This window comes from Empedobacter sp. GD03865, from assembly GCF_029840775.1.
In the GTDB taxonomy this organism is placed as follows: Bacteria; Bacteroidota; Bacteroidia; order Flavobacteriales; family Weeksellaceae; genus Empedobacter; species Empedobacter falsenii_B.
Window position 1 is genome coordinate 1 of the sequence record NZ_JAOCDF010000021.1, and the last position, 56,822, is coordinate 56,822.

The 56,822-nt window shown below is 31.7% G+C and carries 53 protein-coding genes; 12 read left to right on the plus strand and 41 right to left on the minus strand.

Translation table 11 applies throughout. The features are described 5' to 3' along the window. Positions 1–247: 247 nt before the first annotated feature. From metX to atpD, 4 genes are all read right to left on the minus strand, one after another. Positions 248–1,255 (minus strand): homoserine O-acetyltransferase, encoded by a 1,008-nt coding sequence (metX, locus tag N5D46_RS08980; protein ID WP_280049778.1) that lies wholly within the window; start codon positions 1,253–1,255, stop codon positions 248–250. A 30-nt stretch (positions 1,256–1,285) separates the two neighbouring features. Continuing rightward, positions 1,286–2,593: an O-acetylhomoserine aminocarboxypropyltransferase/cysteine synthase gene (locus tag N5D46_RS08985; RefSeq protein WP_280049779.1), complete on the minus strand. Its 1,308-nt coding sequence runs from the start codon at positions 2,591–2,593 to the stop codon at positions 1,286–1,288. Between the two features lie 450 nt (positions 2,594–3,043). After that, a complete protein-coding gene (locus N5D46_RS08990; RefSeq protein ID WP_038336143.1) occupies positions 3,044–3,337 on the minus strand; it encodes a F0F1 ATP synthase subunit epsilon in 294 nt (97 codons plus the stop codon). An 85-nt stretch (positions 3,338–3,422) separates the two neighbouring features. Further along, a complete protein-coding gene (gene atpD, locus N5D46_RS08995; RefSeq protein ID WP_280049780.1) occupies positions 3,423–4,931 on the minus strand; it encodes a F0F1 ATP synthase subunit beta in 1,509 nt (502 codons plus the stop codon). A gap of 188 nt (positions 4,932–5,119) precedes the next feature. Here atpD and N5D46_RS09000 point away from each other — a divergent pair, with 188 nt between their 5' ends. Further along, entirely contained in the window at positions 5,120–6,046 is a 927-nt protein-coding gene (locus N5D46_RS09000) for a bifunctional riboflavin kinase/FAD synthetase (RefSeq protein WP_280049781.1), read from the plus strand. 43 nt (positions 6,047–6,089) lie between these two features. On the opposite strand, the gene N5D46_RS09005 is transcribed toward N5D46_RS09000, so the two are convergent. The 5 genes from N5D46_RS09005 to N5D46_RS09025 form a co-directional block, all read right to left on the minus strand. Further along, complete coding sequence (locus tag N5D46_RS09005) at positions 6,090–7,688, minus strand: S8 family serine peptidase (protein ID WP_114998644.1); 1,599 nt, start codon at positions 7,686–7,688, stop codon at positions 6,090–6,092. A 41-nt stretch (positions 7,689–7,729) separates the two neighbouring features. After that, entirely contained in the window at positions 7,730–8,755 is a 1,026-nt protein-coding gene (locus tag N5D46_RS09010) for a hypothetical protein (protein ID WP_280049782.1), read from the minus strand. Continuing rightward, positions 8,752–9,294 carry a sigma-70 family RNA polymerase sigma factor gene (locus N5D46_RS09015; protein ID WP_280049783.1) on the minus strand — a complete coding sequence of 181 codons (543 nt, stop codon included), beginning with the start codon at positions 9,292–9,294 and terminating at the stop codon, positions 8,752–8,754. Before N5D46_RS09015 ends, N5D46_RS09010 begins: the two co-directional genes overlap by 4 nt. 153 nt (positions 9,295–9,447) lie before the next feature. Then, positions 9,448–10,443 carry an aspartate-semialdehyde dehydrogenase gene (locus tag N5D46_RS09020; RefSeq protein WP_038336152.1) on the minus strand — a complete coding sequence of 332 codons (996 nt, stop codon included), beginning with the start codon at positions 10,441–10,443 and terminating at the stop codon, positions 9,448–9,450. A gap of 257 nt (positions 10,444–10,700) precedes the next feature. Then, positions 10,701–11,111: a BrxA/BrxB family bacilliredoxin gene (locus N5D46_RS09025; protein ID WP_038336154.1), complete on the minus strand. Its 411-nt coding sequence runs from the start codon at positions 11,109–11,111 to the stop codon at positions 10,701–10,703. A gap of 112 nt (positions 11,112–11,223) precedes the next feature. Between N5D46_RS09025 and rnpA the strand changes: the two genes are divergently transcribed. Then, positions 11,224–11,604 carry a ribonuclease P protein component gene (rnpA, locus tag N5D46_RS09030; protein ID WP_038336156.1) on the plus strand — a complete coding sequence of 127 codons (381 nt, stop codon included), beginning with the start codon at positions 11,224–11,226 and terminating at the stop codon, positions 11,602–11,604. A 44-nt stretch (positions 11,605–11,648) separates the two neighbouring features. Here rnpA and N5D46_RS09035 read toward each other — a convergent pair whose 3' ends face one another. From N5D46_RS09035 to N5D46_RS09095, 13 genes are all read right to left on the minus strand, one after another. Continuing rightward, positions 11,649–11,849, minus strand: a complete 201-nt coding sequence (locus N5D46_RS09035; protein WP_038336158.1) for a hypothetical protein — start codon at positions 11,847–11,849, stop codon at positions 11,649–11,651. 14 nt (positions 11,850–11,863) lie between these two features. Beyond that, entirely contained in the window at positions 11,864–12,478 is a 615-nt protein-coding gene (locus tag N5D46_RS09040; RefSeq protein ID WP_114998639.1) for a MarC family protein, read from the minus strand. 83 nt (positions 12,479–12,561) lie between these two features. Further along, on the minus strand, positions 12,562–13,314 hold the full coding sequence (locus N5D46_RS09045; protein ID WP_280049784.1) for a LytTR family DNA-binding domain-containing protein: 753 nt from the start codon (positions 13,312–13,314) through the stop codon (positions 12,562–12,564). A gap of 6 nt (positions 13,315–13,320) precedes the next feature. Further along, positions 13,321–14,043: a CPBP family intramembrane glutamic endopeptidase gene (locus N5D46_RS09050; RefSeq protein WP_280049785.1), complete on the minus strand. Its 723-nt coding sequence runs from the start codon at positions 14,041–14,043 to the stop codon at positions 13,321–13,323. Then, positions 14,044–15,576 carry a histidine kinase gene (locus N5D46_RS09055; RefSeq protein ID WP_280049786.1) on the minus strand — a complete coding sequence of 511 codons (1,533 nt, stop codon included), beginning with the start codon at positions 15,574–15,576 and terminating at the stop codon, positions 14,044–14,046. Positions 15,577–15,642: 66 nt separating this feature from the next. Then, positions 15,643–16,272: a hypothetical protein gene (locus N5D46_RS09060; RefSeq protein WP_052217862.1), complete on the minus strand. Its 630-nt coding sequence runs from the start codon at positions 16,270–16,272 to the stop codon at positions 15,643–15,645. Positions 16,273–16,434: 162 nt separating this feature from the next. Further along, positions 16,435–18,228, minus strand: a complete 1,794-nt coding sequence (locus N5D46_RS09065; RefSeq protein WP_125350571.1) for a BatD family protein — start codon at positions 18,226–18,228, stop codon at positions 16,435–16,437. Continuing rightward, complete coding sequence (locus N5D46_RS09070; RefSeq protein WP_280049787.1) at positions 18,228–19,082, minus strand: tetratricopeptide repeat protein; 855 nt, start codon at positions 19,080–19,082, stop codon at positions 18,228–18,230. The genes N5D46_RS09065 and N5D46_RS09070 overlap by 1 nt, the downstream gene beginning before the upstream one ends. 17 nt (positions 19,083–19,099) lie before the next feature. Then, positions 19,100–20,110 (minus strand): VWA domain-containing protein, encoded by a 1,011-nt coding sequence (locus N5D46_RS09075; protein WP_114998631.1) that lies wholly within the window; start codon positions 20,108–20,110, stop codon positions 19,100–19,102. After that, positions 20,110–21,126, minus strand: coding sequence for a VWA domain-containing protein (locus N5D46_RS09080; RefSeq protein WP_280049788.1), 1,017 nt, complete (start codon positions 21,124–21,126; stop codon positions 20,110–20,112). Before N5D46_RS09080 ends, N5D46_RS09075 begins: the two co-directional genes overlap by 1 nt. Before the next feature lie 2 nt (positions 21,127–21,128). Continuing rightward, positions 21,129–22,094, minus strand: a complete 966-nt coding sequence (locus tag N5D46_RS09085; RefSeq protein ID WP_280049789.1) for a BatD family protein — start codon at positions 22,092–22,094, stop codon at positions 21,129–21,131. Further along, a complete protein-coding gene (locus N5D46_RS09090; protein ID WP_125350567.1) occupies positions 22,094–22,966 on the minus strand; it encodes a DUF58 domain-containing protein in 873 nt (290 codons plus the stop codon). The genes N5D46_RS09085 and N5D46_RS09090 overlap by 1 nt, the downstream gene beginning before the upstream one ends. Before the next feature lie 25 nt (positions 22,967–22,991). Next, positions 22,992–23,975 carry a MoxR family ATPase gene (locus N5D46_RS09095; RefSeq protein WP_125350566.1) on the minus strand — a complete coding sequence of 328 codons (984 nt, stop codon included), beginning with the start codon at positions 23,973–23,975 and terminating at the stop codon, positions 22,992–22,994. Between the two features lie 276 nt (positions 23,976–24,251). Between N5D46_RS09095 and N5D46_RS09100 the strand changes: the two genes are divergently transcribed. Further along, on the plus strand, positions 24,252–24,842 hold the full coding sequence (locus N5D46_RS09100) for a hypothetical protein (RefSeq protein WP_280049790.1): 591 nt from the start codon (positions 24,252–24,254) through the stop codon (positions 24,840–24,842). Positions 24,843–25,066: 224 nt separating this feature from the next. Continuing rightward, the gene (locus tag N5D46_RS09105) at positions 25,067–25,510 is read left to right on the plus strand and encodes a hypothetical protein (protein ID WP_280049791.1); all 444 of its coding nucleotides are present in this window, start codon (positions 25,067–25,069) and stop codon (positions 25,508–25,510) included. 222 nt (positions 25,511–25,732) lie between these two features. Here the strand turns inward: N5D46_RS09105 and N5D46_RS09110 are convergent, their stop codons facing one another. The 3 genes from N5D46_RS09110 to N5D46_RS09120 all read right to left on the minus strand — a co-directional run bounded on the left by N5D46_RS09110 (position 25,733) and on the right by N5D46_RS09120 (position 30,395). Further along, entirely contained in the window at positions 25,733–27,478 is a 1,746-nt protein-coding gene (locus N5D46_RS09110) for a hypothetical protein (RefSeq protein ID WP_280049792.1), read from the minus strand. Between the two features lie 12 nt (positions 27,479–27,490). Beyond that, positions 27,491–28,642 carry an ABC transporter ATP-binding protein gene (locus N5D46_RS09115; protein WP_280049793.1) on the minus strand — a complete coding sequence of 384 codons (1,152 nt, stop codon included), beginning with the start codon at positions 28,640–28,642 and terminating at the stop codon, positions 27,491–27,493. A 562-nt stretch (positions 28,643–29,204) separates the two neighbouring features. Continuing rightward, on the minus strand, positions 29,205–30,395 hold the full coding sequence (locus N5D46_RS09120; protein ID WP_038336191.1) for a phosphoglycerate kinase: 1,191 nt from the start codon (positions 30,393–30,395) through the stop codon (positions 29,205–29,207). 542 nt (positions 30,396–30,937) lie between these two features. Between N5D46_RS09120 and rpiB the strand changes: the two genes are divergently transcribed. Both rpiB and asnA read left to right on the plus strand, forming a co-directional pair. Then, positions 30,938–31,378: a ribose 5-phosphate isomerase B gene (rpiB, locus tag N5D46_RS09125; RefSeq protein ID WP_114998613.1), complete on the plus strand. Its 441-nt coding sequence runs from the start codon at positions 30,938–30,940 to the stop codon at positions 31,376–31,378. A gap of 232 nt (positions 31,379–31,610) precedes the next feature. Further along, on the plus strand, positions 31,611–32,615 hold the full coding sequence (gene asnA / locus N5D46_RS09130; protein ID WP_280049794.1) for an aspartate--ammonia ligase: 1,005 nt from the start codon (positions 31,611–31,613) through the stop codon (positions 32,613–32,615). A gap of 133 nt (positions 32,616–32,748) precedes the next feature. On the opposite strand, the gene N5D46_RS09135 is transcribed toward asnA, so the two are convergent. After that, positions 32,749–33,546: a glycosyltransferase family 25 protein gene (locus tag N5D46_RS09135; protein ID WP_280049795.1), complete on the minus strand. Its 798-nt coding sequence runs from the start codon at positions 33,544–33,546 to the stop codon at positions 32,749–32,751. Positions 33,547–33,824: 278 nt separating this feature from the next. Between N5D46_RS09135 and rnr the strand changes: the two genes are divergently transcribed. Next, positions 33,825–35,984, plus strand: coding sequence for a ribonuclease R (rnr, locus tag N5D46_RS09140; RefSeq protein WP_280049796.1), 2,160 nt, complete (start codon positions 33,825–33,827; stop codon positions 35,982–35,984). Between the two features lie 41 nt (positions 35,985–36,025). Next, entirely contained in the window at positions 36,026–36,709 is a 684-nt protein-coding gene (locus N5D46_RS09145; RefSeq protein WP_180905536.1) for a LysE family transporter, read from the plus strand. A 39-nt stretch (positions 36,710–36,748) separates the two neighbouring features. Here N5D46_RS09145 and N5D46_RS09150 read toward each other — a convergent pair whose 3' ends face one another. The 6 genes from N5D46_RS09150 to N5D46_RS09175 all read right to left on the minus strand — a co-directional run bounded on the left by N5D46_RS09150 (position 36,749) and on the right by N5D46_RS09175 (position 41,886). Further along, entirely contained in the window at positions 36,749–37,108 is a 360-nt protein-coding gene (locus N5D46_RS09150; RefSeq protein ID WP_038336230.1) for a helix-turn-helix domain-containing protein, read from the minus strand. Positions 37,109–37,112: 4 nt separating this feature from the next. After that, complete coding sequence (locus N5D46_RS09155) at positions 37,113–37,406, minus strand: type II toxin-antitoxin system HigB family toxin (RefSeq protein ID WP_038336201.1); 294 nt, start codon at positions 37,404–37,406, stop codon at positions 37,113–37,115. 76 nt (positions 37,407–37,482) lie between these two features. Continuing rightward, positions 37,483–38,535, minus strand: coding sequence for an alkaline phosphatase family protein (locus N5D46_RS09160; protein ID WP_114998606.1), 1,053 nt, complete (start codon positions 38,533–38,535; stop codon positions 37,483–37,485). A 57-nt stretch (positions 38,536–38,592) separates the two neighbouring features. Then, positions 38,593–39,597, minus strand: coding sequence for a glycosyltransferase family 9 protein (locus N5D46_RS09165; RefSeq protein WP_280049797.1), 1,005 nt, complete (start codon positions 39,595–39,597; stop codon positions 38,593–38,595). After that, a complete protein-coding gene (locus N5D46_RS09170; RefSeq protein ID WP_280049798.1) occupies positions 39,578–41,428 on the minus strand; it encodes a monovalent cation:proton antiporter-2 (CPA2) family protein in 1,851 nt (616 codons plus the stop codon). Before N5D46_RS09170 ends, N5D46_RS09165 begins: the two co-directional genes overlap by 20 nt. 29 nt (positions 41,429–41,457) lie before the next feature. Further along, positions 41,458–41,886, minus strand: a complete 429-nt coding sequence (locus N5D46_RS09175; protein WP_038336207.1) for a SufE family protein — start codon at positions 41,884–41,886, stop codon at positions 41,458–41,460. 111 nt (positions 41,887–41,997) lie between these two features. Between N5D46_RS09175 and N5D46_RS09180 the strand changes: the two genes are divergently transcribed. From N5D46_RS09180 to N5D46_RS09195, 4 genes are all read left to right on the plus strand, one after another. Beyond that, positions 41,998–42,870: a diacylglycerol kinase family lipid kinase gene (locus N5D46_RS09180; protein ID WP_280049799.1), complete on the plus strand. Its 873-nt coding sequence runs from the start codon at positions 41,998–42,000 to the stop codon at positions 42,868–42,870. 157 nt (positions 42,871–43,027) lie between these two features. After that, positions 43,028–43,981: a 2-hydroxyacid dehydrogenase gene (locus tag N5D46_RS09185; RefSeq protein WP_280049800.1), complete on the plus strand. Its 954-nt coding sequence runs from the start codon at positions 43,028–43,030 to the stop codon at positions 43,979–43,981. Between the two features lie 339 nt (positions 43,982–44,320). Beyond that, positions 44,321–45,034: a pirin family protein gene (locus N5D46_RS09190; protein WP_038336213.1), complete on the plus strand. Its 714-nt coding sequence runs from the start codon at positions 44,321–44,323 to the stop codon at positions 45,032–45,034. A 154-nt stretch (positions 45,035–45,188) separates the two neighbouring features. After that, the gene (locus tag N5D46_RS09195) at positions 45,189–46,280 is read left to right on the plus strand and encodes a hypothetical protein (RefSeq protein ID WP_280049801.1); all 1,092 of its coding nucleotides are present in this window, start codon (positions 45,189–45,191) and stop codon (positions 46,278–46,280) included. Positions 46,281–46,351: 71 nt separating this feature from the next. Here N5D46_RS09195 and N5D46_RS09200 read toward each other — a convergent pair whose 3' ends face one another. The 9 genes from N5D46_RS09200 to N5D46_RS09240 all read right to left on the minus strand — a co-directional run bounded on the left by N5D46_RS09200 (position 46,352) and on the right by N5D46_RS09240 (position 56,603). Further along, entirely contained in the window at positions 46,352–47,032 is a 681-nt protein-coding gene (locus N5D46_RS09200) for an OmpA family protein (protein WP_280049802.1), read from the minus strand. Positions 47,033–47,058: 26 nt separating this feature from the next. Next, positions 47,059–47,574, minus strand: coding sequence for a lipocalin family protein (locus tag N5D46_RS09205; RefSeq protein ID WP_038336217.1), 516 nt, complete (start codon positions 47,572–47,574; stop codon positions 47,059–47,061). Positions 47,575–47,700: 126 nt separating this feature from the next. After that, positions 47,701–48,594, minus strand: a complete 894-nt coding sequence (locus tag N5D46_RS09210) for a class I SAM-dependent methyltransferase (RefSeq protein ID WP_280049803.1) — start codon at positions 48,592–48,594, stop codon at positions 47,701–47,703. 1 nt (position 48,595) lies between these two features. After that, on the minus strand, positions 48,596–50,467 hold the full coding sequence (mnmG, locus tag N5D46_RS09215) for a tRNA uridine-5-carboxymethylaminomethyl(34) synthesis enzyme MnmG (protein WP_280049804.1): 1,872 nt from the start codon (positions 50,465–50,467) through the stop codon (positions 48,596–48,598). 54 nt (positions 50,468–50,521) lie between these two features. Next, entirely contained in the window at positions 50,522–50,947 is a 426-nt protein-coding gene (ybeY, locus tag N5D46_RS09220) for an rRNA maturation RNase YbeY (protein WP_114998588.1), read from the minus strand. A 4-nt stretch (positions 50,948–50,951) separates the two neighbouring features. After that, entirely contained in the window at positions 50,952–53,156 is a 2,205-nt protein-coding gene (locus tag N5D46_RS09225; protein ID WP_280049805.1) for a patatin-like phospholipase family protein, read from the minus strand. 63 nt (positions 53,157–53,219) lie between these two features. Next, positions 53,220–53,498 (minus strand): hypothetical protein, encoded by a 279-nt coding sequence (locus N5D46_RS09230; RefSeq protein WP_280049806.1) that lies wholly within the window; start codon positions 53,496–53,498, stop codon positions 53,220–53,222. A gap of 56 nt (positions 53,499–53,554) precedes the next feature. Next, positions 53,555–56,020: a bifunctional UDP-N-acetylmuramoyl-tripeptide:D-alanyl-D-alanine ligase/alanine racemase gene (locus tag N5D46_RS09235; protein ID WP_280049807.1), complete on the minus strand. Its 2,466-nt coding sequence runs from the start codon at positions 56,018–56,020 to the stop codon at positions 53,555–53,557. Continuing rightward, the gene (locus N5D46_RS09240; protein ID WP_219034099.1) at positions 56,007–56,603 is read right to left on the minus strand and encodes a thymidine kinase; all 597 of its coding nucleotides are present in this window, start codon (positions 56,601–56,603) and stop codon (positions 56,007–56,009) included. Before N5D46_RS09240 ends, N5D46_RS09235 begins: the two co-directional genes overlap by 14 nt. Positions 56,604–56,822: the final 219 nt, after the last annotated feature.

Consider the following 56,822-nt stretch of genomic DNA (forward strand, 5'->3'; position numbering starts at 1 on the left):
TATTGGTACAATGGAAAATATTTTTTGAGAATTTTAGATTTGAGAAGTGAGATACGAGGTTTTAAAAGATAAAAGCCCGTTTTTACCGCAGAAAATGATTAGACGTTTTGCTTTTCTTGAACAAAAGAAAAGCAAAATGGATACTTTTGAAGGAACTACTCGGGAGAAATTCTACGAAGTAGAATCTATTTATAAATAAAAAAAGCTCGAATAAATCGAGCTTCATATTATTATTCATTTCATAATATTATACGAGATGTTCCAAAATTGTATTTAATTCTTGTAATTCGACCAAGAAACCATCGTGTCCAAAAATAGAATCTATTTCGATAAATTTTGCATTTGAGATATGATTCGCTATAAATTTTTGCTCACTTGGCGGAAATAAAATATCCGAAGAAATTCCAATCACTAAAGTATTCGAAGAAATCTGAGCCAAAGATTTCTCTAAAGATTCTCTATTTCGAGCCAAGTTTTGTGAATCCATCGCTTTCGAAAGTGTCCAATAAGAATGTGCATTGAATCGATTTGCTAATTTTTCACCTTGATATTTTTGATAAGAAGAAGCTTTGAAATCGTTGTAAACAGAATCCTCGTCTTTTTGCTTCTGTTCATATATAATATAGGTACGATAAGACAACATCGCAATTGTACGCGCCGCAATCAATCCATTTCTTCCTCCATCCTCAATTTTATCTTTAAAAGTTGAATCGGCTTCGATAGCCAAACGCTGCGATTCGTTGAACGCAATTCCCCATGGAGAATGTACCGCATTTGTCGCCAACAAAACCAAATTATCCACTTTAACTTGATCAAGTAACGTAAATTCTAACGCTTGTTGACCACCGAGTGAACCACCTATTAATAAATGAATAGTTGAAATTCCTAAATGATCTGCCAACAATTGGTGCGCATTTGCCATATCTTTTATCGTAATTGTAGGAAAATCTCGATAATAAGGCGAATTTGTTTCAGGATTTGTAGACAACGGATTTGTCGTTCCATAATTAGAACCAATCACATTGGCGCAAATAATAAAATGATCTTTTGGATTGAATAATTCATTTTCTCCAAAAAGACCAGCCCACCAATCAAAAACATCCGAGTTTGCCGTTAAAGCATGACAAACCCAGATGATATTATTTTTTTCGGGATTCAACGTTCCCGCTGTATGATAAGCAATGGTTAAATTTTCGAGAATTTGACCATTTTCTAATTGAAATGGCTTTGTATAATTATATTGATAAAAATTCACTGAATTAATTTATAGCTAATAATACTTTGTTTACTTAATTTTATCAAAAGCTCGCTGAAGATCATTTTTGATATCATCAATATATTCAATTCCGACAGAAAGACGCAATAAACCAGGAAAAACTCCAGCAGATTTTTGTTCATCATCACTCAATTGTTGATGAGTTGTTGCGGAAGGATGAATAATTAATGATTTTGCATCGCCAACATTTGCCAAATGACTTATCAATTCTAAACTATCAATAAATTGATTCGCTTTGTCTGCATCACCTTTAATTTGGAATGATAAAACAGCTCCGAAACCATTTTTCAAATATTTTTTTGCCAAATGATGACTTGGAGAAGTAATTAATCCAGGATAATTCACTTTTTCAACTTGCGGATGAAGTTCTAACCAACGCGCAATTTCTAACGTATTGTCCAAATGTTTCTGAACTCTTAACGACAACGTCTCTAAACCTTGTAACAATAAAAAAGAATTGAACGGTGAAATTGCTGGACCAAAATCGCGCAAACCTTCGACGCGGGCACGAATAATAAACTGAATATTACCAAAAGGACCATTCACTCCAAAAACATCGGAAAAAACTAAACCATGATAACCTTCTGATGGTTCAGAAAATTGTGGAAATCTACCATTACCCCAATTATAATTTCCACCATCCACGATAACTCCACCGATAGAAGTTCCGTGTCCACCGATCCATTTTGTTGCAGATTCTACGACAACGTTTGCTCCATGCTCTAAAGGTTTGAAAATATAACCGCCCACACCAAACGTATTATCCACAATAAATGGAATGTTATATTTTTGTGCAATTGCAGCGATTGCTTCAAAATCTGGAACATTAAAACTCGGATTTCCTATCGTTTCTGCATAAATCGCTTTTGTATTTTCATCAATTAATGATTCAATTTTTGCTGGATCTGCATCTTCAGCAAAGCGAACATCAACACCTAAACGCTTAAAACCAACTTTGAATTGATTATATGTTCCGCCATAAAGATTAGAAGCCGAAACAAAATTATCTCCTGATTCTAAAATATTATTTAAAGCAATAAATTGTGCCGCTTGTCCCGATGAAACAGCTAATGCCGCAACACCACCTTCCAGCGCAGCAATACGTTTTTCGAAAACGTCGGTTGTTGGATTTTGAATTCTTGTGTAAATATTACCAAATTCTTTCAAAGCAAATAAATTTGCTCCGTGTTCGGCATCATTAAATACATAAGAAGATGTTTGATAAATTGGAACAGCTCGAGAGCCTGTTGTTGGGTCTACTTCTTGACCTGCGTGTACTTGTAAAGTATCGAAATGTAATTGTTTTTCTGTTGACATAATAAAATTGTTTTGAATGTGACTACGATTAATAAATAGTAGGTAGGTTAGTTAGCTAAAATTAGCAGCTGCACATTCGAATTTTACTATTGATACAATTATAGATGCTGTGAAGCAGGACGCCGTGTCCAAAAGAATGTTTTTTAGAATTGTACTTCATCTGAAAAATTTTAGCTCATTTTGGGTTACCTTTCGTAACTCCTTTTTTGACGAAGTGAAATTAGAATAATTTTCTAAATAATAAAATTTAGATTTATTTTTTAGAAAATAAATCTATAAAATCAATTTATAAAGAATATTTATACCAAAAAGCTAAAAATATTTCTTTCGAAATCTATAAAAAGGATTTAAACAGAATAAAATTTGAAGTAAAATGGAGAATATTAGGTTAAAAACATAAAAAAGGAGATCAAAATTGATCTCCTTTTAAGTTTTATGATAAAAAAGTAATTAGTTTGCTAAAACGATTACTTTATTATTGTTCATTTCTATTGTTCCTCCTTTGATATCTAACAATAATGTAGATTCATTAGATGGAGAACTGTAAACTTTGCCAGATTGATTATCGAAATCTTCGAAAGTTTTTGTGTGAACTTTAATTTTGATTGTTCCTTCACCTAAAGTTGCAACGATAGGAGCGTGGTTATTTAATAACTGGAATTCACCATCTTTCCCTGGTAAAGTAACAGCATCTACTTCTGCATCGAAAACTACGAATTCTGGCGTAATAATTTGTAAGTGCATAATCCTATTGTTTTTAAAAAAAAGAGTACTTAGCAACTTTCAAAAAGAAAAGAAACGTAAGCACTCTTTGTATGGTTAAACTATATTATTTAGCTTCTGCTAACATTTTTTCTCCAGCTTCAATCGCTTCTTCGATTGTACCACGTAAGTTGAATGCAGCCTCAGGATATTGGTCAACTTCACCATCTAAGATCATGTTGAATCCTTTGATTGTATCTTTGATGTCTACTAAAACACCTGGGATACCTGTAAACTGTTCTGCAACGTGGAATGGTTGAGATAAGAAACGTTGGATACGACGTGCACGGTGTACAACTAATTTATCCTCTTCTGATAACTCTTCCATACCTAAAATCGCGATGATATCTTGTAAAGCATTGTAACGTTGTAAGATTTCTTTTACACGTTGTGCTGTTTCGTAATGTTCTTTACCAATAATTGTTGGTGATAAGATACGAGATGTAGAGTTCAATGGATCTACCGCTGGGTAAATACCTAATGAAGCAATTTTACGATCTAATACCGTTGTAGCATCTAAGTGCGCGAAAGTCGTAGCTGGCGCAGGGTCAGTTAAATCATCGGCAGGTACATATACTGCTTGTACAGATGTAATAGATCCGTTTTTAGTAGATGTAATACGCTCTTGCATAGCACCCATTTCAGTTGCTAATGTTGGCTGATAACCTACGGCTGATGGCATACGTCCTAATAAGGCAGAAACCTCAGAACCTGCTTGTGTAAAACGGAAGATATTATCTACGAAGAATAATACGTCACGTCCTTGACCTTGTCCATCTCCGTCACGGAAATATTCAGCTAATGTTAAACCTGTTAAAGCAACACGAGCACGTGCACCTGGAGGTTCATTCATTTGTCCGAAAACGAAAGCAGCTTTAGACTCTTTCATGTTTTCGCTATTTACTTTAGATAAATCCCAAGATCCACCTTCCATAGAGTGCATGAAATCTTCACCGTAATTAATTAATCCAGCTTCAATCATCTCACGCATTAAGTCATTACCTTCACGAGTACGCTCACCAACACCAGCGAATACAGATAAACCTCCGTGTCCTTTAGCGATGTTGTTCATCAACTCCTGAATTAATACTGTTTTACCTACTCCGGCACCACCAAATAAACCAATTTTACCACCTTTTACGTATGGCTCTACTAAGTCAATTACTTTAATCCCTGTAAATAAAACTTCTGCAGATGTTGATAATTCTTCGAATTTTGGAGCTGGACGGTGAATAGGTAAACCGTTTTCTTTGTCTAAATTCCCTAAACCATCAATAGCATCTCCAACTACATTAAATACACGTCCTTTGATGTTTTCTCCGATAGGAACCATAATTGGTTTTCCTAAAGCGATAACTTCTTGACCTCTTTGTAAACCATCAGAACTATCCATTGCGATACAACGTACAGTATCTTCACCGATGTGTTGCTCGACTTCAAGAATTAATGTTTCTTTTCCTTGACGAGGAACCTCTAATGCATCATAAATATTTGGAAGGCCTTCTGCGTTATCAAAAATAACGTCAATTACAGGTCCAATAACCTGTGCAATCTTACCTTTCTTTTGATTTGCCATTATATGAAATGATTTAGTTTATTTTATTTGGGTGCAAAGGTAAGTTAAAAACATTGTATAATTTATATACTTTTTAAGATTTTTGTCATAATATTTTGATTAGTAATCAGAATATTACAATCAAAGGAAATTAAAAATAGATTTGAAGTTCGATTTGAAAGCCTTAATTTTGTGCAAAATCATTTTTAGTGAACGTTTATCAATCCTTAGAAGAAATCAAACCTATCAAACGTCCTGTCCTTACTTTGGGCATGTTTGATGGTGTGCACATTGGACATCAATCTATTCTGAAACAACTCAATACAATTGCAAAAGAAATTGATGGAGAAAGTGTTTTGATTACTTTTAATCCACATCCCAGAATGGTTTTACAGCCAAATTGTGATCTTAAATTTTTGAACACTTTAGAGGAAAAAGAAAATGTTTTACGTCAATTTGGGTTAGAACATTTGATTATTCAAGCGTTTACAAAAGATTTTTCACAAGTAACTTCTGTAGAATTTGTCAAAAATTTATTGGTTGATAAAATCAATATTGATACGTTAGTCATTGGTTACGATCATCATTTCGGGAAAAATAGAGAAGGAAATTTCGAGCAATTACAAGTTCTTTCGAAAGAATATGGTTTCAATTTGATTCAATTGCAAGCTGTCGAAGAAAATGATGTGGCGGTGAGTTCTACAAAAATTAGAAATGCACTTATCGAAGGAAATATCGCATATGCGAACAAAGCGTTAAACTATCATTATCCACTTTCTGGAGAAGTTGTTCATGGTGATAAAATTGGGCGTACACTTGGTTTTCCTACCGCTAATTTACAAGTTGATCCTAATAAATTGATTCCAAAAGATGGCGTTTATGCGGTTGATGTTTTTGTAGATAATCAAAAATATTTAGGTTTATTAAGTATCGGATTTCGAGAAACGGTTACCAATTCTCGCGAACATCGAGTAGAAGTGAATATATTGGATTTTGATCGAGAAATTTATGGAGAAACAATTTGCCTTGAATTTTTAGGACATTTGCGAGATGAAAAGAAATTTGACTCGTTAGATGATTTAATCATCGCGATGAATCAAGACAAAGAAAATGCAATAAAACATTATTCAAAATAAAATTTCCGAAGTCAAAAATTAATCATTTGACTTCGGAAATAATTTACTTCTTAACAACTTTCTCTACTAAAGCATTTCCTTTAGAATCTGTAATATGAATTAAATAAACTCCAGATTGTAATTGATTTGTTGAAATAGAATTTCGATTATTCATCGAAATGATCTTTTGTCCAATCAAATTATATAATTCTATTTTTGCGATTTCTTCTTTAGATTTTATATGAATAACATCTTGGAAAGGATTCGGATATATCTTTATTGATTTTAAGTTCTCTACTTCATTTGTTTTCAATAAATCTTGAGATGCCTTATAATAATTTGGTACGCCATAACCTAATTGATTTGAAGGAAAGGAAAAAAGATGAGCAGATTCTTGAATTTTATCTTTTAAAATATCATGTTTAATTTTAGGAAATTGTTGAATCATTAATGCTACAGCTCCTGCTGAAACTGGTGATGCAAATGAAGTTCCATTCGAATAAGTTAAACTTCCATCAGGCAAATAAACTACAATATTTTGTCCTAAAGCTGATACATTTGGTTTAATTTCCCCTAATGCGTTTGGTCCAAAAGACGAAAATGCTGCGGGATTTTTGTATATATCATTTGCTCCAATTGAAAACACATTTTTAACATCTGCAGGTGCTGAAATCATTTTCCAAGGATCATTTCCTTCATTACCAGCTGCTACCACAACAAAAATTCCTTTATTAGCAGCTATTTCAGCTCCTTTAGAAATTAATGTCGTTTTTCCGTCCATATTATCAAATGTATAATCGTATCTCGCATCATCAAAAGCATAATATCCCAAAGAGGTATTTATTACATCAGCACCTACACTATCTGCTCTTTCTGCAGCTTGAACCCAATACATCAACTCTTTTGGAGTTTCTGAAGTATTGTCTTCTGATCGATATAACGAATATGTAGCTTTTGGTGCAGTTCCTACATATTTTCCATCAACTTCTGCTGTCATTGTAGATAAAACCATTGTTCCATGATTATCTGCATCATATACATTTTCTTTTTTATCTACAAAATCATAGGTGTCAAGAATTCTATTCTCTTTACGCAATATATCAAATGCTGAAATTTTATCAACTCTAGGAAAGCCAGCATCAATAACTGCTATCAAAACTCCTTGTCCTAAAATATTATTATTGTGAAGTGGTTTTAAATTAATTTGGTCAATAAAATCATTAGCATAACCATAATTAAACTCTTCTGAATTATGTATTAGATCTTTCCATTTTGACAAATTTTTATTTGATGATTTAGGAACTGAATTACGAACCAAAGATTCTGCAGTTTCAACAAAACTTAATGCTTTTAATTTACTCAAAATAGTTTCATCAGAAATCTCTACCATCATAGTATTCAACCATTTCGAATGCCCAATATAATTTAATGATAATTTTTTAAGTTCATTAATTCTATACTCAGATATAGGAACATCTTCCTCAGTGATCGAGATTTTATACTTTTCTCTTCTATCTAATGATCGTTGAGAAAGTATCTGCAAAGGGTTTGATAAAAAATTTGATGTATTTTCCTTTGGTTTTAATTTGACCAAGTATAAATCTTGAGCCAAAGAAAAAGTAAAGCCAAGTAATATTAAAGTTAGAGATAAAAATTTTTTCATAAATGTTAATTCGTTCAATACGACTAAATTAACATTTTATTTTACTTTGATTGATAATAAGTAAAAATTTCTTTCTTATTCTTTTCCAAAACTCCTAAAAGCGTCGCATCAACTTTTGGTTCGTTAGTCGTTAAAACAATTTTATCATTTATTTTTTCGAATGTAATGACAAGATTATTCGTTGTACTTTCAAACGAAATTTTATCTTTCGATTTCTTTTGTAATTTGAAATTGGTACGTAAAATATCTGATTTTACTGTAAATTTTAATGGTTTATAAACAATCGCTGATTTGTCAATTACAGATTTTTTTGGCGAAACTTCCATCATCGAAGCTGTTTCTAATGATGTATTCGCAGCACGTTCTTCTGCAACAACCGTCATTTTCATCACATCAGAAGTGTCTTTTAATTTAGAAGCACCTCTAATTACAACACCTGAAGCTTTCCCTGCTAATTTATCCGAAATGACTGAATCTTTTGTATAGCCAAAATTTTGACTATTTGCTTTAGCATATTGACCTTCTTTTTCTATCGAATCTAAAACCTTAGAACGAGCTTCCATTGCTTGCGGTGCTGATAAAGTAACTGGAGCATTTGGAGCGGACGCTTTAGATAATTGAGGAAAATATCCTTTATCATCAATTGCACCAGCAGAATGCCCTTCCATTACTTTATAAACAGGCTCTTTTGTAACTTCATCATTCTTTACTATTTCTAGAGGTTTTTCCAAATCTTTATCTTTCGATTCCAAAACCACTATTTCTTCTTGTTCAGCAGGTGATTGCTCAATAACTGGGACATTTGTTTTGACAATTTCAAGTGAATTTTCTCTATTTTCAGTATTAATATTCTCGATAAAAAGTACAAAGTAAGGAATCGCAATCAACGCGAAAACAGCAGCAGAAAACCATACACTCGAAACAAATTCACGAATAGGTTTCTTTTTCTTTTCCTCCTTCTGCAAACCAGATTCAATACGTTTCCACACCAAATCTCTCGGCTTTTCGCCGACAGTTTCGGTACTTCTTGATCGAAATAAATCTTCTATTGGATCGTTTGTGTTCACGATAAACTTGATTTTATATTTTCATTCTTACTTAACATTTCCTTCAATTTCGTCTTCGCTAAATTAAGTTGCGATTTCGATGTTCCTTCTGTAATGCCCAAACTTTCGGCAATTTCTTTGTGTTTATACCCCTCAATAACGTAGAGGGTAAACACGAGACGACAGCCTTCGGGTAGATAATCGAGGAGTTTCATCACATCATCTTCTTCTATTTGTTGCGAAGCTTCTTGGTTAGATGAAATGGAAGAGGAGTAATCGTCAACATTGAGATGAAAAATTTTATTTTTCCGCAACTCCATCAAACATTCATTAATCATAATTCTTCGCATCCATCCTTCAAAACTTCCTTCGAACGAATAATATTCAAGATTCTGAAAAATCTTCAAAAATCCTTTTACCAACGCATCTTCCGCTTGTTGTATATCGGTAAAATAACGTTTACAAACCGCAAAAAATCGCGCATCATATTTTTCGTAAAGCAATCGCTGTGCTTTCGAATCATTGCTGATACAAGCTTTTATGAGTTGTTTTTCGTCCAAAATACTTTTTCTTTCTTACTGTTTAGATGCGAAAATTACGCTTATGGATGCTTTGATAGCGTAAAATATTTGTTAAAGTTCTGAAAACTTATTCATTAAACATAAAAAAGTCGCTACAAGAGCGACTTTATTATATATTATTAATTGAAAATATTATCCAACTAAATTATGTTTTACTAGATATTCTGCAATTTGAACCGCGTTTGTAGCAGCTCCTTTGCGTAAATTATCTGCAACAATCCAACAATTTAATGCATTTGGTTGAGATAAATCACGACGTATACGTCCTACAAAAACATCGTCTTTTCCTTCTGAATAGAAAGCCATTGGATAAGTATTTGTATCAGGATTATCTTGTACTGTTACACCTTCCTGTTCTGCTAATAATTTGCGAACTTCGGCTAAATCAAAATCATTCTCAAATTCGATATTTACAGATTCCGAATGTCCTCCTTGCACAGGAACACGAACCGCAGTAGCAGTGATATTCATTTCGTCCACACGCATAATTTTACGTGGCTCACGCGTTAATTTCAATTCTTCTTTTGTGTAACCTGTTTCTTCATCAAACACATCACAATGAGGCAATGCATTTTTGAAGATTTGATATGGATAAACTTTCGCAACGTCACGTCCTTCAATTTCTCCATTCAATTGTTCAACTGCATCTTTACCAGTTCCTGTAACCGATTGATACGTAGAAACAACAACACGTTTAATTCCATATTTTTTATGCAAAGGATTTAACACCATTACCAACTGAATTGTAGAACAGTTAGGATTTGCGATAATTTTATCATTTGTTGTTAAAATATCTGCATTGATTTCTGGTACAATCAACGGACGATCTGGATCCATTCTCCAAGCCGATGAATTGTCAATTACAGTTGTTCCAACTTCTGCAAACTTAGGCGCCCACTGTTTGGAAGTTTCTCCACCTGCTGAAAAGATCGCGATATCAGCTCGCATTTCTACAGCATCCTGCATTGATACAATTTTGTATTCCTTTCCTTTGTACTCAATAGTTTTTCCTATTGATCTTTCTGATGCTACTGGTATAATTTCAGTGATTGGAAAATTTCTTTCTTCCAAAACTTGGAGCATAACTCTGCCGACCATTCCGGTAGCGCCTACGACTGCTATTCTCATTTGTTTATTAAATAATATATTAAAAAATTTCGAATTGCTAATTTACAGATTATTTTGATACATTTTTCTCTATTTCATAGGTTTAGCAATCAATTTGATATGATATATTTTATGTTATGATGTTAATTCAGGTTTTTAAACTTTTCCTCGAATTAAAATTTATAAAACTCTTTTTTATAAGAATTTTGAACACAAAAAAAGTGGAACAAATTGCTCCACTTTTTAAAATATTTTTGAAATAACCTTCAAATTTAGTCTTAAGCAAACTCGTTGTAAGCTGCTTTTAAGTTTTCTGCAATAGCTGCTGCAGAGTGCCCTTCGATGTGGTGACGCTCTAACATATGTACTAATTCACCATCTTTGAATAAAGCAACTGCTGGAGAACTTGGAGGAAATGGAGCAAAAAATTCACGTGCTTTTGCTACAGCATCTTTATCAAATCCTGCGAAAACTGTTGTTAAGTGTGTAGGAACTTTATCATTATCTAATGACATTACAACTCCTGGTCTTGCAGCACCTGCAGCACAACCACAAACACTATTTACCATTACCAAAGTTGTTCCTTCTTGTTTTATTGCTGCTTCTACTTGTTCTGGAGTAGTTAAATCTTCAAAACCATTAGAAGTCAACTGAGCCTTCATTGGCATTACTATTTCTGCTGGATACATATTGTTCTTTTTTTGTTTTAAATAAAAATAAATTATTTTCAAAGTTACATAATTCTAAAACTTTTTAGAATACTTACTTTTGCAGCAACAAATTTACATAGAATTTTGCAATATGAAATTGACTTTTGGTAAGAATGAGAAACTTAAAAGCAGAAAAGCATTCGATGAATTGTTTTCTGATGGAAAAACATTTGTTTCTCATCCGATTAGATTTGTCTACAAAATCAAGCCGAAAGCGGATTACAATATAAGGGTAGGAGTAAGTGTTGGAAAGAAAAAATTTAAATACGCAGTTGACCGAAATTTATTGAAACGCCGTGCTAAAGAAGCTTACAGATTAAATAAATTGTTACTTGAACCTAATGAAAACTATTCGGTTGATTTAGTGATGATTTATACTTCTACAAAACATCAACCTTTTGAAGTAATCGAACAATCTGTCAAAACTTTATTAGAAAAATTAAACGAAGCGATACAAACAAAAAAAGATTAATCCTAGGATTAATCTTTTTCATTTATTATAAGTTGTAAAACTGTTTATTTCTTAAGATTTGTTTGCAATCTGAAAAAACTAAAGTATACAGATACTAAAATTAATCCACAAACCGATGCTCCAATTCCTAAAACGCTACGAAAGTTTTCCTCAGCCATAAAACCAGCTTTATAATCCATCTCATATAGGTTGTAACCTAAACCTATCAACAAAACGATTGTCGCGATATAAATATATGTTTTCATTAGATAATGAATTTTTAAATTTTAATTTCATTCATAAACAATGCACCGATATTTGACGTAAATAATTTGATTGCGATTGACAATAAAATTACTCCAAATACTTTTTTAAGCACCGATAAAACGCCAGGTCCCATCCATTTTTCGAGTTTTCCTGCGAATTTCAGCACCAAATATACGATTAACATATTTAATATAATCGCAATCACAATGTTAATATCTGCAAACTGCGAACGAAGCGAAAGTACAGTTGTCAACGAACCTGCACCCGCAACTAACGGAAACGCAATAGGAACGATGGATGCAGAGTTGGATTCGACTCCTTTCTGGATTTCAATTCCCAAAATCATTTCGATAGCGATGATAAAAATCACAAAAGCTCCAGCAACGGCAAACGACTGAACATCAACACCAACTAATTTCAAAATTTTTGTTCCGAAAAATAAAAACGAAATCATCAAGATTCCTGCTGCAATAGACGCTTTTTCAGACTGAATATGCCCAACTTTGCTTCGAATTCCTACAATAATTGGAATACTTCCTAAGATATCGATAACTGCAAAAAGTACGGCGAAAGTTGTTCCGATTTGATTGAAAGAGAATTTCTGAAAAAATGATATTATATTTTCCATTCGTATTTAGTGATAATTAATTGGTTGATGCAAAAATAAAAGTTTTTATGAACAAATTTTCATAAAAAAGCAAGAAATCAATCTTAATCCAACCAATTCTTAAAATCTGTCACTTTTTCGCGACTCACAATCATATCTTGTTCGTTGTAAGTATTCAAAATTATTTTTAATCTTGAATTAGAATACATTGTAATTTCTTTAATCGAATCGATTTGAATAATTTGACTGCGATTAATTCTGAAAAATTTTTTCGGGTCGATTTGTTCTTCCACTTTATCCAACGAAAAATCTACCAAATAATTTCGATTTTCTTTTGTATGAATATATGTTGCTTTGTTTTCACTAAAAAAACATTCGATATTCTCTGTTTCTATAATTTTTATTGATGTTCCGATTTTGATCGAAAAACGTTCTTTAAACTTTTCGGTTTGATTATTTGAAAAAAAATTTTTTAATTCATTTAGATTGAAACTTGAAGATGTTTGCTGAAATTGTTTTTCAAATTTCTCGATTGCGAACTTCAGTTCCTCTTCATCAACAGGTTTCAACAAATAATCAACCGAATTTAACTTAAACGCTTTCAACACATATTCGTCATAAGCTGTCGTAAAAATAATGGCTGACGAAACATCAACTTGATTAAAAATCTCAAACGATAAACCATCTGATAACTGAATATCCAGAAAAATTAAATCTGGATTTGGATTCGTTTTCAACCACGCTACACTTTCTTCTACAGAATGCAACATTTCATGTATTTGATAACCCAATTTTTCTACACGTCGCTTTAATAAACGCGCAGCAGGCTTTTCATCTTCTATAATTAATATTTTCATCTTTTTTTAAGTTAGTTCACGAGTCGGTTTTCTCATAAAAATTTTATTCCAAACAAATAATAAAGCAAGTATAATGACAAAAATGATCAATGTTGCGAGATTTGTTTTTGCCATTAAAGCATGAATTGTTGCTGGAACAATAATCGATTTTGTTCGAATCGTTGAAAAGGTTAATACAAAAGAAAAAACAATGCACAATAACATGAAAATTCCAAAACCTCCAAATTGATCGAAATCTTTAAAAATTAGTAAATGCCAAACAGCCCAAAATACTCCTGTTACAATGCTTTTTATTATCCAAAATATATTTCCTAAAACATCGTTCAAATAACCTCTCCAGGTATATTCTTCAGCAATATCATAAAGCAACGTAACAGAAATAAAAATCGCTGCCCACAAATGTTTATTAATTCCGTAATCGTTATTTATCCCATAAATTGAATAACCAACGAGTAATATAAATGGAAAAATCAATGTTTTGAAACCTTCTTTTCCTAGAAGAGAGACTTCTTTTTTAACTTTAGAGAATTTATAGAAAAGTAAACTAATTAGAAAAATAATCAACCCATGATTCATATTCCAAGGCAGTTGAAAATCGACTAAACCTCCAAAAATCAATTGTAAAAAATTAGGACATTTACGAATCAGAAAAGTTCCGATTAATATCAATCCATAAAAAATAATTATTCTAACCCAATTTGTTTGCTTTATTTGATTTATAAAATTCATTTATTGCCACTTTTTATTTTGCTCTTTTTCCAAGATTTCTTTGGCTTTATTCTCTTCCCAACCAGAACCATACGCAAAAACTTTTACAGCATTTAGTGCAACGCCCAATCCCCAACCTAAAACTGGCCAATAAAACCACCAATGTCCATTATTTGTAACTAAATTCAGAATAAAAAAGAATAAACTCATTACAACATAAGTTCCTAAATGCGCATAAAACTTTTTCAATTCTTTTGCACGCTCTATTGCACGTAAATAAGCTTGTTGTTCGTCAAAATTTTGTGTATTCATAGTTGTATTTTTTTGTGTTAATATGGGAAGTTCTACACGAAATAGTTGTTCATTTTTTTCGATGTTCACTTCTCGGTTAGAAATTAATTGATAACGATTAATAATATTTTTCAGCCCAATTCCTGTCGAATCTTTAATGGTTTCTTTTGGTTGAAAAGAGTTTTCAATGATCAAATAATTATCTTTTTTATACATCTTAATTTTAAGAGGTTTTTGATCAGATACAATATTGTGTTTGATTGTATTTTCTAATAAAATCTGCAAAGAAAGTGGCACAATAAATTCGGTTTCAGAGAAAGTTATTTGTTCAATTTCGAAATCGATGCTATTTTCAAATCTTAATTTTAGAAGGTTGACATAGGTTTTTGCAAAATTTATTTCTTCTTGAATCGACACAACTTCTTTGTCTTTTTGTTCTAAAACATATCGATAAATCTTAGAAAGCGATGTTGTAAAATCTATCGCATTATCTGGATTTTCTTCAATCAAACCAGTTAAAACATTCAAACTATTGAATAAAAAATGTGGGTCTAATTGACTTTTTAAGGTTTCGAATTGTGCAGTTGCTGTTTCTGCTTTTGTTGATTCGATAACAATTTTACGTTCTAATTTATTTTTCTTTCGATCGATAATAAAGAATAAAAACAAAAAGAAAACCGTGATAACTGCAACTAAAAGATAATTGATCGATTGATCGTAAAAAATATATTTCTGCAAAAGGAGATTCGCAAACTCCACGAATACATAATACAATACCAACGTATAAATAATAGAACGTAAAAAATACTTTCTTAAAACTTTTTCTGGTTTAGGCGAATCTGGTACATCTATTCTATATTCATTAAAAATGCTTGTATTCACAAAAGATGCTGCAACACTGAACGAAAAATATCCGATAAAATATTTGATAGCTTCTGGATGAAAAAATTGATTGAATGATACATTTGGAGATGTAAAAAATATCACGCTATAAATCAAAACATTGATTACAAATAGAATCAAAATATTACGAACAATTAACTTTTTGTCAGAAACAATAATTCCTTCTAAGAATTTTAAAAAGACCAACCCTAAAGCAACAAATTTTAGAAAGTTTCCTGTTAACAAGCCTACTTCTACACCTAAATCAAAATTTGAATTATTTTGAAAATTAATTGTACTAAAATCAAATACATATACTAAAATTGCAAATGAAAATACAAATGAAAATAATCTCAAATATCCTTTATAATACTTATCCATATCAAGCAATCAAATTAATTAACCAAAAAATAATTTCGTGAATAAATTGTGCAACTAAAGCTATCATTATAGTACGTTTTTACATTCGTTATTCAACAAGGCTTCGGCACGATCTTTTCCCCATATCGGTTCATTATTCTTTGGCTTTTCAGTATCGAATAAAGCTAAAGATTTTTTTACATTTTTACAATCTTGTGTAATATCCATTCCGCTATATTTTGCAGCATTGATATTGAACTCAGCCAAACCTAAAACAGAACGCGGATTAGTAGGGTTTAACATCAACGATTTTTGATAGATTTGTACTACTTCTGGATAATAAATTGCTCCATTTTGCATTGGATTCTGCACAATTTCTGCTGTTAAATACAAGGCTTTTAAATTGAGAATTTCTACATTTAATGGATTATTTCTGACTAAATCATCGATTTGAGTTTTTACATTCAAAAGAATTTCTTCATTTTTAGTAATATCTTTTGATTCGAACGTTTTCAAAACTTCAGAAAAAGTCAAGTAATATTTAGGCAACCATTCATTTGGATAATCATTTATTAATTGCTTAAAATTAGCTTCAGAAGAATGATTTCCTTTGTTCCATTCCGTTAAAGTTTTATTCATATCTGATTCAAAATTCTTTTGTGCAAAAGTTGATACAGTGAATAAAATTGCGATTGTTAAGAAAACTGTTTTTATCATTTATGTTTTTTTATTTGTTGAGTCAAAGTTCTTACAAACACTTCTTGTTTGAAATTATATGTTACCGAATTGTCAATTTTTGAGGATGAGTTGTAAGGACAAAAATAAAAGGGACAACTCAAAACTGAGATTGTCCCTTTTACTATCTAAAAAACTTGAAATTTATTTTCGTAATAATTCTTCGGAAATATTTTGCGTAGCTTCGAAAACTTCTTCTAAATTTTGATGCAAACCACCAAAGGCATATTTAGCTTGTCGTGCGTTGTTCAGCAACAATTTCCATTGTTCTACGGCTAATTCACTAACACCATTTTCGATCAATTTATTTGCAATCACCTCGTCAGAAAAATGAGCTAAATCTGTATTCGTTTTTAATAGCGCAGCATTACACAAAATATTTTCTTGTAATTGATAAAAATCTTTTTGGTCTTCAACGTTTATTTTTTGCTTCAATTCATCTAATTCAGCAGAAATTTGACTCGAATTTATCGTTGGTTTTTCAACCAAAGTAAACTTTTGGGTTTCTGTTTTTGGTTGGTATGATTCAAAATTATTTTGCTCGTTAAGAGGTTTTATTTTTGGTTCAATTTTTTGTTTTTGTGTCGGGTTATTTTTCTTTCTCATCAAAAATAAACTTCCAGCACTCAATGCAATTACACCACCAGTTAACCACAACCAACCGCTTTTTCCTTCTTTCACATCGTTCGTCATTTCTTCTATTTTATCAGAAATTGTCGAATCTGGTGAATTAGAAGCCACAGCCGTTGCAGAAGAAGTTTTAGAACCTGAAACAGACAAATTAATCGAATCTGATTTCAAGGTTACATATTTCTCTTTAACAGGATCGAAATAACAAAATTCTACAGGCGAAATCGTATATTCTCCTCCAAAATTTGGGACAAGAACTGTTTGCTCAGCAACTTTTCCTTTCATTCCTGTATCATAGGTTTTATATGCATCGCGTTTTTTCGGTGCGAATTTTTCTAAATTTTTTGGCGTCGTAATTTCAGGTAAATTAATCGTATTAAAGTTTCCTGTTCCAATAATTTCAACATCAAAATTTACACTTTCATTGGTTGTAACTTCTTTTTTATCAACCGAAGCGTTCATTTTAAATTGACCAACTGCACCGCTAAAATTCTTTGGCTTTCCTTCTTCTGGAAGTGCTTTTGCATTAATCACAACTGGATTACTACGCACTTCTACAGGCTCCGCTCCATACGTTGTTGGCAACACCACATCTACCGAAAACGGATCGATTTCTATCTTTCCTGGTTTTTGAGGAAAAACATAATAACGTGCAATTTCTTCGGAGAAATATTGTTTTCCTCCAACAATTTCTTGCTTGATATTTTCGGGAGAGCTTTTTACAATTTTTGGGCTTAATCCGTCTAAATTTCCTTGACGAAAGTTTTGTTTACGATTAAGATAAGATAAATCTTTTACGTATAATTTTACTGATAAACCAACTTGTTCGTTCACATAAGGATTCGTTTTCGAAACTTTACTTTGTAGAAAAACAGGCTGCGAAGTATTACTTCTAAAATTGTTGTGCGTCAACCCCGTTCCTTTCACTACAACATCGACAGGTTTCGATGTATAGGTTTTTCCATTAATCACAATTTTAGCAGCTCCAATGCGATATTTACCTTCTTTTTCAGCAACAAAAGCAAGGATAATTCCTTCTTCTATCACTCCTTTTCCATTCACATAAGAAACATTTTGCGAGTGTTGTTCACCTACAATTTGTAATCCATTATGTGGAGGATATTTCATTGGTTGATCAATCGAATAACTATCTGTATTAGATTCGATAAAAAAGCCCACGCTAAATGCTTCTCCTAAACTGACCTGTGTTTTATCTGCATCAGATTTAAAAGAAATTTGTTGTGCTAACGCTGTGATAGACGTTAAGGCAAACACTAAAAAGCTATTTAAAACGCTTGTCGTTGTCATTACCAATCCTTAGATGTTGTTGTTCGTTGTTTTTCTGCTTTTTGTTGAATAATTTTTCGTTGGGTTTTGGCTTCCTGATTTTGCAATGCTTTTAGCAAACCGTCTCCCAAATTATTCTTTGCATTATCTTGTTCTTTTCCGTCTCCATTATTTCCTTGTTTGATTTCTGGAGATTGATTATTTCCTTGTCCTTTATTGTTTCCATTTTCACCACCAGCTTTCGGGTTTCCTCCTTGATTTTGCTGTTTCTGCTGATCAGATTGTTGTTGTTGAGATTGATTCTGATTCTGATTTTGCTTTTGGTTATTTTGGTTTTGTTGATTCTGTTTATTTTGCTGCTGTTGTTGTTTTTGCTGATTATTTTGATCTTGTTTGTTTTGATCTTTATTATTTTGATCTTTTTGTTTCTCACGTTCTTTTTCTAACATTTTTTTTGCTAATGCATAGTTGTAACGTGTTGCATCATCTTTTGGATCATTTCGTAAGGCTTGTTTGTAATTATCAACAGCATTTTGATAATCTTTTTCCTGCATAAAAGCATTTCCTAAATTGTGATAAGCCAAATGTTTATCATTATTCGTTTTAGATACTTCAGCAGAACGTTTGTAATGCGCTATACTTTCTTTGTAACGTTTTTGTTGAAATAAAGCATTTCCTAAATTGTAATTTGCTTTGACAGAAGTTGGATCTTCCATGGTAGCTTTCTTGTAGGCAACTTCTGCATTATCAAATTTTCCTTTTTGATAATACTCGTTTCCTTCAATAATGTAGCTTTTCGCTTTCGATTGACTATAACCAAAAACGGATAAAAGCATTATTCCTAAAAATCCTATTTGTTTTAAAAAGTACATCATTTTACCATACAAACTTACTATTTCTTTTTGTTAAAAATCTTATATTCAGATGTTAATAATTCCACAAAAAGTAAACAAACCGCAACCGCTAAAAACCACTGATAAATATGATTCATATCTCTTGTTGTAGAGTTAGCAATTTCGTTTTTATCTAATCGGGCTTTATACATTGATAATGCGGATAATGCATCTTGCGTATTATCCAAATGAATGTAAGTTCCGTTTGTATCTTGTGCCAATTTGCGAAGATTTTTATCTTCTAATTTTGTAATAACTATAGAACCTGTTTCGTCCTTTTTATAGTCTTCGGCGTAGCCATTGTAATACATCGGAATTGGAGCTCCTTTATCTGTTCCAACACCAACTGATACAATATGAATTCCGTTATCTTTTGCTATTTTAGAAGCTTGATTAACTGTATTTTCGTTGTCTTCTCCATCCGAAATTAGTACAATTAATTTACTTGTATTCGCCGATCCTTTGAATGTTTTTGCAGCTTCCTGAATCGCATTTAAGTAATTTGTTCCTTGACTCGAAATTAACTCAGTATTAACATTTTGCAAATAACTTTCGATTGCAGCATAATCATTTGTCAATGGAGAAATGGTATAAGCATTCACCGCAAACGCAACCAAAGAAGCTCGATCTCCACCTAATTGATGTAATGTTTCTGTGATTAATTTTGTTGCTTTTTCTAATCGAGAAGGAGCAACATCTTGTGCATTCATCGAACTTGATAAATCTAACAAGAAAACCATATCAATTCCTTCGCGCTTTACTTGCACATCTCGTTCACCATAAAGTGGATCCATCAATGCAATCACCATTAAAAATAAAGCCACACAAAATGCAATGATTTTGAAGCCATAACGCTTTGAAGATGTGATTGGAAAAACAAATGGAAATAATTCTTTATCTGCAAATGTTTTCTTTACACGTTCGCGCCATTGAAATACTGTTATCGATAGAAAAATAACGACAAACAATAAAATCATCAACCAAATATTATGTAATTCTCCCCACTGCATTAGATTAATTCTTTAAAAACGGTTCTTCGTAAAATGGCTTCTAATACCAAAATGATGAATGCAGGTAATAAGAATCGTGCAAACAATTCGGTATAATTATAATATTTGACTTCGTTAATTTCTGTTTTTTCAAGTTTATCAATTTCGTCATAAATGTTTTTTAAACTTTCATTGTTTGTTGCACGGAAATATAAACCTCCAGTTTTATCTGCAACTTCTTCTAACAATTTTTCGTCAATTTGTACAGGACGCATCTCAAAAACATAATCACCTAACATATCGTAACCAACAGGCATAGGCGCCATTCCGTTTGTTCCAATACCAATTGTATATACTTTTATCCCTTTCTCTGCTGCAATATCAGCGGCTTGTCTCGGCGAAACATACATCAAATCTCCAGAAGGATTTACACTTTCAACACCATCTGTAATCAGAATAACTACTTTAGATTTTGCCTTACTATTTTTAAGATGATTAACAGCTGTTGCTAAACCAACTCCAATTGCTGTTCCATCAGCTAAACTACCAGAATGTAACATTTCGATTTCTTGTGTCAAAACATCACGATCTGTTGTTAATGGAACACGTGTCAAAGCTTCTCCAGAATATTCGACCAATCCAACTCTGTCCGTTTTTCTTCCAATTGAAAAGTCTTTTGCAACTTCTTTTAACGCTGTTAAACGATCTGGTTTCAAATCGCGTGCTAACATACTCAACGAAGTATCTACAGTCAATAAAATATCAACTCCTTCGTCCGATTTTACTTTTGTTGTAACATCTACATAACGTGGACGAGCCAAGGCAACAATGCACAAAGCCATTGCGATAATTCGCATCAAAAATAAAAGTGGTTTGTACGTCGCTAACGAACTTTTTGCACCTCCAAATGCTTTGAGCGAAGGTAATTTTAAGGATGCTTTTTTCTGGCTCGTTTTGCGAATTTCTCTGAAAATAAAGAAAGGCAAAGCAAGCAATAAGAGTAAGATCCAAGGATTTTGAAACTCAAAATTTAGCATTCCTAATTGTTATTAAACTGTTTATATTTTTCTCCCGTCACTTGATCTTTTTTCAAATCTTCGTTCTCCGGAATTTCTAATGGTTTTACACGATCTACAAATTCATCTACCCAATTTCGATGCGAAATATTTGTTGGTTCATCAAATTCTTGTTTGGCGAATTTTACCAAATCAGCATCGAACAAAAATTGTTTAAATTTCTGTACATCTTCTGGTAAAACATCTGGTTTTGTCGCAACATATTTTACTAAATCATCCGACAAAATTTCTAATGCAGAAAAGTTATAAATACGTCCTAAATATCGTCTTACAATAAATGATAATTGCGTGTAATATTCTTTTTGTTCGCCTCGTTTCAAATATTTCTTGGCATCCAACGCTTTTAAACTTGCTTTCGCTTCGTCATAAGGCGTTTTGTACGAATCTTTGCCAGATAATTTCGATTTTGCGCGAACATATAATACAACCAAAACAATTCCGATGATAAATAAAATCAACGCAATAATGCCGTACAACCAATATTTATTCCAATAATCTCCAATAGAATATTCTTCTTCCATTACAGGTTTTATCGGGAAAATTGCATTTTTCGTTGTATCAACTGCAATATCTTGAATATCAATTTCGAGTTGTTTTGTAGTTAAATCTTTTCCATTTTTCTGAATAATAAATGATGGAATATTAAATCTCCCTGCATCATATCCAGTCAATTCTAAATGTTGAACAATTTCAGATTTTCCATCCGTTTTTACAGTGTCAATTTTTTGACCTAAAACTTCGATGTGATGATTAATTGAATCTGAAATCGTAGGAAAAACAACTTTATCTCCTTCTTTGTAATCAATTTTCAATTCATATTGGATTGGCTCGCCAATTTTGATTGTCGTGCGATCCAATTTTGGCGTAATTTCTTGCGCAAACGAAAATTGAAGGATAAAAAAACTTACTAAAAGCAATAAATTCTTCATTAGGCTTTATGACTTTTAAAGTAGTTTAACAATGGGCGAACATAATCTTCGTCGGTACGAATACTGATTGCGCCTGAATGATTTTTCTTGAAAATAGATTGATAACGTTGATCTAAATCGCGGTAATATTGCGCATACTGTTGACGCAATTTCTTCGATGAAGTGTCTATCAAACGGATTTCGCCTGTTTCGTTATCTTGCACATGAACTAAACCTACGTCTGGAAAAGATTGCTCTTTTTCGTCATAAACTCTAATTCCAGTCACATCATGTTTTTTTGCCACGATTCGCAATGCTTTTTCGTAATCTGAAGAATCAATAAAATCTGAAAGAATAAAAACATTTGATTTTCGGCGAACCAAATTCATAAATGTTTCCAAAGTCTCTGCTAAATCAGTTTTCTTACTTTTTGGCTCATACGAAACAATTTCTCTCACCAAACGCAACACATGTTGTTTTCCTTTTTTGGGTGGAATAAATTTCTCCACTTGATCCGAATATAATATCAAACCAACTTTATCATTATAAGTAATTGCCGAAAAAGCCAATGTAGCGCTCAATTCAGCAATTGTTTCCATTTTAATTTGTTTTCGTGTTCCAAAGTTTTCAGAATTCGAAACATCAACCAATAAAAACATGGTTAATTCTCGTTCTTCTTCAAAAACTTTTACATAAGGTTCGCTGTATCGAGCCGTTTTATTCCAGTCGATATTACGAACGTCATCACCGTATTGATAAGGACGAATTTCACTAAAAATCATACCTCTTCCTTTGAATGAACTGTGATATTCACCCATAAAAAGGTTGCTCGCTTTGCGCTTGCTTTTTAGCTCAATACGTTTTACACGTTTGATGATTTCTTTTGCATCCAAAGTTTAAATGATTTTGAATAGTGGTTTAAGGAACTGGAACAACATTAAGAATATTGTCGATAATTTCTTCTGGCGTAACATTTTCTGCTTCTGCTTCGTAGCTAATTCCGATACGATGACGCAACACATCTTTTGCCATTGCACGCACATCATCTGGAATAACATAAGCGCGTTTACGTAAAAATGCATACACTTTAGAAGCTTGTGCCAAATTGATTGATCCACGAGGTGAAGAACCAAACGAAATCATTGGAACCAATTTTTCTAATCCAACTTTTTCTGGAAAACGAGTTGCGAAAATAATATCCAAAATATATTTTTCAATTTTTTCGTCCATATAAACTTGTTTCACCATTTCGCGCGCATCCAACAATTCTTGAATAGAAATTACTTTCTCAATTTTTGGAAAAGATTGATTAATCGAATTTCTTAAAATCAAACGTTCTGCTTCAAATTCCGGATAAGTAATTACAGTTTTCAACATAAAACGGTCAACTTGCGCTTCTGGCAAAGGATAAGTTCCTTCTTGTTCCACTGGATTTTGAGTTGCCAAAACCAAGAAAGGTTTTTGTAACGGATACGTTTCATCACCAATTGTTACTTGACGCTCTTGCATTGCTTCTAACAAGGCAGATTGTACTTTTGCAGGCGAACGGTTAATCTCATCAGCTAAAACAAAATTGGCGAATATTGGTCCTTTTTTGATTCTAAAATCGTTTTCTTTTACATTGTAAATAAGTGTTCCCACAACATCGGCAGGTAACAAATCTGGTGTAAATTGTATACGAGAAAAAGATCCATCAACAGCATCAGATAATGTTTTAATCGCCAATGTTTTTGCTAATCCAGGAACACCTTCTAATAAAACGTGTCCATTTCCAAGTAATCCGATTAATAGACTTTCAATCATTTTTTCTTGTCCAATAATCGCTTTATTTATTTCCGATGTCAACCTTGCAATGCTTTCGCTTTTTGCTTCTATTTGTTGGTTTAGTTGTTGTATATCCAAAATTTCGTTGAAATTAATGTTTATATTATTGATTCAAATTTCCTCTAAAATTAACAAATACAATTGATTTAGAAATTAAAACTTTCATACAATATTGTTAAACTTTGTTAAGACAAAAGTAGTGTACCAAACGTTTTGATTATTATTTTCAGTAAAATTTTTCCAAGACTTACAAACTATTTATAAACAATAAACGTTTCCAAATAATATTTCTTTAAATGATTATACAATAACTATTTAAAGAATATTTATATTTTTACTGAAAAACAATACTGTATGAAGAATTATTTACTGATGATTTGCTTTATAACAAGCATTTTAACTTTTGCTCAAAAGATTCAGGTTGTATCTGGAAACACTGATTTTTTAAAAGATCAAAAAGAAATTAATGTTCAACTATTATTTGATGATGTTAAATTTTATGATGAAAATAAAACTGAAACTGAATATTTAGAGAAACGTGAAAAAGATGTTTTAAATAATCCGAAAAGAGGAGAAAATTATTGGAAACAATGGCTTGCAGATTGGAATGAAAATAGAAATGTTACTTTTTTGGATAAATTTATAAAAGGAACTACTAAATCTAAAAAATTAAATTTTGTAAAAAATCCAGCTGCAAAATATACTTTGATTATCAATTCTGAATGGATTTATCCTGGTTATCATGCTGGTATAGCTATTGAACCAGCAAAACTAAGCACAAATTTAAATTTTGTTGAAACTGCAAATCCTTCTAACATTTTACTTTCTATAAAATCGGATAAAGTAAAAGGAACTTCGGGTAAAAATGATTTTGTTATGGAATACGGTCGAATTGCTTCTGCTTACGAATCAACTGGAAAATTATTAGGAAAAGAATTGAAATAATTTTTCAAAAAAATACATCAAAATCCATTCGATAAAGAATGGATTTTTTTATTTAATAAATTTGACATTTTTGTTAAAAACTTTAATAAATCCTTGATTTCACCGATACTTAACACTCGTTTACCTCAATATTTTTGACGTCTTTTTTTTGTGTTGCAACTTTGTTTCAAGAAAAATGAAAAGAATATAATTCTAACATTTAGTTGTAAACAAAAACATAGATTATGAGAAAAGCATTTTTATTAGCAAGTATGGTGATGGTGATGGCAGTTTCTGCTCAACAAAGACCACAAGGAAATAATCAACAACAAAAGGATAAAGTAGAACATACGCAAACAAATTCTGTTGATAGACAGTTAAAAAAATTTGATCAATATAATTTGAGTTCTACTCAAAAGAAAAAAGTAAAATCGTTGTTAGAAAGTAGAGATTCTGACATGAAAAAAGAATTTGCGAACAGAGACAAAAATTCTACTCAAAAAGGAGAAAGAGGTTCTCGACCAGAAAAAGGTACAAACGATTTTGATATTAAATTAGAGAAAATTTTAGACAAAAATCAGTTCAATCAATACAAACAAGATCGTGAAAAACGTATGAAATCTGATAAATTTAGTATGCACAAAAAACGTGATGCAAAAGGAAATAGACATTCGTCTAAATGTGCATAAAATCATAAAAAATAGGGTTAACCTATAAATTTTGATGGTTAACCTCTATTAATTTAAATTTTGAAAGAATATTTTAAAATTTGTATGAGTTTTAAAATTATTATTGAATAGCACAATGTGTTATTTTATTTCATAAGTAAGTTTTTTTAAAGTAGTTTTTAAAATTCATTTTCATTCAATTATCAAGTGAAAAGCGAGCTAAATCGGCTCGCTTTTCTTTTTTTATTCTTCTGGCATTGCTTGCCATTTTTTATAAAGATTAATGATGAAATAAAAACTTATTAAATATAAAATTGGATTGATGTAAAGAAAAATTTTTGCAAATTCTTGTAACATCAATAATTCTTTATTTGTTTGTCTAAACTCATAAATATTCATATGTTTATTTGCTTCATATAACATTTCTTCACGCAAATCTGTGTAAAAACTAAGCATCACAATTCCAATAAAAATATTGGTCGCAACAAACCAATTAAGATTAACACCTGTCAAAACTTTATATTTTTTGGAACGTAAGCCAATTAGTGTAATCACTATAAATGCAATGTAAAAAACAAATAAAATAATATAAGGTGTGAATTGTGTATAACCAATACTCGCATCGATAGAAATTCCGAAAACGCTTCCTAAAATTGCCAAAATTCCTGCGCCAATTAATGAAATTAACCAAACTTTGAACGAACTAAATCTGAATGTAATGATAAGAACGGTAATAACTAAAGCGATTAGTAAATAATACTGAATATGTTCTAACCAAGTGGAACTATATTTCGAAAACTCAATATTTTCATACACTTTGTTTAAACTTGATTGGTTGATATAATCATTCAGTTTTTTATCTACAGTTTGATAAGGATCAATATAATTCAATTTATGATCAATGAAATAATATGGATATTGAGGCAAATAATCAATCCAATTTTTATGTTTGAACTGATAACCAATTTCTTGCTTTTTTAATAAATCGGTATAATTATTCAATAAATTTTCAATTACTTTTCGATCATTTTTTTGCAACAAAGCAATCCATTGTTCATCATAAAATTGATGATTTAAAGTAGAATCTTTCGGATTGTTAAAAACCAAAAAACTATAATTATACAAACTTGCTAAGTTGTAATAAACATCTGGTTTTCCAGCAGAATTTAATGATACTGCAGCAGAATCGACAACAGCATAAGTTGAATCTACAGCTGCTGTAGTAGGATAGTCCATTTCTTCTTGAAATGAATCTGTAGATGAATTATTCTTTTTTAGAGGTTGATACGTTTGATTAAAATTAATTTTAGAATAACTAAATCGCTCCGGAAAATAATCTCTTAATAAGGTTTCAAATTCAGGATTTCTGAAATACGGATCCAAAAAAGCATCATATGAGTATGTTGGATTTTTTCTTAAATATTCTCTCTTATTTTTTTCATATAATTCTCTTGTTTCTTTTTCCAAAACCAACGAATCAAAAGCTGGAACAGGCAAATTTCTCGAATAATTATCGTACCCAAAATTTGGTTGCAACGTAAAACCTTGCGCTCTATTGATAATATCGATATCTTTCAAATATTGCTCTTCAGTTATATAATTTGAAACACGTAATTTAAGACCAGTTTTGAACGAATTTGGTACATAAAACATCAAAAATATAATGAAGAAAACGGCCAAAAATTCTTTGAATAAATAATTTCTTGAGGTTGGATAATTTGATTTGAAACGATTATTTTTTATATAGAAATACAACCAAATAACGCCGATAATGTCACCAATTAATAGGTAATAAATTGCAATTCCTGAGTTGAAAAACACTTCATAAAGTCCAGTTACTTGCAGTTGAGATTTTTTAGTAAAAAACAAAAAACCATTGATAAATGCAATCAAGTTGAAAACTAAAACCGTCAACAAAATCCAAATAAATTTTAGATTCCAAATCAGCGGATATTTTGTAATTAAAGTTTGATTTATTTTTTTGAACATAGTTGGTTAGTTTTAATTGACAAAAAAGCGACGACTTGATTTCGAAATATCTCGAATGTATTTTATCTTCAATGATGATTTTCCGATTTCAGACAAAATCATATTCATCGAAATTCTATCATCAAAATATGCGATATATGATCCTCCATTGAATTTTATCTGTTTAATTTCGATGTTAGATAAAGCTGTTAATAACTCTTCTTTGGTATTTTCAACATCAATTTCAACAATCGTAAAATCACCTTCCAAATCATTTGTATCTCCTTGTATTTTAAGCTTTCCTTGCTCTAAAAAGAGAACTTCTGTCGATACTTTTTCAACTTCGTACAATTGTTGAGAACTCAAAATAACACCAAAAGGATTTCGGATTGATTGTGATAAAAATTTCAAATCTTCAAGAATAATTTGTTGTGCCAAAATATCTAAATTAGCCAAAGGCTCATCTAACAACAATACTTTTGGACGACGCAATAACGTTCGCGCGAGCTCGAATCGCATTTTATAACCAGACGACAATTGTCGCCATTGCAAATCCTTGTAAGGCCAAAGCCCCAAACGCGCCAACATAACATTCGCTAATAACCAATTTTCTTCGTTGTAAATATCATAACATGTCAAGGTAAATTGCAGATTTTCCATCAACGTACCATATAAAACTTCGATTCGTTGCGGCACATAAACTAATTTTGTTTTCAGCTCGAAACTAAACGGTTTTGCTTTAGAAAAATGATAAATTATTTCGCCAGAAGTTGGTTTCAATTCACCACAAATTAAACGTAATAAAGTCGTTTTTCCATTTCCATTTTCTCCAACTAATCCAACAACTTCTCGTGATTTCAAATCAAAAGTGATCGGATGAAGTTTAAAATTTCGACGATAATAAGCTTTTTCAACATTGTTGGTTGATATCAATGTTTCTTCTTTTTGAAAGGGCGGAGGAGGAGCTTGTTTCAACTTTTCCACCAATTGTAAAGCTTGCGTTGTTTTATTTTCGTTCGTAGAATTTTCGTTGTAATAAAGATCTGAATAGGAGATAATCTCTTTGTAAAAAGATTTCTCACCCAAATCCAACACACAATCAATTAATCGGCGATAGCCCAAATCAAGATCATTGTGTTGCAAATGATTTTCTACTTCGTTTAGTCGTTGGTTAAATTCATTCATAGATTGATTATTAAATCATTACGAATATAACAATCCTTTTCTACAAATAAAATGGCTAATTGTAGGGAGATTTCAGTTTCAACAATTTTTGATAAACTATCTTAATTACTTTTTAATTCATTATTTATAAATGTTTTATAATTAACAATTTTAACTTTATTAAATCAATTTAGTTCTAAATTCATCATTATTCACAAGTTTTAATAAAGTCTATTCATAACTTCTTAATTAATTTATTTTGAATAGTTTACTATTAACAATATGAGTAATTAATCAAGCTGTAAACATTCTTTTTATAACTCAGTTGAAAAGCAGTTAATTTATTAAATAACAAGTGATTACTATTAACAATTTTAGAATCATTGAGATTCCTCCTAACGTCGGAATGGCAGAAAATTTAATGCTAAAAAAAATGTCATTCTAAACGAAACCACAGTAAAGTGAAGAACCTAATCATTAAGATGAGAAGTTGAAATAAATTCAACTCAACAATTAAGACAAAAAAAGTCGAGCAAATGCTCGACTTAATTTTTCTACTATTTTAAGTATTTTTTTCCCTTTCTTATTTTAAAATTGCGGCAACTCCTGGTAATTCTTTACCTTCTAAAGACTCTAACATAGCTCCACCTCCTGTAGAAACGTAGCTCACTTTGTCGTCGTAACCAAATTGTTTTACGAATGCAACAGAATCTCCACCACCAACAAGTGAAAAAGCGCCGTTTGCAGTAGCTTCAGCAATTGCATCACCTAAAGCGATAGTTCCTTTTGCAAAATTTAACATTTCAAAAACACCTAAAGGACCATTCCAAAGAATTGTTTTCGAATTGTTAATTACATCTGCAAAAACTTTTGACGATTTTACACCAACATCCATTCCCATCCAACCATCTGGAATTTGATCAGAAGAAACTGTTTGAGTATTTGCATCATTACTAAAATTATCAGCAATTACATTGTCAACTGGTAAATAAACTTTTACGTTATGTTTTTCACATTCAGCCAAAATTTCTTTCGCTAAATCTAATTTATCATCTTCTACCAACGAATTTCCGATTTTTCCGCCATTTGCTTTTACAAATGTATACGTCATTCCACCACCAATAATCAAGTTATCAATAACTGGTAAAATATTGTTGATAATCGTAATTTTAGAAGATACTTTAGCACCTCCAAGTACCGCTGTTACAGGTTTTTCTCCGTCTGATAACACTTTGTTAATAGCTGTTAATTCTTGTTCCATTAACAAACCAAAACATTTATTTTCTGGAAAAAATTCGGCAATAATTGCAGTCGAAGCATGTGCGCGGTGTGCTGTTCCGAAAGCGTCATTCACATAAATATCTCCAAATTGAGCCAATGCTTTAGCAAAATCTTTATCTCCAGCTTCTTCCTCATTATGGAAACGAACATTCTCCAATAATAAAACTTGGCCTGATTTTAGATTACTAACTTTTTGTTTCGCATCATCGCCAATAACATCATTCGCAACGATCACATCAACACCAAGAATTTCTGAAACTTTTGATGCAATATGTTTTAATGAATATTTATCATTGAATTCGCCTTTAGGACGTCCCAAATGACTCATTAATACAACAGCGCCACCATCTTTCAATATTTTGTCAATCGTTGGTTTTGCAGCTCTAATACGTGTATCATCTGTCACATTTAAATTTTCGTCTTGCGGAACATTGAAGTCAACACGAATCAATGCTTTCTTGTTTTCGAAATTGTAGTCGTTGATTGTTTTCATATTTTGATTTGAAATTTTGAACTACACAAAAGTAATCAAACTTTCATTTTGAGACTTAAAATCATTCAATACAATTTTCAACTATTAACAATTCATAATAATATATATAGTTTAATTAATTTTTAAATTTTAAAAAAAGAAAAAAATGTTACTATTATTAGCACTGTTAATATGTGGATAACTAAAGTGAGATAAATTTTATTTAATAGCAATTAACAAGCTATTATTTGTAATTTTGTTTTGTAATGAAAGAGTTAGATATTCTATCAACAATTTATCATTTTGGTTGATAAACAACTTTTGTTAAAAAGAAGTTTTGTGAAAACTATTCATAACGGTGTGTAAATCTTTTATGCCAAAATGAAAACTTTTACTTGACTTGTATTGATTTATTTCTAATTGATTTTTTGAATCAGATTTCCAAATTTTTCTCTCGAAAAGTTATTAGTTTTATTCAATCATCTTTTAACAAGTTGTTACTTTTACTTAACATTTGATTTACAATTATTTAAACAAAAACAACAAAAACACCTGTTAATTAAATGAAAATTGCAATCGGAGCGGACCATGCTGGGTTCGATTATAAGGAGAAATTAGTTCCCTTTTTAACAAGTCAAGGATATGAGGTTGAGGATTTTGGTACGTTCTCAACAGCGAGTGTTGATTACCCTGATTTTGCACACCCAACGGCACAAGCTGTGGAAGATGGAAAAGCAGATTTCGGAATTTTGATTTGTGGTAGTGCGCAAGGCGTTACAATGACTGCAAATAAACACCAAGGAATTCGTGCTGCATTATGTTGGATGACGGATATTGCCAAGTTAGTTCGTCAACACAATAATGCAAATGTATTAACTTTACCTGCACGCTTTATTGCGTATGAATATGCTGAGGAAATTGTAAATACATTTTTAGCAACAGAATTTGAAGGTGGTCGTCACCAAGGACGCGTAGATAAAATTGCTTGTTCATACAACGGATAATTTTATACATCTATTATAAGATATAAAATCGGTCAATTCGTTAGAGTTTACCGATTTTTATTTTAAAAATTAAATTTAAAACTATTATAAAGTTTAAATAGTTAAGTATAAACAATATTTTATATTTAAAATTAAATATTTTTAAACCAATTTAAGTCAATAGTAAATTTATTTATTGTAGCTGTTCTACTTTTACATCAGTAAAAAAAACAAATTATTTAAAGATTAAAAGATGAGCAGAGCATTATTACGTAGAGAACAAGCAATCTCTTTTGTAAAAGAAGAATTTTCGAAAGGATTACAAAAAGAATTAAACATTATTCCAGTTTCTGGACCATTGGTAGTATTGGATGGAACGGGTATTAATGATGATTTGAATAGTATCGAAAGACCTGTAAAGTTCCCTATAAAATCTTTGAATGATAAAAATGCGGTGGTTGTACATTCTTTAGCAAAATGGAAACGTATCCGTTTGAAAGAATTAGAAATAGAACCAGGCGAAGGAATTATAACAGATATGCGCGCTTTGCGTCCAGACGAAGATTATTCTCCAATTCATTCTATTTATGTTGATCAGTGGGATTGGGAAAAAGTAATTGTTCCACAAGATCGCCAATTGGATTATCTTTTTTCGACAGTAAAATCGATTTATGAAGTTATTAAACAAACTGAGCAAAATGTAGAAGCAAAATATCCGCAATTGAAAGCTGTTTTACCAGAACAAATTACATTTATTTCGTCTGAAGATTTATTACAAAAGTATCCAACATTTACGCCGAAACAACGTGAAAATGCAATTTGTAAAGAATTTGGAGCTGTTTTTATTTACGGAATTGGAGGAGAATTGAGTAATGGTGAATTACACGATGCACGTGCTGCTGATTATGACGATTGGAGTACAGAAAACAGTGCTGGTTTTAGAGGTTTGAACGGTGATATTTTAGTTTGGAACCCTGTTTTAGAATCTGCTTTCGAGTTATCTTCGATGGGAATTCGTGTGGATAAAAAAGCTTTGACCAAACAATTAGAAATTAGAGATTTTTCGGATCGTAAAAATTTATTATTTCACTCGATGTTGTTAGATGATCAGTTAACAGAATCAATTGGAGGTGGAATTGGACAATCTCGTATGTGTATGTTTATGTTGAAATCTCGACATATTGGCGAAGTACAAGCGAGTATTTGGGACGGAAAAGTAAAAGAAAAATTAAAAGAAGAAAGCATCGAATTATTATAAATGAAAAAGCAGTTTCAAAGTCTTGAAACTGCTATTTTTGTATTTTATATAGAAATTAACAATGTTTATAACTGTTGATAAAGGTTGTTAATTTATTTTAATTCAGATATTTAATATGTTTTATAATTGTTGATTAAGAAATTCTTTCATTTTTCTTCACAATAAAACTATCATAGAATTTTTTGAAACCATGATGATTAATCAAATAGAAATATTTAGGAAATAATCGATTCAATTCGTATTGAATTTGTTTTGGAAATTTAGACTTTCTTAAACTGCGATTAATCTGAATTTGCGTTTCTACTGGAGCTGGTTTAACAAGCGATGGAAGAAGATTATATATTCTTAAATCAAATTCCCAAGCATGCTGTAAATCACAATCAATAGGACGTTGAATTGTAGGAAGTGGAGTTTTAATTTTATTCAAAAATTTTTCTGCGGCCTTTCTTGTCCAAATGGCAGCAATTGTTGTGATTGGAATACTCGTTCCGCAAGCTGCAATTATATATTTTTGGTCAACATCAGCTATTTTGATATGTTTTCGTTTTCCATTAAACAACTTCAAAACATCCCAATGATCTTTTCTTTCTAAATCATCATATTGAATCATTGCTTTTTCTACAGCAGATTTGAAATCATTAACCAAAATAGCATCATCTTCTATAATCAAAGCAAAATAATTTTCAGAAGTCAAAAAAGTTTCTAGCGTTTTCACATGACTCAAATAACAACCAATTTCTCCAGGAACTAAATCGCGGTCATATTTATTTTTTACTTTATAGGTTGACGAATCCAAAGTTTTGGCATCTACAGCAGAAATTCTTTCGTAAGTAATCTCACATTTTTCGAATTCTTTTTGCATCAATTCAAGTCGATCCGTAGCTCGATCAAGGTTAATCAAGTAGGTTTGGTATAATGGTTTAGTTTTCATTCAATTAATTATCAATGCAAAAATAGTTTTTTTGGCTCAATTTTCGCAATAAATCAAAACGTTACAAGTAATCTTATCCTTTCCGTAACATAGAATTGGCTGTAAATTGTTATTTTAGAAAAAGGATATATTACCTTTGCAGTGGTTATGTTGTTTATTAACATCTTATCAATAGTTATTAAAAATAATTTGATAATCAAATAATTAAGGTGTTTATTTATTAACTATTTTAAAATAAATCTCGAAAAAACAAGAAGAGATTTGACAGAAAACAAATTATGCCAAGAAGAAATTTTAAAAATACAAAGGCGAAAAAAGACAAAAACATAACAAAGTTTACGAAGTCTATCATCGAAGTTTTATTTCAAAATCCGAATAAACCTTTAAATTATAAACAAATTGCAGCAGCTTTAAACCTAACAAATCGAATTGATACAGAATTATTGATTAAGAATTTGAATGTTTTATTAGCTGACAAGAAGATTTCTGAAGTAGAAAGAGGAAAATACAAAATCAATGCAACCAATGATTATATGGTTGGGATTGCGGATTTGACTTCTTCAGGGAGTGCTTATATTATGATTGATGGTCTTGAACAAGATGTCTTTGTACAAAAAGGAAAAACGAGAAATGCCTTAATGGGCGATACGGTTCGCGTATATGTTTATCCAAAAAAACATGCCAATCAATCGAGAGCAGAAGGAGAAATTGTAGAAATTATCGAGCGCAATAAAACTGAATTTACTGGTATTTTCGAGCTAGGAAAGAACGGAAATTTTGGTTTTGTAACGATGCAAAATGGTAATCATGATTTCTTTATTCCGAAAGAGAAAATTAAAAATGCTCAACCAGGAGAAAAAGTTGTGGTTCGATTAACAAATTGGCCAGAAGGATCTAATTCACCATTTGGCGAAATCACGCAAGTTTTGGGTAGTCCAGATGATACGGATGTAGAAATTCATGCGATTTTGTTAGAATACGATTTGCCAGCTCAATTTCCTGAGGAAGTAGAAGAGGAAGCAAATCAGTTGGATACTTCGATAGATGAAGCCGAGGCAGCTCGTCGTAGAGATATGCGAAATATAACGACATTTACAATCGATCCGAAAGATGCAAAAGATTTTGATGATGCTTTATCAATACGAAAATTAGAGAACGGTAACTGGGAAATTGGTGTTCACATTGCTGATGTTACGCATTATGTTCGTCCAGGTTCGTTGATCGAGCAAGAAGCATACAAGCGTGCAACTTCTGTTTATTTGGTGGATAGAGTAGTGCCAATGTTGCCAGAAGTGTTGTCGAATGTTGCGTGTTCTTTGCGTCCAAACGAAGATAAATATACGTTTTCGGGAGTTTTTGAAATGGATGATAATGCGAAGATTGTAAAAACATGGTTTGGTCGGACAGTAACGCATTCGGACAGACGTTTTACTTATGAAGAAGCGCAAGAAATTATCGAAGGAAAAGATGGAGATTTTAAAGATGAAATTTTGACTTTAGATCGTTTAGCAAAAACAATGCGTCAAAAGCGTATGAAATATGGAGCGGTTAATTTTGATAAAGTTGAAGTAAAATTCGATTTAGATCAAACGCATAATCCGCAAGGAATTTTCTTCAAAATTTCGAAAGATTCGAATAAATTGATTGAAGAATTCATGTTATTATGTAACAAAAAAGTTTCTGAATTCATTAGTTTAGATAAACATGGAAAAGAGAATGCGAACACTTATATTTATCGTGTTCACGATGATCCAAATCCAGATAAATTATTAGACTTAAAGAATTTTATTCGCCAATTTGGGTATGAATTAGAGATTGGAGATCGTAAAACAACTATCAATTCTATGAATAAGTTGTTAGCAGAAGTGAAAGGAAAACCAGAAGAAAATATGGTTGAAACTTTGGCAATGCGAACAATGGCGAAAGCAAAATATACAACAGAGAATATAGGACATTACGGTTTAGCGTTCGATTATTACACGCATTTTACATCGCCGATTCGTCGTTATCCAGATATGATTGCGCACCGTTTGTTGCAAGATTATTTAGATGGTAAAAAATCTCCTGCAGCGGCTGTTTACGAAGATAAAGCAAAACATTGTTCATCTCGCGAAAAAATTGCTGCAGAAGCAGAGCGAGAGTCAATAAAATATATGCAAGTAAAATACATGGAGCAATTTGTTGGCGAAACTTTTGATGCTTTTATTACAGGTGTACAAGATTATGGAATCTTCGTTGAAATTCCAGAAACGCGTTGCGAAGGTTTGATTCGTTCTCGTGCTATGAAAGGTGATCATTTTGTTTTTGACGAAAAAAATCATGCTTTAATAGGTAAACGCACACGTGTTAAATATCAGTTAGGAAGTCCGGTTAGAATCAAAGTTTTAAATGCTGATTTAATCAAGAAGCAATTAGATTTTGAATTAGTTGATGCTTAAGTTTCATATTTTAGACTTATCTTGCAGACCTTAATTATGTTATGGAAATAATATTTTCGGCCATACTAATAGGTTTTTTGTTAAGTACAATTCTTATTGGACCTGTATTTTTCTTACTTATTGAAACCAGTTTGCGTAGAAGTTGGAAAACCGCTGTAGTTCTAGATTTAGGAGTTATTGCAGCCGATATTTTGTGTATTGCAGCAGCCTATTATGGAAGTAAAGATTTTACAGATTATGTGACCAATCATCCAAAGTTTTACCGTATTTATATCATTGCAGGTTTCTTTGTATTGATTTACGGAATTTTCATGTATTTCTCTAAACCAAAGCTACATATAGAAGGCGAAGCAGGATTTGTAAGCAACAATTATTTGAGAACGTTTATCAATGGATTCATTATGAATTTGTTGAATATCGGTGTCATTGTTTTTTGGTTTGTAATTGTCTCTTCAATTATGATTCAATATCCAAATCCAAGCGATTTTATGCTTTACATGGGCGTTGTTTTGACCACCTATTTTGTAATAGATTTGGGAAAAATATTTTTGGCAGGAAAACTTCAAAAACGTTTTACCGATCAAAAAGTATTTATGGTACGAAAAGGAGTTGGAATTTGTCTTTTAATCTTTGGATTAATCATTATCCTAAAAGGTTTCGGATTCTTTAAAGAAATCGATCAAAAAATAGAGAATCAGCTCATTAATCAAGAACAAACAAGTTAGAAATATAAACTCCCATCAAATTTTTTGATGGGAGTTTTTTTATTCATATGGTTGAATTAATACTTCTGATGGAATATTAAGTTTCTCGGTTAATTTTCGAATCATACTAAGCGATAATTTTCTTTTCTTATTCAATATTTCGCTTGCTCTACTCTTTAAACCGATTATTTCTGCTAAGTCATTTTGTGAATAACCTAATTGTTCTATTCTAAATTGTACTGCTTCTATTGGATCAGGAAATTCTATAGGAAAATGTTCTTCTTCATATTTTTCAATTAGAATACTTAGAATTTCTAATTCATCACCTTCTTCAGTATTTGGTTCAGCATCAAAAATCATTTCTAAACGTTCTAATGCCAAATCATAATCTTGTTCTGTTTTTATAGGTTTAATATGCATAATTTTAAATTTGATTTGCGTTAATTTTATCGTATTCAGCATGAGTTCCAATAAATCGAATCCACACCATTTGATAAGGAAAATTAATTTTTACAATCAATCGATAATTGTTCCCTTTGATATTAAAACAAACACGATTATTCTCTAATATACTTGCATTGGGATATTCTAATTTTAATTCGTTTAGATTATTCCATTTAGCTTTTTCAACTTCTTGATACCACGCTTTCAATTGCTGTTCACAATCTGAATGTTTAGCCCAAAATTCTCGGAGTATTTTTCTTGCTATAACTCTCAATTAGATTTGTTTATACAAAATTAAATAAAAAATTCCCAAAACGGGAACTTTTGTTTGAATTAATTTTTGAAATTATTTACTTCAATAACGATTTCCCAGAATCCTTATAATTCCAAGTTTTTACTTTCATCAAATCAGCAATGGTAGAGGCAATTTGATTGATAGACGTTTGATTTTGTTTGAAGTTTTTAGGATTAATTCCGTTTCCAATCATCAAAATAAATCCTTCGTCAGAGCCTTTTACTTCATCATTGTGATCCGTCCACTCGTTTCCATTTCCACGTCCATGATCTGTCGTTACAATTATCGTTGTTTGATCTTTGTAAAATGGATCGCTTTGCACATAATTCCATAATTCCTCAATCATTCTGTCATTGCGATTTATTGAAGTAATATATTGATCGTAATCTTCATCATGTCCGTAATCATCAGCTTCTCCATAACCTATAAAAAGCAATTTTGGCTTCTGATTTTTCATCGCTTCTAACGCAAATTCGTGCGTAAAAATATCAAATCTCGTTCCCCACCATTGTTTTGGCGTTTCTAACTGAAAACGTTCTATTAGTAATTCTCGTTCAGATTTATTTTGATTAAAACTATTTTGATATCCAGCATTTACCAACAATTTCGAAAGTTCTTGATTGAAAATATTTGTATACATTCTCCAGCTTCCAAAAGCCATTACTTTATTGTTTAAATTTTTTTGCTGATTTGCAATTTCAAAAACTGAAACATTAGGATTCGGAATATCTTTGTTATTTTTAATTCGCTCATCATCAGCTTTTCCTGTAATTATTTCGTTGTATCCAGGATAAGACCATAATCTTTTGTTGGTAAGATTTACAAAATTTTGCTCGTCACGATTTCCCAAAATAACTCCTTTTTCTTTGATCGTTTTCCATGTAAATGGCATTAATAATTCGCGGCGTTTTATAGAATCTTCTGTCCAATATTTTTCATTAGTTTGAACAATAAGTGAGTTGTATTTTTTATTATTTAAAATTGATTTTTCAACTCCACGGAAAACTTCTTTCCAACGAACACCATCCAACGTAACCAAAATAACTTTCGGTTCTTGTGCAAATAAAAAATTTGAGCATAAGGCAAGAATAAGAAATGTATACTTCATGTGATTTTAATTTCTTATAAAAATAGGAAAAGCATCGTTATGATGCTTTTAAAAGTATTATTTTTCGAGTTTATTGACGATTTGTTGATAAACATCCTCGGCACTCAAATTTTGAAAATAATCATAGTTTTTAAACTTTTTTGGATCTTTCCCAAAGATAGAAGTTGGACGAATTTTCATCGATTCGTCTTGTATCACATCATCCATAGATTGTCCATAACCTAAAAATCCAGCAAATGGATGAGTTGCACCCCAAATAGAAATTGTGCGTGTTCCCATCAACGAGGCTAAATGCATATTTGCGCTATCCATCGAAATCATTACTTCTAATTTGGCAATAGCTTGTAATTCTTCTTCAAAAGAGATTGTTCCAGCTAAAGATTTGATGTTTGGATTGAAATTTTCCCATGTTTTTAATTCATCAATTTCAGCTTTTCCACCGCCAAATAAATAAATTTTGTACCCATTTTTAGCTAATTTCGTCGCTACGATTTTCATCTTTTCGATTGGATACATTTTACTTGTGAAGGCTGCAAAAGGAGCAATTCCAATTGATTTTGGTTCCTTAATCGATTTTGGTTCGATTTTATGCTTTAAATTGACGTTAAAACCAAGTTGACGTAAAACATCAGCATAGCGTTCAGTTGTTAATTTTAATTGCTTAAAAACGCGATTTTTTTGATTGACTAAAGCTTTTTTCTCCTCACGACCTTTATCTAAAGTAGCCGTTTCTGTTCCGTTAAGTTTGAATAGAGTTGTAATTACTTTTGATCGGATTACGTTGTGAAAATCAGCTACATAATCAAAATTATATTGTTTTAATTCTTTGTATAATTTGAACAAGCTAAAAAAGCTTTTGTAGTCTTTGTTCAAATCAACCGAAATGAATTTAATTTGAGGAAATTGCTTGAAAATATTTCCCATAAAAGGGCGCGAAGCAACATAAACTTCGATGTTAGGATTTTGTTCAATAAACTCTTGTAAAACAGGAGCAATCATTGTAACATCCCCCAAAGCAGAAAAACGTAAAACTAATAGTTTTTTATGATTCGTTTTCTCCATTATTCCTATTGTTAATTTCTTTTGCAACCATTTTCATTTGCTTTTCAAATTCTTGCTTAGATGCTTCAAAATATTGATCAGAATTTTCGGCATGTTTCGCAATTTTACGTAACGATTTTCGGTCACTTTTTATAAAAATTTCTCCAACTTTTGATGCTTCTTCATACGAAAAACCATATTTCATCAAGATTTGTCTTCCTACGTAAACTGACGAGAAAAAGTTTTCGCGATACACTTCGTTTAAACCATCTTTCAGATAATTATATGCATAACTACGATTCTTTGCACGAACAATAATTTCGAGATTCGGAAAGTTTTTACGAACAATATACACCAATTTTTGATTGATTTCTGGCGGATCCAAAGCTGCTACAAAATATTTTGCATGCTCCGCACCAGCCGATTTTAGTAAGTTCACATTTGTTGCATCGCCATAAAAAACATTGAAACCTTGCTTGCGCATTTTCTCTACACGCTCGCTATCGTTATCCAAAACAATCGATTTGATACCAGTGCTTTTCAACACACGACTAATTGTATTTCCAAAATCACCGAAACCAGCAATAATAATTTCACCTTCAGCTGAATGTGGAGTGATTTTATCGTTTTCAATAATAGGTTTAACTCTCGTTTTAACTCCAAAATATTTTAGAATTAATTTTTCATTTAAGACTAAAAGTAATGGCGTAATCACCATTGTTATCGCTGTTGTTGCTAACATCAAATCGTACCATTCTTTGTTTAGAATATCTAAATTTCGAGTCAATGATAAGATAACAAAAGCAAATTCTCCGACTTGTGATAAAAGTAAAATAAACAACCATTTTTGATCAAAATCGAATTTATGTTTGATTCCGATTAACCATAAAACCAATGATTTTATCAACATTATTCCAAATGTTAATCCAAGAATCATAAAAGGTTTATCTGCAATTAATTTGAAGTTAATCGTCGATCCAACTGCAATAAAAAAGATTCCTAATAATAATGATTTGAACGGCTCTATATCACTTTCTAATTGATGTTTATATTCATTATTCGCTAAAACAACACCTGCGATAAATGCTCCCAAAGCAGGAGAAATTCCAACTTTTTGCATTAAAATTGAAACTCCAATCACTAAAAGTAGGGCAGAAGCGGTGTAAATTTCTCGAACTTGTAATTGTCCAACATATTTGAAATAAGGTGTAATGATATATCTTCCAATCACATAAATAAACGTAATGGCACCAACAATAACCAAGGTTTTCATGAACGCTGGTCCACCAACTAACAAACTTTTAGAATCATCTCCAATGGACTGAATCAAAGAATCTCCAACTAAAAGTGGAATAATTGCTAAGATCGGAATTACCATAATATCTTGATACAACAAGACTGAAAAAGTCGATTTACCTATGCTTGTTTTGGTCAATCCTTTTTCGCTAAGTGTTTGCATAATAATGGCTGTTGAAGACATGGTTATTGCAAAAGCTATAGAAACAGCCAAAGAAAAATCCATTTTCAAGGCAAACATTCCGACTAAAGTTGCAATAATTATCGTCCCCAAAACTTGCATTCCACCAAGGTTGATGATTTTATTTTTCATCTTCCAGAATTCCTTTGGATCAAGTTCTAATCCGACCAAAAAAAGCATCATTACTACACCAAATTCTGTGGCGTGCATAATGTCTGTTCCGTCATTGCCAACAAATTTCAGCACATAAGGTCCAATTAAAACTCCAGCGATTAAGTAACCCAAAACCGAACCCATTCCTAATTTTTTGGAAATAGGAACGCAGATTACAGCGGAAAAAAGAAAAATAAATGCTTGGCCTAAAAAGTCGTTCATTATTTTATAAGGTTGATTAGATGATGCGTCTAACTATTATTTTGTTTTGATTGAAATGCAATTGCATAAAATTTGAATTGTTTTATCATCGCCAATAATCCGTTTGCACGTGTTGGAGATAAAAATTCTGATAAACCAATTTCGTTGATAAAATCTGTATCCGATTCTAAAATATCTTTTGGCGTTTGATGATTGTACATTCTCACCAATAATGCCGCAATTCCTTTTGGTAAAATAGCATTAGAATCAGCTTTAAATTCGATTGTATCACCGTCCAATTCTGCATCTAACCAAACAGAAGATTGACAACCTTTGATGATTTTATCATCTGTTTTTGCTTCCTCTGGCAAAGTATTTAAGCTTTTTCCTAACTCGATCAAATATTCGTAGCGTTGTTCCCAATCTTCAAAAAATGAGAATTCGTCTACTATTTCGTTTTGAATTTCTTTAATTTTCATACTACAAAGTTAGAAAGTTTTTGATAGTTTTTCCTCAAAAAAAGACGTTAAATAGCTTGATTCTTTTAGATTTCTTATTTTTGTGTTTTGATAAATTTCAATTCCCAAAAAATGAAGTACACTTTCATTGTTAATCCAAATTCTGGAAACGCAAAACACGATATTTCGCTCGATTTTTTACAATCAAAATTTGATTCTTCAGACGAAATTGTTTTGAAAGAAACTGCTTATCAATTTCATGCAAAAGAATTGGTGAAGGAGGCGATTGCAGAAAATTCGGATGTGATTGTAGCATGTGGTGGTGATGGGACAATCAATGAAGTGGCGAGTGCTTTGGTGAAAAAAAATATTCCGTTGGGAATAATTCCTGCTGGATCTGGAAATGGTTTGGCAACAAATCTTAATATTCCGAAAGATGCTAACAAAGCGATTGAAATTATCAAATCAAATGCTATTCACAAAATTGATGTTGGTAGAGTAGAGGACAAGTATTTTTTTAGCAATTTAGGTTTTGGGATTGATGCAGAAGTCATCAAAACGTATGAAGAGAATCAAAAGCGTACGATTACTGGATATGTTGATGCTTCTGTGAAAACCTTGTTGAATTATAAATCGAAATTGTTTCGTCTTTATATAGATGATGTAATTATCGAGAAGAGTTTTTATTATCTTTTCTGTTCTAATTCTAACATTGCTGGTTATGGGATCTCTTTTACACCGAAAGCTGATTTGTCTGATGGTGAATTGGATTTATTGATGATAGAAGATTTAGATGTTTTCGAGCAGTTTTATTTTTCGGTATTGGTTTTAGCCAAGAAAATTGATTTATTAGACAAAGCAAAGTATCGAAAAGTGAAAAAATTCAAGATTGAAAGTTTAGATCATAATCCAATTACGTATCAACTTGATGGAGAGATTCATAATACCGATTCACTTCAAGTAAAAGTTAAGGTATTACCAAATGCGTTGAAAATCATTTTTTAAACCTTAATTATCTAATTAATTAACAATATAAATTATACATTTTCAATTAATTAAATTGTTATTAACTGAGTTATAAACGATTTGTTTGTAACCAATATCATCATCAATTTATTTATTAATCTTCGCTTTCGTTGTAACTTTGATTAAAATTTTTACAATGAATACGCCTTATAAAATTTTAGCAATCGATTCTAATCATGAATGTCTGAATAATGGACTTCGCGAAGCGGGGTTTATTGTTGATGAAGATTATACTTCGCCCAAAGAAATCATCGAACAAAAGATCAATGAATATAATGGAATGATTGTAAGGAGTAGATTTCCAATTGATAAAGATTTTTTGGCAAAAGCAACGAATTTAAAGTTTATTGGTAGAGTAGGGGCAGGCTTGGAGAATATTGACGAAGAGTTTGCTGCCGAAAATAACATTGTTTTATTTAATTCTCCCGAAGGTAACAGAGATTCTGTTGGTGAACATGCGATTGGTATGTTGTTGATGTTGATGCATCATTTGCGTAGAGCTGATAACGAAGTTCGTAATGGAATTTGGAAACGCGAAGAAAATCGTGGTGATGAATTGAAAGGAAAAACTGTTGGGATTATAGGTTACGGAAATATGGGAAATGCTTTTGCGAGACGTTTGCAAGGTTTCGAAGTCAATGTGATTTGCTACGATATTTTATCAAACAAAGGAAATGAATTTGCAAAACAAGTTTCGTTAGAAGAATTTTTTGAGGAAGCTGATGTTGTAAGTTTACATACGCCACAAACGCCAGAAACGATGCAAATGATTAATGCAGAATTTATTTCTAACTTCAAAAAACCATTTTATTTTGTGAATACAGCTCGTGGAAAATCTGTTGTAACAAAAGATTTGGTTGAAGCAATGAAAGCTGGAAAAGTTTTGGGGGCTGCTTTAGATGTTTTAGAATTTGAAAAATCGAGTTTTGAGAAATTAGTTGCATCTGAGTTACCAGAAGAATTTCAGTATTTAATTCAAGCAGATAATGCTGTTTTAGCCCCACATATTGCTGGTTGGACACATCAAAGTAAAGTGAAATTAGCAGAGTTTATTCGTGATAAAATAATTGATTGGAAGAATAATCAGTAATGATTAATTGATATAAACTAAAAAGGTTCCGAAACTTCGGAACCTTTTTTCATTTTGTAAGTTTTTTGTAAACTTTATACAAAATAACTGCTACTATAATAACAAGAACGATTTGGAGTAGAATCCAAAGTATAACATTAAATGTTGATTCGCCTAATATTGATAGCATATATATGTCTGATGTGTTAACTGAATGCTAAAATATAAATTATTTTTAACATTTCGTTAATAATTTAAAATAAAGTTTTATTGACCTTCTTAGTGTGTTAATTGATAACTTATCACATATCAATAGATAAGTTTTTTTTGCATCCTAAATTTGTATAAAAATAAATTACTATGAATTACCAAATATTTAAATCAGAATCAAGAGGTGGAGGAAATCACGGATGGTTAAATTCTAAACATTCTTATAGTTTTGCGAATTATTACGATCCAGCACGTATTCATTTTGGTGCTTTGCGCGTTGTAAATGATGATATAATTACTGGAGGAATGGGATTTGGAAAACATCCTCATGATAATATGGAAATTATTACAATTCCTACAAAAGGAGGAATTTCGCACGAAGATTCAATGGGAACAGGTTCTGTAATTGAGTCTGGAGATGTACAAGTAATGAGTGCAGGTACAGGAGTTTTTCATAGCGAAATGAATGCTTATGAAAATCAAGAAGGACACTTTTTTCAGATTTGGATTATTCCAAATAAAATGAATGTTGAGCCTCGTTATCAACAAATTTCTGTTCGTGATGTAGCAAAAGAGAATGAATTATACCAAGTTCTTTCTCCAAATGCAGATGATCAAGGAGTTTGGATTCATCAAGATGCGTGGATTTTCTTAGGAAATTATACAGAAGATAAACAAGAAACATACAAAGTACAAAAAGAAGGAAATGGTGTTTTCTTTATGGTTGTGGAAGGAGAAGTTGAATTTGACGGAAACAAATTAGGACGTAGAGATGTCATCGAAATCAAGGATACTAACGAGTTCTCGTTTAATGTAGCCAAAGATTCTCGCTTGATGTTAATCGAAGTTCCTATGGATATTTAGAAATTTTTTCAAGTTTTAGTTGTTTTATATATAGAGCAGATTTCAGAAATGGAGTCTGCTTTTTTTGTTAAAAAAAATAGCATTTTCAATACAAGTATTTAGTATATTTACTGCTTATATAACTTTAACTCAAAACGTACTTAATCTAAACTATATGAAACGTTTATTCATCATTGCTTCTTTCGCTTTAATGATTATCAGTTGTAAAAATGATAACATTGAAATTGATTCTACATCTGTACAAACTTTTAGTGAAACGGTAGACAAAATTTCGAAGGCTTTGCCTGTTATGCAACAAGATAAATTTAAGGAAGCTTTACAGATTATTTTCGAGTACAACACAAGTCAATCAATGGATAATGAAGCGCGTTGGGGAATTGTGCGTACGTTGTTAGATGGAAAAACGGTAGATGAGGTTTTTGATATTGCTGAAAAAGTCGCGTTACAAAATAAATTTACATGGAATAGAAATCAAGTTCCTTTGGTGAATGGAATTCCAAAATCAGGTGCAATTGAAACTGTAGAAACGCCTGCTGAACCGACTTCTAATGTACAACGTTTCGATTTTAGTTTAAAACAAGATGATACAGGAATCTCAATTTCTCCTTTTTTCTACAATGCACAAGGAGAGGAAATTCAGTTGGATAAAGCTGTAACGGCAACGATAGAAGTGTTTAATTCAGGTAGTATTGTGTACACATTTCGTTCTACAATTGATCCAAATTCTATGGATGATTTGTACAGAAAAAATACAATTAATATTAAATATTCGTCATTAGATGCTTCTAAAATTAAGAGTGATCGATTAGATATTTTGGTTCGAATTCCGAATTCTGAACGATATTTAACGAATCGTAAAGCGATAAAAGTTCCGTTGAATTTAGTTGGTGCTGCTGAGGTTGTAGATTCTCTTTTGGTTGAAAGTACGCCTGCACATGTAAGTAAAGAAGCTGGAATGGTAAAATCTCTTTCGAATCGTTTTATGACAAATTTATCAAAGAAAAATTATTCTGGTGCTTTTGCGTTGACAAGAAGTGGCGAATGGAATACTTTCCAAAAATTTTCTTCTGATGAATCAATTAAGAATTTAGAGCAAGCAACAATTAATGATGCAAAAGTGTTAGATGCAGATGAAAAAGTTGCATTGGTTGAAGTGAATGCAAATTTAAAAGACCAATCATCTAAGACGTATCAAGTGACTTTAGAAAAGATCAATAATAAATGGTTTGTGGTTAATTTTAAATAATTCTCAAACTTATTAAACATAAAAAAAGCGTTCAGATTCTGAACGCTTTTCTTGTTTTATATTGAAATGAATTATTGTCCGTTAGCTTCTTTAGCAGCGTCCGCTTTCATTTTTTCGTTAGCTGTAATAGTAACTTCTACACGTCTATTTTTAGCACGACCTTCAGCAGTACTATTATCTGCAATTGGATCTTCTATACCTTTTCCAGTAGATGTTAGACGAGAAGATGCAATTCCTTTCGAAATTAAATAATCTTTTACAGATTGTGCTCTTTGTTCAGAAAGTGGTTTATTATAAGATTGAGAACCTACATTATCTGTATACCCAATAACTAAAAGATCTGTATCAGGATATTCTTTAAAAACTTCAATTAATTTATCTAAGTTTGCTTTTGCAGTACTTGTTAATGAAGATTTATTGTAATCAAAAGTAACTTTAGAGTTTTCATCTAAAATTAAATTAATTCCTTCTTCAGTTCTTACAACTTCTGCACCTGGTAAAACTTGCTCAATTTTTTGCGCTTGTTTATCCATGTTGTTACCAATAACACCACCAGCAGCTCCACCAACAGCAGCACCAATTAACGCACCTCCAGCACCTTTACCAATAAGCCCTCCTAAAACTCCACCAGCTACAGCACCAATACCAGCACCTTTTTGTGTATTATTTGCATTTTGTACAGCTGTACAAGAAGACATCATAAATGATCCTCCTAATACAATTGCGGCTATTTTAGTATTTATTTTTTTCATAATTTCTAAGTTTTTTAAATTGTTGATTAACGTACGAAGTTATAAATCACTTGAGCAATTTTTCCGTTTGCATTGATATCTTGTACCAATTTCATCGAATTTGCATCAACATAATCTACACGCATTTTATATCCTGCTGTATTTTGTTTCGCTTTGATTCCTGTAACATCTTTGAAGATGAAATAAGTTGTAGAACCATCTTGTTGTAAATCCCAAATAATGTTAGCCGTTCCTGAAGGACAATCTCCACCTGCATTATTGAAAGTGTAAGTTCCTTTTTTGTTGTTTTGAACCAAGTTCCAAGTAGAACCTTCATAACATTCTGGATTTGCTGTGTCAAAAACTTTCGCAACTGCATCAGTAATTTTTACATTACCTTGTACCTCGTTTGTTGTTAAACCTTGGTAGTCTACATTTGTCAAAGTCCATGCACCTCTCACTTCTTTACCTGTTTGTATTTCTTGTTTTGCAACGGTTGTAGATGCACAAGAAGTTAAAAATGCTGAAGCGCATATCCCAAATAATAAAATACTTTTTTTCATAGCTATTTATTTTATCTATTATTAATCTTAAAAAACGGCTTCTATAAATTAGATTTAATAAAGTTTTAGAAAAAAAACGACTTCTAATACATCTGATTAGATAATCATTCTTTAAAAACGCTTATTTTAATTTTCAGCTTTAATAATATAGATTAAAGATGAATACTGTCCATTATTTTTAGCTAAATAATTTGACTTTAAAGCAACTTTTATTGCATTAAAGTAACCAAATTTATTTCCCTTGTATTTCTCTGAAAGTAAACTCACATAAAATGCGTCAAGTTTCATTGGACTAATCTTATCAATTTTCATACCAAAGTTACTAAGTAAATTACTCATACTTTTATCAGAGAAGTGCCAAAGATGTCTTGGTACATCATAAGCTGCCCAATATTTACCATAATATTTAGCATCATATGATTGATGATTGGGAACGGCAATTATTAATACTCCATTATCCGTTAAATGATTTTTTAATTCTCCAATAATCTCATTTAAATTAGGGATATGTTCCAAAACATGCCACAACGTGATGATATCATACTTTTCTGTATTCTGTTCTAATTCTGTAGAAGTAACTTTTTCTATTCCAACTTTTGATTGCGCAATTCGTCTTGCCGAATCATTTGGTTCCATTCCCAAAACATCATACCCATTTTTTTGTAGATGTTCTAAAAAATCTCCAACGCCGCAACCATAATCTAGAATCTTTTTACCATTTCCAACTTTATTAATCAATTCTAATTTATTATTTAGATTGATTGATTTTGCCATTTGATAAAAACGTTCGAAAATTGATTTCTTTCCATCGGTATGGGAAATGTAATTTTTACTTTCGTAATACTTTCCTAAATTTTCGATAGGCTGGGGGAGAGTGTACAAAACTTCGGTTTCTGAATCTTCGTAAATCTCAAATTTTTCTCCTGTTAAAAAATAATCTTTTAAATCTAATTTCTTAATACCAGAAAATCCTTCTTTTGAAGGATTTTCTTGAGATGTTTCACGTGGAACATTTTCCATATTATCTTCCCATGTAAATTAATAATACACTTATATCTGCTGGCGATACACCACTAATTCTTGATGCTTGTGCTACCGTTGCAGGTTTTATTTTTGTTAATTTTTGACGAGCTTCTATCGACATCGATCCAAAAACATGATAATCTATATCAGCTGGAATTTTTAGATTTTCCAGACGATGCAATTTATCTGCATTCTGTTGTTCTTTCTTAATATAGCCTTTGTATTTGATCTGAATTTCTGTTTGCTCTAATTCTTCTTGATCGTATTCATTCGTTTCAATAAACTCTTTCACACGATTCAATTTTGTGAAATCAGAAAGCTTTAATTCAGGACGAGAAATAACCGAAATCATTTTGTTTGGTTGTTTCAAAGGTGTTCCTTCGCGCTCTTCAATTACATCATTTATTTCTTGTGGCTTGATGGAATTTTCTTCGAAATAATTAACAAGTTTTTCAGCTTTGTCAAATTTTTCTTCCATTCTTCTCAAACGATCTTCTGAAGCTAAACCAAGTTCAAAACTTTTTCTTGTCAAACGTTCATCCGCATTATCTTGTCTCAATAAGATACGATATTCTGCACGAGACGTAAACATACGATAAGGTTCTTCTGTACCTTTTGTAATCAAATCGTCGATTAAAACTCCTATATACGCTTCATTACGATTTAAGATAAATGGATCTTTTCCTTGAATTTTTAACACAGCATTTATACCCGCCATCAAACCTTGAGAAGCAGCTTCTTCATAACCTGTTGTTCCGTTAATTTGACCAGCGCAATATAAGTTATCAATTAACTTAGTTTCTAGCGTATGTTTTAACTGTGTTGGTGGAAAATAATCATATTCGATGGCGTAACCTGGACGTAACATTTTTGCATTTTCAAAACCAGGAACAGAACGTAAAGCTCTTGCTTGAATATCATCTGGCAAAGATGTTGAGAATCCATTTATGTAGAATTCCATCGTGTGCCAACCTTCCGGTTCAGCAAAAATCTGATGACGATCTTTGTCTGCAAAACGATTAATTTTATCTTCGATAGATGGACAATATCTTGGTCCTGTTGATTTAATTGTTCCGTTAAACATTGGAGAACGATCAAAACCTTCGCGCAATAAATCGTGAACTTCTTGATTCGTATAAGTAATCCAACAAGAACGTTGTTTTGTTAATTTTTGTGTATTTGTATATGAGAATTTTGAAGGATTTTCATCACCTGGTTGCTCAACCATTTTCGTATAATCGATAGAACGACCATCTACACGTGGAGGAGTTCCTGTTTTCATTCGTCCAGCTTCGAAACCTAAATCAACTAATTGTTCCGTAATTCCGAAAGCAGCAGATTCTCCCATGCGTCCACCTCCAAATTGTTTTTCTCCAATATGAATTAAACCATTCAAGAAAGTACCATTTGTAAGTACAACAGACTTAGAACGAATTTTCATTCCCATGGCTGTAATTACTCCGCAAACTTTACCATTTTCGATGATTAAATTTTTTACCATATCTTGAAAGAAGTCAACATTCTCTGTTCTCTCTAAAGATAAACGCCATTCTTCTGCAAAACGCATACGGTCTGATTGCGCACGTGGTGACCACATCGCTGGACCTTTTGATTGATTCAACATTTTGAATTGAATCGCAGTTTTGTCGGTAATAATACCTGAGTATCCGCCTAAAGCGTCAATCTCGCGAACAATTTGCCCTTTCGCAATTCCACCCATAGCAGGATTACAAGACATTTGTCCGATTGTTTGTAAGTTCATTGTAACAAGAAGCGTTTTTGCTCCTAAATTGGCTGCTGCCGCTGTTGCTTCTGCACCTGCGTGACCACCACCAACTACAATTACATCATATTCTGATTGAAATATCATTTGATTTGTAAACTTATTTTTCTTGTTAAAATAATAAATGTTCCACGTGGAACATTATTGATTTAGATAGCTACTAAACGTTTCTAAATATTGATTTTCTTTTGCAGTCATCAATTCTTTGTCGTCTGGTTCTTTGTCCATATAACCAGCAAAATGTAATATTCCGTGGATAACAACACGAGCCAACTCGTTCTCAAAAGAAACACCATTTTGCTCAGCATTATCTTTGATTCGTTCGATACTAATAAAAATATCACCCATCAATTCGTCTTCAATAGAATTATCGAAACCGATAACATCTGTGTAATAATCGTGGTCTAAATATTGTCGATTAATTTGAAGTAAGTATTCATCATCACAGAAAATATAGTTTAAATCTTCTATTGTTTTCCCTTCATTCTTCATACTCTCTACGATCCAATCTATCCAAGTTTGAGCATCTTTTAGCTCAAAATCTGTTTCGTAAAATAATTCTATCATTGTTCTAAAACCAGTAACCTAAACTTAAATTAAATAATCCTTTTTTTGTGTAAGGCGAATAACTCCAAATAAAATTTAAAGGTCCTAATGGACTATCGTAGCCATAGGTAATGCCGTACCCAAGATATTTGTAATCTGTTAAACTCAATTGCTCAAATCTATCTGTGATATTTGCTATATTCATAAATAGACTTGTGTAATGATTTTTCAAAATTCTAGCTTGGATATGAGAGCCAAAAAGCAATTGATTGTCGCCAATCGCAGAGCCAAAAGGAAGCCCATAAAACTTGGTATAATTGAAAAAATCTTGTTCAACATAACCTCCGATATAAAACTTCTGAGGCATTGTTACATTATCGTTGAAAAAGGTTCCAAAGTTAGCAGTAAATCTGTAACTTAGGAAATTATTTAACGGAAAATTTGCCTCTAAACTCGATTCTAGCAAATAGTTATTTTCGAATCCAGTTACATTAGAATCAAACAAATACTTAAAGCTTCCATCAAATTTTAAACCACTACGCGCAAAATTTGCATTATTTCGATTATCTGCTTTAATATATCCATACGCTTTCCAATAATAACCTTCGGATTTTGCTGGAAATTCTTCATTAGAAGCAATAAAATTATTTGTGAAAACTTTTGTGTATTGATGCTCTAATCCAACGCCAATCGCAAATTTTTCTTTAATCGTGGATTGAATATAGAGTTGATTGATGTATTCTCTAAAGTTATAATTTACTTTTTTGTAGATATTATCTTGACCAAAGAAGTTTCTTAAATCAATTTCTTTGTCAAAATAATGCGAAAAAGAGTTGAAACCAATACTTGGTAAATAACCATTATCAATGAAAAAATTGATGTTATATCGCGCATAATCTCCAACCACAACATCAGCAGATAGCACCGAGTTTTTGACAAATAAATTCTTTGAAGTGAAGTTTAAAAGTAATCCTGTTTTGAATAAATCATCGTAATGTAATCCAAAACGGATTGATTGTTTGGTCTTATTTTCTTGAACTTTTAACGTCAATAAATTCTCTTCATCGTTAAGTTCTGAGATTTTATACGTGATATTATTAAAGTTTCCAGAAGCATACAGTTTCGAAATTCCAGCTTTTAAATCATCATATTTTATAATTTCAGGAGTACGAATCCCTAGCTTACCTTCGATATAATTTGTGTTGAAATTCTTCAATCCTTCTACTTCAATTTCTTTCACCAAAACATAATCATCAAGTTTAATTTCGTTTCGAGTTTTGTTTGAAGCATGCTGTTTTTTTGCAATTTCTTTCAGTTGATCATATACTTTTTCCGAAGCAATAAGTCCGCGATTGTAAATAGAATCTACTTCATCAAAGCTTGTAACAGCATATTCTTTTAGCTCTGGCTTAATCAACAAATCGACTAGTTTTTTCTGCTCATCCGTTTTTTTAACGATACTCATCGTCATAATTTGACTCAAAATATCAATAGCCGAATTTAGATCATCACGTTTTTGTAAACCATCACCCAATTCGACACCGATAATAATATCAGCCCCCATATCTTTCACTTCTTTCACGGGGAAATTGTTGACAACGCCTCCATCAACATATATTTTACCATCAATTGTGACAGGATCTAACATGGTTGGATATGCGCCAGAAGCCAAAATAACACGAGGTAAAAAGCCTGAACGAAAGACTTTTTCTTCTCCAGTTTCGAGATCGGTTCCGATACAGACGAAAGGTGTTGGAAGTTTATTGAAATCATCAATATCATGAACTGGACGCAATAAATAAGTCAATAAATCAAGCGGACCTTGACCTTTTGAAATGGCATTTGGAATCGTTAATTTGAACTTATCAAAAGGTAATTCTAAGATGTATTTTTCTTTGTATGCTTTCTCGAAAAAAGGAATCTCTGCACGATCTTTATTTTGCATAATCAATGAAGAAATGTCCAATTGATGCATGATTTTCTCGAGTTCGTCAGGTGTATATCCAGCGGCATATAATCCACCGATAATCGCACCCATACTTGTTCCTCCGATGTAATCAATTTTGATTCCAGCTTCTTCAATTTTCTTCAAAGCGCCAACATGTGCATAGCCTTTTGCGCCACCACCACTCAATACAACACCCACTTTTAGACGCGTTGAATCGTTCTTCGTTTCTTGTGCAAAAGAAATGGTTGAAATAATGAAAATGAAAGCAAAAAGACTGCGCATAAATTGATCTAAATTGAGGAATAAAGATAGCAATTTTGAATCTAAGTTGTAGAATTGTTTAACCTATTCTACATTATTTTCATAACAACTTAAATAATATGAAAATTTCGAAAAGTCTGCAGAAAAAGCTTTATTTAGTTTTAGAAAAGGCTTTAGTTTTTCTATTTGTGAAACAGAAAGTGGATATGAATCATAAATTTCTGATGGATAATCATCCTTATTTAGGATAAAATCATTTAAATAAAGAAGAATCTGTTCAGATGTTATTTCTAATTCGAATTCATTGTTCAGAGAATCGTCAGAATTATTATACTCTTCAATTAATCTAATTATTTTATCCATTTATTTTTTTTTAAATTACAAAAAAAGAGCTACTTTTCTGTAACTCTTTCAATAAATTATTCTTTGTAATAAACGCGTTTTATACGTTGGGAAACCGAAGTTAAGACTTCATAAGGAATTGTTCCTAACCATTCGGTAACGTTAGCTAAAGTTGGCGAGTTTCCAAAAATAGTCACTTCGTCACCTTCTTTACATGGAATATCGGTAACATCAACCATCATCATATCCATACAAATGGTTCCGGTAATTGTAGCCAAATGCCCGTTGATACCTACTTTTCCTTTTCCGTAACCAAGTGAACGACGAATTCCGTCTGCATAACCAACAGGCAAGGTTGCAATTTTGGTATGACGCTCCGCTGTAAAACGACGACCATAGCTTACAGTTTCGCCTTTTTCAATCTCTGAAATCTGAGAAATTACCGTTTTGAAACGCACAACAGGTTTCAAATATTTCTCCATAAAATCGGTATATTCAGAGTAGCCATACATTCCGATTCCTAAACGAACCATGTCATATTGATGCTCTCCATACGCTACAATTCCAGGAGAATTTAACGCATGTTTGATTGGTTTTATGTTTAAAGCAGTTGTAATTGCCGCATAACTATTATCAAAACGTTCTAATTGATATTTCGCATATTCTTCTTCCTCTGGCATATCTGCAGTTGCTAAATGCGTGAAAATTGAGCGAACATAAACATGTGAATTATCTTTTAGAATTGCAATTAATTCTTCGAAATCATCTTCGTGAAAGCCAAGACGATTCATACCCGTTTCCATTTTTAGGTGAATTGGATAAGGCGAAGAAATCTGTTTTTCTTGTAGTTTCTGAATGAATAATTTCAAGACGCGCAAACTATAGATCTCTGGCTCCAATTGATAATCGATAACCGTTGAATAACTACTTTGCTCTGGGTTCATGACGATAATTGGAACGGTAATTCCAGCCTCGCGCAATTCTTTTCCTTCGTCTGCAATCGCTACGCCCAAGAAATCGACACCGTTATTTTGTAAGGTATTTGCCACCTCAAAACTTCCTGTTCCATAACTGTTCGCTTTTACCATGCACATCAATTTTGTGGTAGGTTTTAGCAATGAGCGGTACACATTTATATTTTCGATAAGGTGTTGCAAATTAATTTCGAGAACAGAATCGTTGGAACGTGTTTCTAATTCATTCGAGATTTTTTCTAATTTAAACGGACGAGCACCTTTTAATAAAATAGCTTCGTTGTCGACATTTTGATGTTTGAACTGTTCTAAGAATTCTTCAGTCGAATTGAATGAACGAACATAAGATTCGAATAAATGTTTGAATTGAGAAATTTTTTCTCCGATCAAAACTATTTCATCAAAATTATAAGGGTTGACTAAATCGGCTGCTTGTTGATATAAATCTTGATCAGATAAGTTACTTTGTAAAATATCCGTCAACACTAACGATTTTTTGTCGCGTGGTTGTTGATTTAACACATTTAAACCAATTTTTAATGAATTTAGATCAGAATTGAAGGTATCATTAATTAAAATTGAATGATTAATCGCTTCTTTAATTTCCAAACGCATTTCGATTGGTAGAAGTTGACTAAATTCGTTTTTAAGTTGTTTATAATCAATATTTAAACTAATTAAAGTCGTTAAGCAAATTAAACTATTTTTAATCGAAGCATCATCGATAAAAGGAATCGAATAGGTGAATTCTTGTTGATTATGTAAAATAGAAATTTGCGTATTAGTCTGATTACTTTGTATTTGCTTGATTTGTACAGTGGCAGAATTGGAGTAACCATAAGTATATTTATCTATTTGTGCTAAATGTGAGTTTTCAAGAATAGCTTGATGTACTTTTTCATTTTCGATATTGAAAACTAATTTATCAACATGAGAAAATAGTTTCAGTTTTTCCTGAATCAATTCATCTTGATTTTTGAAATTCTCTAAATGCGCTTCTCCGATTTTTGTCAACACACCAATTGTTGGTTGAATAATTTCTTCGAGATTTTGCATTTCATTTGGCATCGAAATTCCAGCTTCGAAAATACCCAAATCGTTTTTCTCCTCCATTTGCAAAACAGAAAGTGCTGCTCCGAATTGAGAATTGTAACTTTTTGGACTACGAACAATCGAGAATTTTTTCCATAACAATTGATTCAACCATTCTTTGACAATTGTTTTTCCGTTGGAACCGGTAATTCCGATGACAGGAAAATTAAACTGTTTGCGATGAATTTTTGCCCAATTTTGTAAAGCAAGTAGCGGATTTTCGACCTCGATAAAATTTGCATGAGGCAAATTTGTCAACGCTTTTTCTACGACAAAATTTCGAATTCCTCTTTGATAAGCATCTTGCAAATACAAATGCCCGTCTTTTTGATTTCCGTGAAAAGCAAAGAAAATTCCCTGAGTTGGATTGACAATCATGCGCGAATCAAAGAAAATTTGATCGATGATTTCGTCTCCATTTCCAATCAAAGTACCGTTGATGATACTTGCAATTTGATTTAGATTATAAGTTTTCAACTTTGTGTTTGTTATGTTCTTCCCAGAAAGCAACTCGGCTTAATGGTTCGTATTCTAGTACTTCGCCAAGCTCTACAAGGCGATCACTGTCAATTTTTCGGTGCGAATAATTGGCTAAATTTCCTGTACGAACGCAGATTGCATGCACTTTTGTTACATACTCGGCAGTCGCCATTAAATTGGGCATAGGACCAAAAGGACGACCTTTGAAATCCATATCCAAACCAGCAACTATAACGCGTTTGCCTTCGTTTGCCAATTGATTGGCCACGTCTACAATACCGTCATCAAAAAATTGTGCCTCATCAATTCCTACCACATCGCAATCATCAGCCAATAATAAAATTGCTGAAGAATACTCAACAGGTGTTGATGTAATAGAATTTTGATTGTGTGAAACTACTTCACGGTCAGCATAACGCGTATCTACCGTAGGTTTGAAGATTTCGACACGTTGCTTGGCAAATTCGGCACGTTTTAGACGGCGTATAAGTTCTTCGGTTTTACCAGAAAACATTGAGCCACAGATGACTTCTATCCATCCACTTTTTTTGTTATGATTAAAGGTATTTTCGAGGAACATAGTTCAAATAATTTAGATTAAAATGTGAGAACAAATTTACGGAATAAATTAGATGAAAGAAGTAAAAAGTAGATTAAAGCTCATCTTGAAACTTTAGATGAGCTTTAGTGTAGATGTATAGCGTGCTTAACTTACTTTTATTTTGCCTCTTGTAATCTTCCCTAAAAACCGGAACGTTTAAAAATATAGTTTATTAACTTAGGGATAATTATGAAACAA

Bases quoted from the DNA above. Each gene is read 5' to 3' on its own strand.
- N5D46_RS08985 (WP_280049779.1), bottom strand. From the start codon at position 2,593: ATGTCAACAGAAAAACAATTACATTTCGATACTTTACAAGTACACGCA.
- N5D46_RS08990 (WP_038336143.1), bottom strand. From the start codon at position 3,337: ATGCACTTACAAATTATTACGCCAGAATTCGTAGTTTTCGATGCAGAA.
- atpD (WP_280049780.1), bottom strand. From the start codon at position 4,931: ATGGCAAATCAAAAGAAAGGTAAGATTGCACAGGTTATTGGACCTGTA.
- N5D46_RS09005 (WP_114998644.1), bottom strand. From the start codon at position 7,688: ATGAAAAAATTTTTATCTCTAACTTTAATATTACTTGGCTTTACTTTT.
- N5D46_RS09020 (WP_038336152.1), bottom strand. From the start codon at position 10,443: ATGAGAATAGCAGTCGTAGGCGCTACCGGAATGGTCGGCAGAGTTATG.
- N5D46_RS09025 (WP_038336154.1), bottom strand. From the start codon at position 11,111: ATGTATCCAGCAGAAATAGTAATGCCAATGAAGGCTCAGTTGACTTCT.
- rnpA (WP_038336156.1), top strand. From the start codon at position 11,224: ATGAAATTGACTTTTGGTAAGAATGAGAAACTTAAAAGCAGAAAAGCA.
- N5D46_RS09035 (WP_038336158.1), bottom strand. From the start codon at position 11,849: ATGAAAACATATATTTATATCGCGACAATCGTTTTGTTGATAGGTTTA.
- N5D46_RS09040 (WP_114998639.1), bottom strand. From the start codon at position 12,478: ATGGAAAATATAATATCATTTTTTCAGAAATTCTCTTTCAATCAAATC.
- N5D46_RS09045 (WP_280049784.1), bottom strand. From the start codon at position 13,314: ATGAAAATATTAATTATAGAAGATGAAAAGCCTGCTGCGCGTTTATTA.
- N5D46_RS09050 (WP_280049785.1), bottom strand. From the start codon at position 14,043: ATGAATTTTATAAATCAAATAAAGCAAACAAATTGGGTTAGAATAATT.
- N5D46_RS09055 (WP_280049786.1), bottom strand. From the start codon at position 15,576: ATGGATAAGTATTATAAAGGATATTTGAGATTATTTTCATTTGTATTT.
- N5D46_RS09060 (WP_052217862.1), bottom strand. From the start codon at position 16,272: ATGATAAAAACAGTTTTCTTAACAATCGCAATTTTATTCACTGTATCA.
- N5D46_RS09065 (WP_125350571.1), bottom strand. From the start codon at position 18,228: ATGACAACGACAAGCGTTTTAAATAGCTTTTTAGTGTTTGCCTTAACG.
- N5D46_RS09070 (WP_280049787.1), bottom strand. From the start codon at position 19,082: ATGATGTACTTTTTAAAACAAATAGGATTTTTAGGAATAATGCTTTTA.
- N5D46_RS09075 (WP_114998631.1), bottom strand. From the start codon at position 20,110: ATGCAGTGGGGAGAATTACATAATATTTGGTTGATGATTTTATTGTTT.
- N5D46_RS09080 (WP_280049788.1), bottom strand. From the start codon at position 21,126: ATGCTAAATTTTGAGTTTCAAAATCCTTGGATCTTACTCTTATTGCTT.
- N5D46_RS09085 (WP_280049789.1), bottom strand. From the start codon at position 22,094: ATGAAGAATTTATTGCTTTTAGTAAGTTTTTTTATCCTTCAATTTTCG.
- N5D46_RS09100 (WP_280049790.1), top strand. From the start codon at position 24,252: ATGAAGAATTATTTACTGATGATTTGCTTTATAACAAGCATTTTAACT.
- N5D46_RS09105 (WP_280049791.1), top strand. From the start codon at position 25,067: ATGAGAAAAGCATTTTTATTAGCAAGTATGGTGATGGTGATGGCAGTT.
- N5D46_RS09110 (WP_280049792.1), bottom strand. From the start codon at position 27,478: ATGTTCAAAAAAATAAATCAAACTTTAATTACAAAATATCCGCTGATT.
- N5D46_RS09115 (WP_280049793.1), bottom strand. From the start codon at position 28,642: ATGAATGAATTTAACCAACGACTAAACGAAGTAGAAAATCATTTGCAA.
- N5D46_RS09120 (WP_038336191.1), bottom strand. From the start codon at position 30,395: ATGAAAACAATCAACGACTACAATTTCGAAAACAAGAAAGCATTGATT.
- rpiB (WP_114998613.1), top strand. From the start codon at position 30,938: ATGAAAATTGCAATCGGAGCGGACCATGCTGGGTTCGATTATAAGGAG.
- asnA (WP_280049794.1), top strand. From the start codon at position 31,611: ATGAGCAGAGCATTATTACGTAGAGAACAAGCAATCTCTTTTGTAAAA.
- N5D46_RS09135 (WP_280049795.1), bottom strand. From the start codon at position 33,546: ATGAAAACTAAACCATTATACCAAACCTACTTGATTAACCTTGATCGA.
- rnr (WP_280049796.1), top strand. From the start codon at position 33,825: ATGCCAAGAAGAAATTTTAAAAATACAAAGGCGAAAAAAGACAAAAAC.
- N5D46_RS09145 (WP_180905536.1), top strand. From the start codon at position 36,026: ATGGAAATAATATTTTCGGCCATACTAATAGGTTTTTTGTTAAGTACA.
- N5D46_RS09150 (WP_038336230.1), bottom strand. From the start codon at position 37,108: ATGCATATTAAACCTATAAAAACAGAACAAGATTATGATTTGGCATTA.
- N5D46_RS09160 (WP_114998606.1), bottom strand. From the start codon at position 38,535: ATGAAGTATACATTTCTTATTCTTGCCTTATGCTCAAATTTTTTATTT.
- N5D46_RS09165 (WP_280049797.1), bottom strand. From the start codon at position 39,597: ATGGAGAAAACGAATCATAAAAAACTATTAGTTTTACGTTTTTCTGCT.
- N5D46_RS09170 (WP_280049798.1), bottom strand. From the start codon at position 41,428: ATGAACGACTTTTTAGGCCAAGCATTTATTTTTCTTTTTTCCGCTGTA.
- N5D46_RS09175 (WP_038336207.1), bottom strand. From the start codon at position 41,886: ATGAAAATTAAAGAAATTCAAAACGAAATAGTAGACGAATTCTCATTT.
- N5D46_RS09180 (WP_280049799.1), top strand. From the start codon at position 41,998: ATGAAGTACACTTTCATTGTTAATCCAAATTCTGGAAACGCAAAACAC.
- N5D46_RS09185 (WP_280049800.1), top strand. From the start codon at position 43,028: ATGAATACGCCTTATAAAATTTTAGCAATCGATTCTAATCATGAATGT.
- N5D46_RS09190 (WP_038336213.1), top strand. From the start codon at position 44,321: ATGAATTACCAAATATTTAAATCAGAATCAAGAGGTGGAGGAAATCAC.
- N5D46_RS09195 (WP_280049801.1), top strand. From the start codon at position 45,189: ATGAAACGTTTATTCATCATTGCTTCTTTCGCTTTAATGATTATCAGT.
- N5D46_RS09200 (WP_280049802.1), bottom strand. From the start codon at position 47,032: ATGAAAAAAATAAATACTAAAATAGCCGCAATTGTATTAGGAGGATCA.
- N5D46_RS09205 (WP_038336217.1), bottom strand. From the start codon at position 47,574: ATGAAAAAAAGTATTTTATTATTTGGGATATGCGCTTCAGCATTTTTA.
- N5D46_RS09210 (WP_280049803.1), bottom strand. From the start codon at position 48,594: ATGGAAAATGTTCCACGTGAAACATCTCAAGAAAATCCTTCAAAAGAA.
- mnmG (WP_280049804.1), bottom strand. From the start codon at position 50,467: ATGATATTTCAATCAGAATATGATGTAATTGTAGTTGGTGGTGGTCAC.
- ybeY (WP_114998588.1), bottom strand. From the start codon at position 50,947: ATGATAGAATTATTTTACGAAACAGATTTTGAGCTAAAAGATGCTCAA.
- N5D46_RS09225 (WP_280049805.1), bottom strand. From the start codon at position 53,156: ATGCGCAGTCTTTTTGCTTTCATTTTCATTATTTCAACCATTTCTTTT.
- N5D46_RS09230 (WP_280049806.1), bottom strand. From the start codon at position 53,498: ATGGATAAAATAATTAGATTAATTGAAGAGTATAATAATTCTGACGAT.
- N5D46_RS09240 (WP_219034099.1), bottom strand. From the start codon at position 56,603: ATGTTCCTCGAAAATACCTTTAATCATAACAAAAAAAGTGGATGGATA.